The organism is Amycolatopsis saalfeldensis (genome assembly GCF_900110575.1).
Classification (GTDB): domain Bacteria; phylum Actinomycetota; class Actinomycetes; order Mycobacteriales; family Pseudonocardiaceae; genus Amycolatopsis; species Amycolatopsis saalfeldensis.
The window spans coordinates 169807-210205 of sequence record NZ_FOEF01000020.1; the positions used below are offsets into that span (position 1 = coordinate 169807).

The 40399-nt window shown below is 72.7% G+C and carries 38 protein-coding genes and 1 riboswitch (1 of these 39 cut by a window edge); of the genes, 23 read left to right on the top strand and 15 right to left on the bottom strand.

Annotated elements, in window-relative coordinates; genetic code table 11:
• Both BMY97_RS35250 and BMY97_RS35255 read left to right on the top strand, forming a co-directional pair.
• On the top strand, window positions 1-2202 hold the 3' portion of the coding sequence (locus tag BMY97_RS35250) for an AfsR/SARP family transcriptional regulator (protein ID WP_091625962.1). It extends 777 nt beyond the left edge of the window; only the last 2202 of its 2979 coding nucleotides appear in the window; its start codon lies off the left edge, out of view; its stop codon occupies window positions 2200-2202.
• Window positions 2203-2301: 99 nt separating this feature from the next.
• Window positions 2302-2817: a hypothetical protein gene (locus BMY97_RS35255; protein ID WP_091625807.1), complete on the top strand. Its 516-nt coding sequence runs from the start codon at window positions 2302-2304 to the stop codon at window positions 2815-2817.
• 109 nt (window positions 2818-2926) lie between these two features.
• On the opposite strand, the gene BMY97_RS35260 is transcribed toward BMY97_RS35255, so the two are convergent.
• A complete protein-coding gene (locus BMY97_RS35260) occupies window positions 2927-3688 on the bottom strand; it encodes a helix-turn-helix transcriptional regulator (RefSeq protein WP_245787661.1) in 762 nt (253 codons plus the stop codon).
• Between the two features lie 208 nt (window positions 3689-3896).
• On the opposite strand from BMY97_RS35260, the gene BMY97_RS35265 reads away from it, so the two are divergent.
• The 3 genes from BMY97_RS35265 (at window position 3897) to BMY97_RS35275 (ending at window position 6601) form a co-directional block, all read left to right on the top strand.
• Entirely contained in the window at window positions 3897-4250 is a 354-nt protein-coding gene (locus tag BMY97_RS35265) for an STAS domain-containing protein (protein ID WP_091625813.1), read from the top strand.
• 111 nt (window positions 4251-4361) lie between these two features.
• Window positions 4362-4745 (top strand): SPW repeat domain-containing protein, encoded by a 384-nt coding sequence (locus tag BMY97_RS35270; RefSeq protein WP_091625816.1) that lies wholly within the window; start codon window positions 4362-4364, stop codon window positions 4743-4745.
• A gap of 107 nt (window positions 4746-4852) precedes the next feature.
• Window positions 4853-6601 carry a CocE/NonD family hydrolase gene (locus BMY97_RS35275; RefSeq protein ID WP_091625818.1) on the top strand — a complete coding sequence of 583 codons (1749 nt, stop codon included), beginning with the start codon at window positions 4853-4855 and terminating at the stop codon, window positions 6599-6601.
• A 154-nt stretch (window positions 6602-6755) separates the two neighbouring features.
• Here BMY97_RS35275 and BMY97_RS35280 read toward each other — a convergent pair whose 3' ends face one another.
• The 3 genes from BMY97_RS35280 to BMY97_RS35290 are packed head-to-tail and all read right to left on the bottom strand — an operon-like array spanning window position 6756 to window position 9290.
• Complete coding sequence (locus tag BMY97_RS35280) at window positions 6756-7433, bottom strand: TetR/AcrR family transcriptional regulator (protein ID WP_218156945.1); 678 nt, start codon at window positions 7431-7433, stop codon at window positions 6756-6758.
• 11 nt (window positions 7434-7444) lie between these two features.
• Entirely contained in the window at window positions 7445-8488 is a 1044-nt protein-coding gene (locus BMY97_RS35285) for a DNA polymerase ligase N-terminal domain-containing protein (RefSeq protein ID WP_091625821.1), read from the bottom strand.
• 49 nt (window positions 8489-8537) lie between these two features.
• The gene (locus BMY97_RS35290) at window positions 8538-9290 is read right to left on the bottom strand and encodes an SRPBCC family protein (protein ID WP_091625824.1); all 753 of its coding nucleotides are present in this window, start codon (window positions 9288-9290) and stop codon (window positions 8538-8540) included.
• Window positions 9291-9416: 126 nt separating this feature from the next.
• On the opposite strand from BMY97_RS35290, the gene BMY97_RS35295 reads away from it, so the two are divergent.
• Window positions 9417-11165: a pyruvate dehydrogenase gene (locus tag BMY97_RS35295; RefSeq protein ID WP_091625968.1), complete on the top strand. Its 1749-nt coding sequence runs from the start codon at window positions 9417-9419 to the stop codon at window positions 11163-11165.
• 72 nt (window positions 11166-11237) lie between these two features.
• On the opposite strand, the gene BMY97_RS35300 is transcribed toward BMY97_RS35295, so the two are convergent.
• From BMY97_RS35300 to BMY97_RS35310, 3 genes are all read right to left on the bottom strand, one after another.
• Window positions 11238-13139 carry an ABC transporter ATP-binding protein gene (locus tag BMY97_RS35300; RefSeq protein WP_177231691.1) on the bottom strand — a complete coding sequence of 634 codons (1902 nt, stop codon included), beginning with the start codon at window positions 13137-13139 and terminating at the stop codon, window positions 11238-11240.
• 274 nt (window positions 13140-13413) lie between these two features.
• Complete coding sequence (locus tag BMY97_RS35305; RefSeq protein WP_091625828.1) at window positions 13414-15147, bottom strand: ABC transporter ATP-binding protein; 1734 nt, start codon at window positions 15145-15147, stop codon at window positions 13414-13416.
• 114 nt (window positions 15148-15261) lie between these two features.
• A complete protein-coding gene (locus tag BMY97_RS35310; protein ID WP_245787662.1) occupies window positions 15262-15906 on the bottom strand; it encodes a TetR/AcrR family transcriptional regulator in 645 nt (214 codons plus the stop codon).
• A 160-nt stretch (window positions 15907-16066) separates the two neighbouring features.
• On the opposite strand from BMY97_RS35310, the gene ku reads away from it, so the two are divergent.
• Both ku and BMY97_RS35320 read left to right on the top strand, forming a co-directional pair.
• The gene (ku, locus tag BMY97_RS35315; RefSeq protein ID WP_091625833.1) at window positions 16067-16939 is read left to right on the top strand and encodes a non-homologous end joining protein Ku; all 873 of its coding nucleotides are present in this window, start codon (window positions 16067-16069) and stop codon (window positions 16937-16939) included.
• Window positions 16940-17087: 148 nt separating this feature from the next.
• Window positions 17088-17300 (top strand): hypothetical protein, encoded by a 213-nt coding sequence (locus BMY97_RS35320; RefSeq protein WP_091625836.1) that lies wholly within the window; start codon window positions 17088-17090, stop codon window positions 17298-17300.
• Between the two features lie 240 nt (window positions 17301-17540).
• Here BMY97_RS35320 and BMY97_RS35325 read toward each other — a convergent pair whose 3' ends face one another.
• The 4 genes from BMY97_RS35325 to BMY97_RS35340 form a co-directional block, all read right to left on the bottom strand.
• Entirely contained in the window at window positions 17541-17696 is a 156-nt protein-coding gene (locus BMY97_RS35325) for a DUF6131 family protein (protein ID WP_091625970.1), read from the bottom strand.
• Window positions 17697-17854: 158 nt separating this feature from the next.
• Window positions 17855-19315, bottom strand: a complete 1461-nt coding sequence (gene ahcY / locus BMY97_RS35330; RefSeq protein ID WP_091625840.1) for an adenosylhomocysteinase — start codon at window positions 19313-19315, stop codon at window positions 17855-17857.
• Window positions 19316-19489: 174 nt separating this feature from the next.
• Window positions 19490-19570: riboswitch (S-adenosyl-L-homocysteine riboswitch) on the bottom strand.
• 95 nt (window positions 19571-19665) lie between these two features.
• Window positions 19666-20694: a DNA polymerase IV gene (locus BMY97_RS35335; protein ID WP_091625843.1), complete on the bottom strand. Its 1029-nt coding sequence runs from the start codon at window positions 20692-20694 to the stop codon at window positions 19666-19668.
• A gap of 81 nt (window positions 20695-20775) precedes the next feature.
• Window positions 20776-21045, bottom strand: coding sequence for a DUF3040 domain-containing protein (locus BMY97_RS35340; protein WP_091625846.1), 270 nt, complete (start codon window positions 21043-21045; stop codon window positions 20776-20778).
• A gap of 287 nt (window positions 21046-21332) precedes the next feature.
• On the opposite strand from BMY97_RS35340, the gene BMY97_RS35345 reads away from it, so the two are divergent.
• The 3 genes from BMY97_RS35345 to BMY97_RS35355 all read left to right on the top strand — a co-directional run bounded on the left by BMY97_RS35345 (window position 21333) and on the right by BMY97_RS35355 (window position 24911).
• Window positions 21333-23168, top strand: a complete 1836-nt coding sequence (locus BMY97_RS35345) for a serine/threonine-protein kinase (RefSeq protein ID WP_091625849.1) — start codon at window positions 21333-21335, stop codon at window positions 23166-23168.
• Window positions 23169-23173: 5 nt separating this feature from the next.
• Window positions 23174-23965: a hypothetical protein gene (locus BMY97_RS35350; RefSeq protein ID WP_091625852.1), complete on the top strand. Its 792-nt coding sequence runs from the start codon at window positions 23174-23176 to the stop codon at window positions 23963-23965.
• 211 nt (window positions 23966-24176) lie between these two features.
• On the top strand, window positions 24177-24911 hold the full coding sequence (locus BMY97_RS35355) for an FHA domain-containing protein (RefSeq protein ID WP_143086376.1): 735 nt from the start codon (window positions 24177-24179) through the stop codon (window positions 24909-24911).
• 37 nt (window positions 24912-24948) lie between these two features.
• Here BMY97_RS35355 and BMY97_RS35360 read toward each other — a convergent pair whose 3' ends face one another.
• Window positions 24949-25422, bottom strand: coding sequence for a MarR family winged helix-turn-helix transcriptional regulator (locus BMY97_RS35360; protein ID WP_091625858.1), 474 nt, complete (start codon window positions 25420-25422; stop codon window positions 24949-24951).
• A 101-nt stretch (window positions 25423-25523) separates the two neighbouring features.
• Here BMY97_RS35360 and BMY97_RS35365 point away from each other — a divergent pair, with 101 nt between their 5' ends.
• A complete protein-coding gene (locus BMY97_RS35365) occupies window positions 25524-26159 on the top strand; it encodes a GTP cyclohydrolase II (RefSeq protein ID WP_091625861.1) in 636 nt (211 codons plus the stop codon).
• A 259-nt stretch (window positions 26160-26418) separates the two neighbouring features.
• On the opposite strand, the gene BMY97_RS35370 is transcribed toward BMY97_RS35365, so the two are convergent.
• The gene (locus tag BMY97_RS35370) at window positions 26419-29565 is read right to left on the bottom strand and encodes a discoidin domain-containing protein (protein WP_245787663.1); all 3147 of its coding nucleotides are present in this window, start codon (window positions 29563-29565) and stop codon (window positions 26419-26421) included.
• 155 nt (window positions 29566-29720) lie between these two features.
• Here BMY97_RS35370 and BMY97_RS35375 point away from each other — a divergent pair, with 155 nt between their 5' ends.
• Both BMY97_RS35375 and BMY97_RS35380 read left to right on the top strand, forming a co-directional pair.
• Window positions 29721-30479, top strand: a complete 759-nt coding sequence (locus tag BMY97_RS35375; protein WP_425425373.1) for a sulfite exporter TauE/SafE family protein — start codon at window positions 29721-29723, stop codon at window positions 30477-30479.
• Window positions 30480-30548: 69 nt separating this feature from the next.
• Window positions 30549-31241, top strand: coding sequence for a flavin reductase family protein (locus BMY97_RS35380; RefSeq protein ID WP_091625868.1), 693 nt, complete (start codon window positions 30549-30551; stop codon window positions 31239-31241).
• 274 nt (window positions 31242-31515) lie between these two features.
• Here the strand turns inward: BMY97_RS35380 and BMY97_RS35385 are convergent, their stop codons facing one another.
• Together BMY97_RS35385 and BMY97_RS35390 are read right to left on the bottom strand one after the other, a co-directional pair.
• Window positions 31516-31992, bottom strand: a complete 477-nt coding sequence (locus BMY97_RS35385; protein ID WP_245787664.1) for a DIP1984 family protein — start codon at window positions 31990-31992, stop codon at window positions 31516-31518.
• A gap of 34 nt (window positions 31993-32026) precedes the next feature.
• Entirely contained in the window at window positions 32027-32914 is an 888-nt protein-coding gene (locus BMY97_RS35390) for a serine hydrolase (protein ID WP_091625875.1), read from the bottom strand.
• Between the two features lie 191 nt (window positions 32915-33105).
• Between BMY97_RS35390 and BMY97_RS35395 the strand changes: the two genes are divergently transcribed.
• The 9 genes from BMY97_RS35395 to BMY97_RS35430 form a co-directional block, all read left to right on the top strand.
• Window positions 33106-33597 carry a winged helix-turn-helix transcriptional regulator gene (locus BMY97_RS35395; RefSeq protein WP_091625878.1) on the top strand — a complete coding sequence of 164 codons (492 nt, stop codon included), beginning with the start codon at window positions 33106-33108 and terminating at the stop codon, window positions 33595-33597.
• Between the two features lie 54 nt (window positions 33598-33651).
• Window positions 33652-34863, top strand: a complete 1212-nt coding sequence (locus BMY97_RS35400) for an MFS transporter (RefSeq protein WP_091625881.1) — start codon at window positions 33652-33654, stop codon at window positions 34861-34863.
• A 26-nt stretch (window positions 34864-34889) separates the two neighbouring features.
• The gene (locus tag BMY97_RS35405; protein ID WP_218156946.1) at window positions 34890-35390 is read left to right on the top strand and encodes a DUF302 domain-containing protein; all 501 of its coding nucleotides are present in this window, start codon (window positions 34890-34892) and stop codon (window positions 35388-35390) included.
• A gap of 26 nt (window positions 35391-35416) precedes the next feature.
• Entirely contained in the window at window positions 35417-35923 is a 507-nt protein-coding gene (locus BMY97_RS35410) for a DinB family protein (protein ID WP_091625884.1), read from the top strand.
• Window positions 35924-35972: 49 nt separating this feature from the next.
• Window positions 35973-36902, top strand: a complete 930-nt coding sequence (locus BMY97_RS35415) for a ketopantoate reductase family protein (protein WP_218156947.1) — start codon at window positions 35973-35975, stop codon at window positions 36900-36902.
• A 244-nt stretch (window positions 36903-37146) separates the two neighbouring features.
• On the top strand, window positions 37147-37998 hold the full coding sequence (locus BMY97_RS35420) for an ESX secretion-associated protein EspG (protein WP_091625890.1): 852 nt from the start codon (window positions 37147-37149) through the stop codon (window positions 37996-37998).
• Window positions 37999-38033: 35 nt separating this feature from the next.
• Window positions 38034-38159 carry a hypothetical protein gene (locus BMY97_RS49230; protein WP_281246954.1) on the top strand — a complete coding sequence of 42 codons (126 nt, stop codon included), beginning with the start codon at window positions 38034-38036 and terminating at the stop codon, window positions 38157-38159.
• Window positions 38160-38169: 10 nt separating this feature from the next.
• Window positions 38170-40047 (top strand): hypothetical protein, encoded by a 1878-nt coding sequence (locus BMY97_RS35425; protein ID WP_091625893.1) that lies wholly within the window; start codon window positions 38170-38172, stop codon window positions 40045-40047.
• A gap of 7 nt (window positions 40048-40054) precedes the next feature.
• Window positions 40055-40399 (top strand): type VII secretion target (locus BMY97_RS35430; protein WP_091625895.1); only part of this gene is annotated, 345 nt, incomplete at its 3' end.

Genomic DNA, 40399 nt, shown 5'->3' on the forward strand with positions numbered 1-40399 from the left:
GCGCCGGCCCCGGACTTCACCGGACGGGCCGCCGAGCTGGCGGAAATCGCGCGCGGCCTGCGTTCGCCCGCGCCCGTCGTCGTGCACGGCGCGCCGGGGTCCGGCAAGAGCGTGCTCGCCGTGCAGGCCGCGTGGCGGGCCCGCCGCCGGTTCCCGGACGGCCAGCTCGTCGCCGACCTCAGCAGGGCCGATCCCCGTGACGTGCTCGCCGGTTTCCTGCGGGCGCTGGGCGCGTCGGCGGCCGAGCTGACGGTCGACCTGCCCGGGCTGGTCGGGCTGTGGCGCAGCACCACCGTGGACCGCCGCCTGCTGGTGGTGCTGGCCGACGCGCGTGCCGAGGCCCAGGTCCGGCCGCTGCTGCCGAGCGGTTCCGGCTGCGCCGTGCTGGTGACGGCGCGCAATCCGCTGCCGGGGCTGGCCGCCGCCCGTCCGGTCCCGGTGGGCGAGATGTCCACAGTGGACGCACGGGCGCTGCTCGCCGCGGTGGCGGGCCAGGAGCGGCTGGCGGCCGAGCCCGCCGCGGCCGACGTGGTCGTCACCCGCTGCGCCGGGCTCCCGCTCGCGGTGCGGATCGCCGGGCTGCGGCTGGCCCGGCGCCCGCACCAGCGCGTCGCCGAGCTGGCGGCGCGGCTCACCGACGAGCGCCGGGCACTGGACGAGCTGGTCGCCGGCGACCTCAGCGTGCGCGGCGCGGTGCTGCCCGCCCTGCACGCGTGCCCGCCCGCGGACCGCGACCTGTTGCGGCTGCTGGGGGTTTTCGGCCGCCCGGTGCCGGACTGGTGTGCCGCCGCGCTGCTGGGCCGCCGCGTCGCCGAAACCGGGGAACGGCTGGAGTCCCTGCTGGACGCCCACCTGCTCACCGTCGACGAACGCGGCCGCCACGCCGTGCCGAGGTTCGTCCGGCTCGGCCTGGCGCGGCTGCCCGGCCGGGAGCCGGACCGGGCGGCGCTGCGCCGGGCCGCCGAAGCCGTGCTGGCGCTGGCCGAACGCGTGCTTTCCGTGCTGGATCCGGGTTTCACCCCGGCCGGCCCGCCGTTCGCGCGGCCGGACGTGAGCGCGGCGCGGGCCGCGACCGCCGACCCGCTGGCCTGGCGCAACGCCGAGGTCGACCTGGTCGCCGCCACCGTCCGGCTGGCCGGCGCGCACGGGTGGCCCGACCTCGCGGCGCGGCTTTCCGACGCCTGCCTCGCGCTGGCCGGTTCGCCGTGGGTCAGCGGGGGCGCGCGGGCGGTTTCGGTGGCCGGGCTGGCCGCGGCCCGCCGGCTCGGGGACGGGCCGGCGGAGGCGGGCAAGCTGTTCACCCTCGGCTCCGTGCACTGGCAGCAGGGCCGCTGGCGCCAGGCCCGGACGTACTTCGCCATGGCCGGCAAGCGGTTCCGCACCCTCGGCGACCCGCGCGGCACGGGTGCGGCGCTGGTGGTGCTCGCCGACATCGACGCCGACGCCGGGCAGGCCGCGTTCGCCGTGGAGGAGCTGCGCGAGGCGCTGGACCTGTTGCGCGAGTGCGGGGACAGCCGGGGCCAGGCGACCGCCGCGGCCCAGTTCGGCGCGCTGTCGGAGGACCTCGGCGACGTCCGGCGCGCGCTGGAGAGCTTCGAGGCCAGCCTGCTGCTCGCCGACGGGCGCGGGCACGACCAGGTGGCGAAGCGCTACGCCGACGTGCTGCGCCGCCACGGTCACGCCGACCGCGCCGCCGACCTGCTGACGGACGCGCTCGGCGGCGCGGTCCGGTCCCGCGCGCGGCACTGGGAGGCGCACGTCCTGCGCAGCCTCGGCGACCTGCACGCCGAAGCAGGCGACGTCGGCGAAGGGGAGCGCTGCCTTTCGCGTTCGCTCGCGCTGTTCGAGCAGATCGGGCACCGGCACGCCGCCGCGTACACCCACCGGAGCCTGGCCGAGGCCCGGCTGCGCGCCGCCGACCGGGACGGCGCCGAGCGGCACCTGCGCGCCGCGATGGGCGTCTTCCGCGAGCTGCGGGACCGGCGCGGCACCGGGTACGCGCTGCTCAGCCTGGGCCGGCTGCACGCCGGGGCGGGCGCGGACGGCGACGCCCGGCGGGTCCTGGCTGACGCCGCCGGCGTGTTCGAAGGCCTGGGTTTCCCGCTGTGGGAGCTGCGCGCCCTGCGGGAGCTGAACGCCGCCTCCAGTGATTCACCCGCGCGGGACCGGGCTCGTGAAGTCTTGACGAAGATCAGGACCTGAGCCCGCTTGCCGGCCCGCGGCCACGGCCCGCGTTTGGCGAAGTTATGGCGCCCGAGTCTTGGCTGCCGCACGTCAGAACTCCCCACGAGGAGGCAATTCATGCGTGTTCCCCCGATGCCGCTGTGGTCCCGCGCGGCTCTCGGACTGGCCGCCGCCACGGCGACCGCGCTGCTGGGCACCGCCGGCACCGCGTCCGCCGCGCCCGCGGTCACCAAGCTGACCCAGGCGCAGGCGGCTTCGCAGCTGTCGGCGGCCGGGGTCACCCACTCGTCCAGCGGCGGGTGCACCACGAGGTCCAACTCCACCTGCACCTCGTACGAGCAGATCAACCAGACCACGGTCAGCGGCGTGATCACGCTCAAGCACGCGAGCGGCTGCGCCATCAACATCACCGGCGGCACCGAGGTGGGCCACGCCTCGGGCACGTACAGCCATTACAACGGTTACAAAGTGGACATCGCGCACAACAGCTGCATCGATGGCTACGTGAAGAGCGCCTTCAGCTACATCGGACTTCGCGGTGACGGCTATCCACAGTGGAAGGCCGCGTCCGGCAACCTCTACTGCGACGAGGGAAACCACTGGGACATCACGTATTACACCAGCGGCGGCTGAGGCCCGCACCGGGGGCTGCCCGCTCGTGAGGGTGGCGGGCAGCCGCCGGCGCGCAGGGATGCGGCCTGGGGGTTCGCATCCCTGGCCCGGTGGCGTCCGAAGTGGACGGTCAGCGGTCCCGGAACTCCCGCGGTGACGCCCCCGTCGCCGCCCGGAAGGCCCGGGAGAAGTGGGCCGCGCTGGTGAACCCGCATTCACGCGCCACTTCCGCGATGCCCGGCGCCGCCTGGTCCGGGCCGGCGAGCAGCGCCTTCGCCCGGTCCACGCGCAGGCCCTTGATCCGCCCGGTGACACCCAGCCCGTCGTCGAAGAGCTGATAGAGCCGGCGGCGTGAGATGAACAGCGCTTCGGCCACCCGGTCGGCGTTCAGCGACGGCTCGGGCAGGTGCGCGCGCATGAATTCGAGCGCCTCGCGCCGGCGGACGGCGAGGGCGCCGGTCCGGTCCAGCTCCAGCCGAAGTGCGGTGCGCAGCACCAATTCGGCCAGTCCCAGCAGATGACGGGCGAGGCCGTCCGGGTCGAGCCGGGGCCCGGCGGACACCACGTGCGCGACCGCGCCGGCGACGAGCGCCCGCAACGGCGCGTCGACGTCCACCGGGTGGCGCAGCAACGGCCGCAGTTCGGCGAGGGTGAGGGAAAGCTCCGCCGGGGCGACCGTGAGCAGCACCTGGCCGCGGTCGGCGGGCCGCAGCTGGAGCGTGCAGCCGGAGAAGGTCAGCCGCACGCCGCCCTCGGCGACCGAGCGTGGGACGGGGCAACGCAGGTGCAACTGGATCCCGGCGGGCCCGCTCGCGGCACCCCTCCCGGCCGCGCGCACCACGAGTTTCCCTTTCGCCACCTCGAGTTCACCCGTACTGCCGGTGCTGTTCACGCTGTCCTCCGCTCGGGAGCCTGCCCGCCGGGCTTGACCGTGCGTGCAGCCATTTCGAACCATGGTTGCACGCACGGTCAAGCCCAGTTCGGGACAGCCTTGGTGACCTCACGGTATGCGCCTGGCTACCGCGGGTGCGGGGCGAGATCGCCCACGCCCGGGTCGCGAGGGGGTTGACCGGTCCGGGTGAACGCGTACCGTCGTGGGGATGTTGCAGTCCGGTGGGGGCGCCGGCCTCACCCTCCTGACCACCGTCCGTGACGATGCGCTCGTGCTGGTGACCGCCGCGGGCGAGATCGACGCGGCGTCGGTCGGCGATTTCCGGCTGGTGCTGGCGCAGGCCTGCGGGGTGGGGGACAAGCTGGTGGTCGACCTCTCCCGGGTCCGGTTCCTCAGCTGTGCCGGGCTTCGTGCGCTGGAAGAGGCCAGCCGGGAGCGGCCCGCGCTGTCCGTCGTCGCCACTGGCCGGCTGGTGTTGCGCGCGTTCGACGTCTCCGGCGTCGGCGATGCTGTGGACGTCCGCCCGCGGCTCACGGAAGCGTGCGCCTTCGCCCGAGCGTGACTTTCCGTCACCGTCGGCCGGACGAGTGGTGCTGACGGCCCGAGGTGGCGCGGACCCGGATCCTGGGTACCCCGAGGGAGGGGGAAACCGAGGAATTCGAGGTGATCCGAGATGTCCACCGGGAGCAGCACTGTGACCGGCCGGGCCGGTGTGCGGGCCGGGGGAGCGGCGGGCCTGGCCGTGCTGGCCGGCCTTTACCTGATCATCGGGCCGTGGGTCGCGCGCTTCGGCGGCGCGGCCGAGCTCGCGGTCAGCAACACCGTGGCCGGGCTGGCGATCATCGCGCTGGCCGCCGTGCGCACCCGTGACACCGGGCCGCAGGCGCTCACCTGGGTCCTGCCGGTGCTGGGGCTGTGGGCGGCGGTGTCGCCGCTGGTCCTGCGCTACGGCGATGAGACGGTGCCGTCGACGGGCGCGTTCGCGGGCAACGTGATCGCGGGCGTCGTGGTGGTGCTGTCCGGTGCCGCCCTGCTGTGGCGCCGCCGGGCGGCTTAGCTCCGGCCGGGTCCTCCTTCGCCGCCGACGGGGCGAGTGTGTCGACAGCCGCCGAACTAATCGGATACAGTGCATCCGCTTAGTTGTCCGGCGCGAGGGAGCCCAGCATGGGAAAACGAAGGACGCTGCTTTCGCTGGGCGCCGGACTGAGCTTGATCGCCGCCACGCTCACCCCGGCCGCGTCGGCCGCGACACCCGGCTCCTGGCAGCCGGACCCGGCCGCGTACGGCGTCAGCGCGCCGGTCACCACGGCGGTGCGGATGGACGACGGGGTGCTGATCTCGGCCGAGGTCGTCTACCCGACCGACCCGGCCACCGGGGCTCGCGCCGCCGGCCGGTTCCCGGTCCTGCTGACCCAGAACCCTTACGGCGCAGGACGTTCCGACCCGGCGAGTGCCGGGGACTACTTCGTGCAGCGCGGTTACATCTACGTCGCCTCCGCGATCCGCGGCACCGGGGCCTCCGGCGGCCAGGTGTCGTGGTTCGGGCAGCGCCAGGGGCGCGACGGCGCGGCACTGGTCGGCTGGGCCGCGCACCTGGCCGGCTCGGACGGCACCGTCGGCCTGGACGGCTGCTCCTACCTCGGCGTCGACCAGTGGTTCACCGCCGCCGCCGTCGGGCCGCGCTCCGCGCTCAAGGCGATCACCCCGTTCTGCACGGATTCGGACTTCTACCGCGACCTGACCGCCGACGGGGGCATCCCCACGGGGTTCGTCGCCGGCATCGCCCACGGCGAGCCCCGCGGCCCGCAGGACGACCCGGCCACCGACCCGCAGTCGGTCACCATCGCGCAGCAGGCGAACGGCGGGCCGCGGTCCTACGACAACGAGTACTGGCAGGGCCTCGACGTCCAGCGGATGATGCCGGCGATCGTGGCCAACGGCGTGCCCGCGCTGACCGAGGCCGGCTGGCGGGACCTGTTCCCCGGCGGCAATCTCGGGGCCTACGTCGCCGCGCAGAACGCCTACTTCCACCGGCCGCTGACGGCTCCGGTCACCGCGGGCGAACCGGTCACCGGCCGGTACCAGGCGATCGTCGGGCCGTGGACGCACGGGGAGAACGTCGACGGGGCCACGCTGCAGAACCTCCGGCTCGAGTGGTTCGACACCTGGCTCAAGGGACAGCGCACCGGCATGGCCGACACCGCGACGCCCCTGCACCTGTTCGAGAACACCGCCGGCCGCTGGGTCGACACGGCCGCCTGGCCACCGGCGCGCAGCGCGGCCACCTACTACCTCGGCGACGGCACGCTGAGCCCGGCCAAACCCGCCGCCGGAACCGGCACGCTCAGCTGGGCACCGGCCACTTCGGCGAACAGCCTGACCTACACCAGCGCTCCGCTGACCAGCCCGGCGGTGCTGGACGGGCCGTCGGGCGTGACCGTGTACGCGGCGTCGACCGCGCCCGAAGTCCAGCTGACGGCGACGTTGAACGTCATCGCCGCCGACGGGACCGTGGTCAAGCAGGCCGACGGCGTACTGCTGGGCAGCCAGCGCCGGCTCGACCCGGCGCTGAGCTGGTACGGCGGCAACGGCGCGCTGCTCCAGCCGGCGCACCCGTTCACCCGCGCCGCCCGGCAGCCCGTGGTGCCCGGCCAGGTCACCCGCTACGACCTCTCGCTGCTGGCGAACTTCACCCGGATCGACGCAGGCGAGCGGATCCAGCTCGTGCTGAACAGCCAGGCGCCGGCGAACTTCCACCTGCCGGTCGTGCCGACCCCGCAGGAGCTGGCGGGCTTGACCGGCGGGGCCTACACCGTGGCGCACGGGCCGGTCTTCGCCTCCGCGCTGAACCTGCCGCTGGCCGGGCCGGGGCTGTTCCGGACCAGCCCGGTCGACTGGGGGCCGCCCGCCTGAGCGCGGGCCAGGAGCTGTCCGGTGAGTCATCGGAGCAAGGGAACGGTCGCGGCGGTGGTAGGTGACCTGTTTGGTGTGGCGGGTGGCGAGGCCTCGGGGTTGCTCGGGCCGGTTGAAGGACCGTTCCGAACCCCAACCACTTGCAGGACACGCTCTAGGCGCGGCGTTTCCGGTGCTGAGCCGCGTGGGTGCTGCTGGCGACGAGCGCGGACTCGACGGTCCCGTGGGCCGTGCCGCTGCCGGGCAAAGCCGGCGTGCCGGGCCGCGCGCGCAGGCCGTCGAGCATGATCCGCAGGTAGCGCCGCCACAGCTCGGGCGTTCCGGTGTGGTCGGTGACCGCGCCGACCATCAGCTGCAGGATCGGGAAATCGGCCGGGCCGACGTCCGGCCGCAGCTTGCCCTGCTGCTGGGCCCTGGCGATCAGGACGTCGACCGCGGTGTCCACCCGGTCGCGCACCTGTCGCTGCCGTTGCGGGCCGCGGCCGGTGCCGAGCATGACCTCGCGCAGCCCGCGGTCGAACGCCTGGTCCTCGCACACCTTCTCGAGCGCGGTGGACAGCCCGGTCCAGGCGTCCGGTTCGGCCAGCGCTTCGGTCAGGGCGCGGTCGACTTTCCCGACCATGTCGTCGAACAGCGCGTCGATCAGTTCTTCCTTGTCGGCGAAGCGCCGGTACACGGTGCCGACGCCGACGCCGGCGTGGTGCGCGACGTCGTTGAGGGTGGCGGCGACCCCGTGGTCGCGGAACACCTCCCGGGCCGCGGCCAGGATGCGCTGCCGGTTGCGCTCGGCGTCCTTGCGCAGCGGGGGGCGGTTTTCGTGATCAGCCGGCACAGGTTTCGAGTCTATCGGGCCCCGGTGCGCCCGTGACGGATGTCGATCCAGTCGTCGTTGGCCAGGCCTGGGCGGTACGGGCTGTCGCGGCGTTTCGCGATGATGCCGGCCAGCCCGTGATCGCGGCTCGCGCGGGCGACCGCGGCGCCGTCACCGGGGTGGCTGGGCGGCACCTGCCAGTGCGGGCCGGCCAGGCCGAGCCCGTCGAGCAGCGCCCGCCGCTCGTGGTGCGGCGAGGACAGCAGCGACCGGAAATCCAGGTGCAGCACGTCGGTGACGAGGTAGAACACCGGGTGCCGGTGCCGCAGCCCGCGGGCCTCGCCGCCGTCGGCCGCCGCCCGGCGCCGGAGCCCGTCCGGGTCCGGGGCGCCGGCGGCGAACACGACGATTTCCCCGTCCAGCAACGCTTCCCTCGCGCCGAGCTGGGCGCCGAGGCCCCGCAGCTCGGGGAAGCGGGAGGTGACCTCTTCGCCCGTCTCGTCGAACGCGGTGATCCGGCCGCCGGTCACGCGCAGGATCGTGCGGAGGCCCGGCCACGCGAACTCGTAGGCCCAGTCCCCGTCCTCGGCCGCGCCCGGCAGCGGGCCCGGCCGCGCGGGCATCGGCGCGAGGAACCGGGGCGTGACCTCGTGCCCGTCCTCGGCCGGGTCGAGCCGGGTGAGCTTCCAGGCGTTGCCGGCGGCCGGGTCGTCGCGGTGGACCAGGGAGTAGCGCCCACGCAGCCGTTCGCCCTGCAGGACGACCTCGACGCGGCGGTCGTTCCAGTGCAGCGCCTCGTAAGCGCCGTGGTCCCAGACCTCGGCGTCGTCGGTGTACTCCGGCGGCTGGTCGTCGATCCGCACCGCGAGCCGGACCTCCTCGGGCGCCCGGGGCACCGCGCGCGGCACGGTCCAGGAGACGAGCACGCCTTCGCGCTCCAGCCGGAGATTCCAGTGCGGCTGCGGGGTTCGCTGCTCGTGGACCACGAACCGGCCGCCCCGCGCGGCGGGCCGCTCCGGCGGCGGTTCGGTTTCCCGGCCACGCCTTCGCCGGTACTCGGCCAGCTCGTCGACCACCGCGGGGCACCCCCGTCCACGTTCGGGAGCCGCCAGCCTAGCCGGTCGGTCAGTCGCCGAGCACCTGCTCCAGCCACGCCTGCCACGCCTTGCCCTGCTGCGCCGCATCGGCGGTGCCCGAGAACAGGTGATGGCCGGCGGCGATCGTCATGCCCAGCGGCCAGCGGCCGTGGAAGCGCAGCAACGCGTCCGGCGTCCGGATGCCGGCGTACTGCGGTGTCGTGTAGTCCAGGACGCCCTCGATCGGCGGGAGGCCGTCGACGGTGAACCGCACCGCCTGGCCCAGGACCGGCTCCGCGGGCAGGCCCAGCGCGTCGAGCAGCTTGGGCCAGGCGGCGGCTTCGGCGGAGGCGGCGGGGCCGTCCGCGATCACGTACTCCGCGCTGCCGCCGGGGAAGTGCGCGAGGTACTGGCCGAGGGTGTGCAGGTACATGTCCCAGCCGATGGCGAAGCTCTCGTGGTACTCGTCGCCCCAGTCGCGGTTGGTGAAGCTGTGGTGGATGAAGCGCAGGATGGAGGCACCGCCGTCCGCGGCTTCGATGAGGTACTCGAAGGCGTCGAAGCCGCCGTCCTCGGCCGGCGCGCTGCGATAGGCGAAGCGGCGCGGCGGCTCCCACGCGGTGATTTCGGCTTCGCTCTCGAAGCCGCCCATGGCGAAGCGGATCTTCCGCGCCTCGCCGTCCACCTCGTGCTTGCCCATGAACCACGAGTCGATCCCGGGCCCCGTGGCCACCGCGTCCCACACCCGCTCCGGCTCCGCCGGGAGCCGCACCTCCTTGGCCACCTCGAACTCGCGTGCCATGACCGTTTCCTCCTCGTTCGCCGAAGTCCCACCGTGCCATTGACAATAATATCTGTCAAGGGAGGCGGCGGCCTCCCGTGATCGGTGCCAGACTGGCGGCCGACCGACCAGAAGGGGACCAGCACCATGCCGACTGTCGCCGAACAGCTCATCGACGTCCTCGTCCAGTCCGGGGTGCGCCGGATCTACGGGGTGGTGGGCGACAGCCTCAACCCCGTGGTCGACGCCGTCCGCCGCACCGGCGGCTCGGCGCGCGGCGGCATCGACTGGATCCACGTGCGCAACGAGGAGGCGGGTGCCTTCGCCGCGGCCGCCGAAGCGCAGCTGACCGGCACGCTCGCGGTGTGCGCGGGCAGCTGCGGACCGGGCAACCTGCACCTGCTGCAAGGGGTCTACGACGCGCACCGCTCGGGCGCGCCGGTGCTCGCGATCGCGTCGCACATCCCGTCGGCGCAGATCGGCACGGGGTTCTTCCAGGAGACGCACCCGGAGCGGCTGTTCGCCGAATGCTCGCACTACTGCGAGATGGTCAGCTCACCCGAGCAGATGCCGCGGCTCGCGCGCATCGCCGTGCAGAACGCGGTGGGCCGCCGCGGCGCCGCCGTGCTCGTGCTGCCCGGCGACGTCTCGCACGAGTCCGCGGCGCAGCCCACCGGCGAGTGCTGGTCGCTGCCCAGCCCGCCGGCGATCCTGCCCGCCGCCGCGGACGTCGACCGGCTGGTGGAGCGGGTGAACCGCGCCGAGAAGGTGATGATCATGGCCGGCGCGGGCTGCCGCGCCGCGCACGCCGACGTGCTCGCGCTCGCCGAGGCGGTGGGCGCGCCGGTCGGGCATTCCTTGCGGGGCAAGGAGTTCGTGCAGTACGACAACCCGTTCGACGTCGGCATGAGCGGCCTGCTCGGCTACGGCGCCTGTTACGAGGCCATGCACGAGGCCGACCTCGTCCTGCTGCTCGGCACCGACTTCCCGTACGACACCTTCCTCCCGCAGCGCAACACGGTGCAGGTGGACATCGACGCGGCGCGCATCGGCCGCCGGTCGGTGCTCGAGTTCGGCGTGCTCGGCGACGTCGGGGAGACGATCCGCGCGGCGCTGCCGCGGCTCGCCCGCAAGCCGGACCGCTCGTTCCTGAACGCCATGCTGCGCAAGCACGAGCGAGGCCTGCAACGCACCGTCGACACCTACACCAAGGACGTCGCCCAGCAGGTCCCGCTGCACCCGGAGTACGTCGCCGACATCCTCGACGAGGAGGCGGCCGAAGACGCGGTGTTCACTGTGGACACCGGGATGTGCAACGTCTGGGCCGCCCGCTACCTCACCCCGAACGGGCGGCGCCGGCTGATCGGCTCGTTCGTGCACGGCAGCATGGCCAACGCGCTGCCGCACGCGATCGGCGCGCAGACCGCCGACCCCGGCCGCCAGGTCGTCGCGATGTGCGGCGACGGCGGGCTGGCCATGCTGCTGGGCGAGCTGCTCACGCTCAAGACCCACGCGCTGCCGGTGAAAGCCGTGGTGTTCAACAACTCCTCGCTCGGCATGGTGAAGCTGGAGATGCTCGTGGACGGCCTGCCGGACTTCGGCACCGACCACGACCAGGTGGACTTCGCCGCGCTGGCCAAGGCCGCCGGGCTGCACTCCCGCCGGGTCGAGAAGCCCGGCGACGTCCGCGACGGCATCCGCGAGATCCTGGCCCACGACGGCCCCGCGGTGCTCGACGTGGTGACCGACCCGAACGCGCTGTCCATCCCGCCGAACATCACCGCTTCGCAGGTGCGCGGCTTCGCGCTCGCCGCCAGCCGGACGGTGCTCGGCGGCGGGGTGGGGAAGATGCTGCAGCTGGCCAAGTCCAACCTGCGCAACATCCCGCGGCCCTGAACCCCTGACGGGCACGGCGAAACGCCCGGGGCCACCGAAGCGGCCCCGGGCGTTCGTGTCCTCTGTGGAGGGTCAGTCCGTCTCGGCCATCGCCTCGGCGAACTGCGCCGCGTACAGCCGGGAGTACGCGCCGCCCGAGTGCAGCAGCGTCTCGTGGTCGCCCTGCTCCACGATGTGCCCGGACTCCATCACCAGGATGACGTCCGCGTCGCGGATGGTGGAGAGCCGGTGCGCGATGACGAAGCTGGTGCGCCCGGCGCGCAGCGTGTTCATCGCCCGCTGGATGAGCACCTCGGTGCGGGTGTCCACGGAGCTGGTGGCCTCGTCGAGGATGAGGATCACCGGCTTCGCCAGGAACGCCCGCGCCACCGTGATCAGCTGCTTCTCGCCCGCGCTGACCGTGCCGCCCTCGTCGTCGATCACCGTGTCGTAGCCCTCCGGCAGCGTCCGCACGAACCGGTCGACGTGGGTGGCCTTCGCCGCCTCGACGATCTGCTCGTGGGTCACGTCGTCGGCGCCGTAGGCGATGTTCTCCGCGATCGTGCCGCCGAACAGCCACGCGTCCTGCAGCACCATGCCGGTCTTGTCGCGCAGCTCCTCGCGGTCCATCTTCGCGATGTCGACGCCGTCGAGGGTGATCCGGCCGCCGTCGATCTCGTAGAACCGCATGAGCAGGTTGACCAGCGTGGTCTTGCCGGCGCCGGTCGGCCCGACGATCGCCACGGTCTGGCCGGGCTCCACGGTGAGCGACAGGTCGTCGATCAGCGGCGTGTCCTTCAGATAGCGGAACGACACGTCGTGGAACTCGACCCGGCCGCGCACCGGGTCCGGGCGGGCCGGCTCGGCGGGCTCGGGCTCCTGCTCCTCGGCGTCGAGCAGCGCGAACACCCGCTCGGCCGAGGCCACGCCGGACTGCAGCAGGTTCGCCATGCTGGCGATCTGCGTGACCGGCTGGCTGAACTGGCGCGAGTACTGGATGAACGCCTGCACGTCGCCCAGCGAGAGGCTGCCGGACGCGACGCGCAGCGCGCCGATGACCGCCACCAGCACGTAGTTCAGGTTGCCGATGAACATCATCGCCGGCTGGATCGTGCCGGAAATGAACTGCGCCCGGAAGCTGGCGGTGTACAGGGTGTCGTTGTGCTCCTTGAACACCTGCTCGGCCTCCGCGCGCCGGCCGAAGACCTTCACCAGCGAGTGGCCGGTGTACATCTCCTCGATGTGCGCGTTGAGCCGCCCGGTCGTCGACCACTGCTTGATGAACTGCGGCTGCGCGCGCTTGCCGACCTTGGCCGCGACGAACACCGACGCGGGCACGGTCAGCAGCGCGATCACCGCCAGCAGCGGCGAGATCAGGAACATCATCACCAGCACACCGACCACCGTGAGCAGCGAGGTGACGATCTGCGAAAGCGTCTGCTGCAGCGACTGCGCCAGGTTGTCGATGTCGTTCGTGACGCGGCTGAGCACCTCGCCGCGCGGCTGCCGGTCGAAGTAGCGCAACGGCAGCCGGGCGAACTTCTCCTCGACGTCGCGGCGCAGCTGGTACACCGCGTTCTGCACCAGCCGGGTGGTCAGCCGGGCCTGGACCAGCCCGAAGAACGACGCGACCACGTACAGCGCCAGCACGATCATCAGGATCTGGCCGACGGCGCCGAAGTCGATGCCCTGGCCGGGCATCAGGTCGACGCGGGTGTACAGGTCCGCGAGCGTGCTGTTGCCCTGCGCCCGCAGCCCCGCGATCACCCCCTCCTTGGTGGCGCCCGGGGGCAGGCCCTTGCTGATCACGCCGGCGAAGATGAGGTCGGTGGCCTGGGCCAGCACCTTCGGCCCGACCACGGTCATCGCGACGCTCAGCGCGCCGAGCACCAGCACCCCGGCCAGCGCCGCCCGCTGGGGCTGCAGCAGCCGCAGCAGCCGGCGCATCGAGCCCATGAAGTCCAGCGCCTTCTCGGCCGGCGCGCCGGCGGCCATGAACCGCCCCGGGCCCGCGGTCGGCTGGCCGGGCCGGTTGGTGCGCGCCGCCGTGGGCCGCTCGCCGACTTCGGTGGCGACGCCGCCCTCGCCGGGCGCGCTACCCTCACTGGGTTGATTCTCGGTACTCACGCTGCCTCCGTGCCTTGCGGGATACCCGCACCCAGTCGGCACCGCGAGGAGGTGCTTCGCCATTGTGTACTCACGCTGCCTCTGTGTCTTGCGGGATACCCGCACCCAGTCGGCACCGCGAGTGGTGCTTCGCATTGTGTACTCACGCTGCCTCCGCCTCGGTCAGCTGCGAAAGCACGATCTCCCGGTACGTTTCGTTGCCGTCCATCAGTTCGTGGTGGGTTCCGGTGCCGACGACGCGGCCTTCGTCGATCACGATGATGCGGTCGGCGTTCCGGATGGTGCTGACCCGCTGCGCGACGATGACCACCGTCGCTTCGCGGGTTTCGTCGGCCAGCGCACGGCGCAGGGCCGCGTCGGTGGCGTAGTCCAACGCGCTGAACGAGTCGTCGAACAGGTAGATGCCCGGCTTGTGCACCAGCATCCGCGCGATGGCGAGGCGCTGGCGCTGGCCGCCGGAGACGTTGGTGCCGCCCTGGGCGATCGGCGAGTCGAGCCCCTCGGGCATCCGCTCGACGAAGTCCTTGCCCTGCGCCACTTCCAGCGCGTGCCACAGCTCTTCCTCGGTGGCGTCCGGCTTGCCGTAACGGAGGTTGCTCGCCACCGTCCCGGCGAACAGGTACGGCTTCTGCGGCACCATGCCGACCGCCGACGCGAGCACTCCCGCGTCGAGCTCGCGCACGTCGACGCCGTCCACGCGCACGGTGCCCTCGGTGGCGTCCATCAGCCGGGGGATCAGGTTGAGCAGCGTGGTCTTGCCGCTGCCGGTGCTGCCGATCACCGCGGTGGTCTCCCCGGGCCGGGCCAGCAGCGAGATGTCCTCCAGCACCGGCTTCTCCGCGCCGGGATACCGGAACTCGACGCCGGTCAGCTCCAGGTGGCCGTGCACGGCGCCGGGGGAGACGGGCTCGAGCGGCAGGACGACGCTGGACTCGGTGTCCAGCACCTCGCTGATCCGCTCGGCGCTGACCTCGGCGCGCGGCACCATCATGAACATGAAGGTGGCCATCATGATCGACATCAGGATCTGCAGCAGGTAGGCCAGGAACGCGGTCAGCGCGCCGATCTGCATCTCGCCGCTCTCGATGCGGTGCCCGCCGAACCACAGCACGGCGACGCTCGAAACGTTCACCACCAGCATCACGGTCGGGAACATCAGGGCCATCAGCCGGCCGACCCGCAGCGAAACGGTGAGCAGCTCGTCGTTCGCCCGGCCGAAGCGCTCGCGCTCGTGCTTGTCGCGGACGAACGCGCGGATCACCCGGATGCCCATGATCTGCTCGCGCATCACCTGGTTGATCTTGTCGATGCGCACCTGCATCTGCCGGAACGCCGGGCGCATCCGGGCGATGATCACGCTGACCGCGATGGCCAGCGCCGGCACGGCGACCAGCAGCAGGCTGGAGAGCGGCACGTCCTGGTTCAGCGCCAGCACGATGCCGCCGACGCACATGATCGGCGCGGACACCATCAGCGTCAGCGTCATCAGCACCAGCATCTGGACCTGCTGGACGTCGTTGGTGGTGCGGGTGATCAGCGACGGCGTGCCGAAGTGGCCGACCTCGCGCGCGGAGAAGTCCTGCACGCGGTGGAACACCGACGCGCGGACGTCGCGGCCGAGCGCCATCGCGGTGCGCGCGCCGAAGTAGACGGCGCCGACCGAGCCGGCGATCTGCACGAGGGTGATCAGCAGCATCACGCCGCCGATCCGCATGATGTAGCCGGTGTCGCCCTTCACGAGGCCGTTGTCGACGATGTCGGCGTTCAGCGTCGGGAGGTACAGCGCGGCAAGGGTCTGCACCAGCTGTAACAGGACGACGAGCCACAGGGTGGCTTGGTAGGGGCGCAGATGACTGCGCAGCAGACGGATCAACACGGGCGTGTTCTCCCCCAGGTGGTGGTGTTCGGTTCGGTGACTCTGTTGTTCCGGGTGACTCTCGCTGTTCCGGTGACTCTGGTGCTGCCTTGCCGGCGCCGGGCGCAGCCCCCGCTACGACGCCGGCGCGGTGGCCCCGGCGGCCACCGCGGTCAGTTCGGGCATCCCGGCCGCGGCCTCGCGCAGGAGTTCCACGAAGATCGGCAGGAGCGAGTGCTCGTCCTCGCTCTGCATCCACGTCTGGAAGGCGATCCGGGACGCGCTCTGTACGATCCCCGCCAGCATGCACGCGTGCAACGGGTTTGTCCCCTCGCCCGCGCGCTCGGCCAGCGCATCGGCCAGCAGCCGTTCCGAGTCCGCGTGGGCGCGCAACATCTCGCCGAAGAGGCCGTGGTTGTGCAGCATCTCGCGGATCCGGTGCACGTCCTCCCGTCGCGGCTGCTCCTCCCGCAGGTGCTGGACGGCGGTGGCGTTGATGATGGCGTCCCAGAGCGGCTCGTCGGCCGGACGTTCGAGCAGCGCGTCGCGGATGCGCTCCTGGCGTTCGACGATGAAGGAGCAGACCGCCTGCTCCTTGCTGGCGAAGTAGTTGTTGAATGTGCGGGGCGAGACCCCTACTTCGCTCGCGATGTCTTCGACCCGCAGCTGGTCCATGCCACGCTCCATCGCCAGGCGCAGGGCGGTGCTCGCCAGCGCCTTTCGCGCGGCGCGCTTCTTGCGCTCGCGCAGGCTCATGACGGGAGCGGACTCGGGGGGCATGCCCGCAGTGTAGCAAAAAAGTGCGCGCCCCGAAAAAAGCTGCGCGGCCCGCACTTTTCGGCCACGGTCTTCCGCTCGCGCGACTGTCATGACCGGGCGATCCGGGCTACGGTTGTTACCGAGCGTGAGTACGGTCCGGCCAACGGCGGAGGTGCGCGGCATGCGGGCGATGTGGAAGGGCTCGGTCTCGTTCGGCTTGGTGAGCATCCCGATCCAGCTGTACGCGGCGACCGAGAACAAGAACGTCTCGCTGCGCCAGGTGCACGAGGCCGACGGCGGGCGGATCCAGTACAAGCGGTTCTGCACCGTCGACGGGCAGGAGGTGCCCTACGCCGAGATCGCCAAGGGCTACGAGCTGCCCGACGGCGAGATGGTGGTGCTCACCGACGCCGACCTCGCCGCGCTGCCGCTGTCCACGCAGCGCACCATCGACGTGCTCGAGTTCGTGCCGCTGGAGTCGATCGACCCGATCCAGTTCGACAAGACCTATTACCTGGAGCCGCAGAAGAACGCGGTGAAGCCGTACCTGGTGCTGCGTGACGCGCTGCAGAAGGCGAGCCACGTGGCGGTCGCCAAGGTGGCCGTGCGGCAGCGGGAGAGCCTCGCGCTGCTGCGCGTGCACGGCGACGTGCTGGTGATGACCACGATGCTGTGGCCGGACGAGGTGCGCACCCCGGACTTCCCGTTCCTGCGCGAGGATCCGCCCCAGGTGCGCCCGCAGGAGCTGACCATGGCCGGCTCCCTGATCGACTCGCTCGCCGAGCCGGTCTTCGAGTCCGAGAAGTACTCCGACCACTACCGCGAGACCCTCGAAGCGATGATCGAGGAGAAGGTGGCCGGAAACGAGACCGCGAAGCCCGGCGCCGTCGGCGCGAAGGCCGACGTGCTCGACCTGATGGCCGCCCTGGAGGCGAGCGTCTCCGCCGCCAAGAAGACGCGCAAGCCCGCGAAAGCCGACTCGGCCGACGAAGTCGAAAGCAAGCCTGCCGCGAAGAAGCCGGCCACCCGCACCCGGCGGCCGAAGAGCGCCTGACGGCCGAGGGTCACGCTGTTCGGCCGCCAGAGCACCGGACCGGGTGACGGCGACACGCCGCCGGTATGCCAGACTCCGGCGCTCCCCGGTGCTACTAAGAAAAGTGTCCGGCGAGAACCCCAGTATTTGCGCGGAAGGCGGCCTGAGCATGGAGTGCGCGTTCTGCACCAGCGGCATCGACCACTGTCACGGCACCCTGATCGTTCACCCGGACGGCGGGTTCACCGAGTGCGCCGACCCCGGCTGCGCGGATCCGGACCGGATCCGGCACGGCCTGATCATCGACTGCCACACCGTCGACGGCGGCTGCGAGTGCACGCTGCCCGCCGAACGCGAGACGGTGCTCCGGCAGGCTTCCTGAGCCCTCCCGCGGCCCAGTGACCGTGAAGGCCTCCTTGCCCGCGTCGCACGCGGTGAAGGAGGCCTTCACGGTGTCCGGCCCCGGTGACCCGGCCCGGCCGGTGATCCTTACCCGATCGTGTATGCAGCTGTGTACATTCTGCTTGGCGATGTGCTAACACTAACGAGGTCCTTCGGCTCTCCCTCCCCCTCGGAGCCGGAGGACCCTTTACTTTCCGCCGGTTTCCCGGCCGGTGCGGGCTCAGTACCAGTGGGCGCGGCCGCCGATGCGACGGCCGGTGCTGCCGACCACCGCCAGCACGGCCCCGGCCACGGCGAGGACGATTCCCACGGTCCACAGGACCGGGATGCTGGCGATGAAGCCGATGACGAGCAGGATGATCCCGAGAACGATCACGGTTTGCACTCTCCTTCGTTGGTTACGCGGTCCCGGCGAGCTGCCGGGCTTCGAGTGCGCACTCCAGGAGGATGGCCGTTCCCACCCGCCCCGAAACGGGGACGATCGGAGCAGTCCGGCTCGCGTTCGGCCCAATGCCGGACCGGACGGTGCCGGGCTCAGTACCGGTAGTGGTCCAGCTTGTACGGGCCTTCCACGTCCACGCCGACGTACTCGGCCTGGGCCTTGGTGAGCTTCGTCAGCCGCACGCCGAGGGCGTCCAGGTGCAGGCGCGCGACCTTCTCGTCGAGGTGCTTGGGCAGGCGGTGCACGGCCACCGGGTACCGGTCCGGCTTGGTGAACAGCTCGATCTGCGCGATCGCCTGGTTCGCGAAGGAGTTCGACATGACGAACGACGGGTGCCCGGTCGCGTTGCCGAGGTTCATCAGCCGCCCCTCGGAGAGCACGATGATGGAATTGCCGGCCGGGAAACGCCACTCGTGCACCTGCGGCTTGATCTCGATCTTGGTGATGCCCGGCGTCTTCGCCAGCCCGGCCATGTCGATCTCGTTGTCGAAGTGGCCCACGTTCGCGACGATCGCGTTGTGCTTCATGCGAGCCATCTGGGCGGCCGAGATGATGCCGAAGTTGCCGGTGGTGGTGAGGAAGATGTCGCCGCGCTCGACGACGTCGTCCAGCTCGACCACGTCCAGGCCCTCCATCGCGGCCTGGAGCGCGCAGATCGGGTCGATCTCCGTGACCACCACGCGCGCGCCCTGGCCGCGCAGCGCTTCGACGGCGCCCTTGCCGACGTCGCCGTAACCGCAGACCACGGCGAGCTTGCCGCCGATCATCACGTCCGTGGCGCGGTTAAGGCCGTCCACGAGCGAGTGCCGGATGCCGTACTTGTTGTCGAACTTGGACTTCGTCACCGAGTCGTTGACGTTCAGCGCCGGGAACAGCAGCTCGCCGTCGGCGGCGAGCTTGTAGAGCCGCTTGACGCCGTTGGTGGTCTCCTCGGTGACGCCGCGGACTTCGGCCGCGATGCGGGTGAACCGCTTCGGTTCCTGCGCAAGGCTCTCGGCGAGCGTGCGCAGGACGATCGCGTACTCGTCCGGGTCGTCCGCGGCCGGCCGCGGCACCGCGCCCGCCGCCTCGAACTGCGCTCCCTTGTGGACGAGCAGGGTCGCGTCACCGCCGTCGTCGAGGAGCATGTTGGGGGACTGGCCGCCGGCGAACCGGAACAGCAGGTCGGTGCACCACCAGTACTCGTCGAGGGTTTCGCCCTTCCACGCGAACACGGGTGTGCCCTCGGGCCGTTCGGGCGTGCCGCCGGGGCCGACCACCACGGCGGCCGCGGCCTCGTCCTGCGTCGAGAAGATGTTGCAGGACACCCAGCGCACGTCGGCGCCGAGCGCGACCAGGGTTTCGATCAGCACCGCGGTCTGCACGGTCATGTGCAGCGAGCCGGCGATGCGCGCGCCCTTGAGCGGCTGCGCTCCGGCGAACTCGCGGCGGATCGCCATCAGGCCCGGCATCTCGTGCTCGGCCAGCCGCAGCTGCGTGCGGCCCGCTTCGGCCAGCGCCAGGTCGGCCACGGCGAACTCGACGCCGTTGAGGTTCCGCAGGGTGGGGCTCATGTCTGGTGCTCACTTCCTCGGTAATCAAAGGGGCACAAGGGTTTTCGGGCACGACGGAACGCGGCGGCAGCGAAGTGCCCGGCTGCCGCCAGGGGTTCGGGCCCGGGGTTTCAGGAGGCGCGGACGGCGTCCGGCGCGGGGATTTCCTTGGCGGACGACAAAAAAGCGCCTCCTTCGCAGGAGGCGCCCTTCTCTCGGTGATCGCGGGCCGAGCGTGGCGGAGTCGATGACCCCGTCGCAGCGCCTCTCGGCCCGCAACGCGCCGCAGGGCGGCGCAATGATTCCCGAATCCCACTGTGGCAAGGGCCCCGCGGCGCTGTCAAGCGGGCAGCCGGGTCATGAAGCGCGGGTCACCGCGGGAACTCGGCCCGCACGCCCAGCAGCCGCACGGGCCGGGTCAGCTCGAACCGGCCGAGCACCTCGCGGGCGGCCTGCCCGATGGCGCCGGCGTCGGACGTCGGCTCGGGCAGCGTGACGCTGTGGGTGTGGGTGAGGAACGGGGCGAAGCGCACCTTCACCTCGACGCGCGCCGCCGGGCGCCCCTCGGCCGCGACGTCTTCGGCGACGCGGCCGGCCAGCAGGCCGACCTGCTCGGCGATCGCGCCCGCGTCGGTCAGGTCCTGCTGGAAGGTCGTCTCGCGGCCGCGCGAGCGGGCGACGTACGGGGTGGCGGTGACCTCGGCGTCGCCGATCCCGCCCGCGAGCAGCCGGTACCACGGGCCGAGGCGGGGGCCGAACCGCGAGGCGAGGTCGGCCGGGTCGGCGCCGGCCAGCTCCAGCACGGTCGTCCAGCCCGCCTCTTCGAGCTTCTTGGCCGTCTTGCGGCCGATGCCCCACAGCGCGTCGGGCGCCCGCCCGGCCATCACGTCCCACCAGTTCGCCTGGGTCAGCCGGAAAATCCCGGCCGGCTTGGCGAACCCGGTGGCGAGCTTGGCGCGAAGCTTGTTGTCGCCGATGCCGACCGAACAGGACAGCCCGGTCGCCTCGGCGACACCGTGACGGACCTCGGCCGCGAGCCCCTCCGGGTCGTCCGTGGCCACGCCGAGGAACGCCTCGTCCCAGCCGAGCACCTCGACCACCACCGGGAACTCGCGCAGCCGCGCCATCACGCGGTCGGAGACCTCCTGGTAGGCGGGCGGGTCGCTGGGCAGGAAAACCGCCTCGGGACAGCGTTTCGCGGCCAGCCGCAGCGGCAGGCCGGACCGCACCCCGAACTCGCGGGCCTCGTACGACGCGGTGGCCACCACCGCGCGCTCGGCCGGATCGCCGTTGCCGCCCACCACCACGGGACGGCCGCGCAGCTCCGGATGCCGCGCGACCTCGACCGCGGCGATGAACTGGTCGAGATCGACGTGCAGGACCCAGGCCGTGGCGGACACGCCCCCAGTGTGCGCGCCGCGGGTTCGTTCGCGCCTGCCGAAGCGGCGCCGTCAGAACCGTGCGCGTCAGATCCGCGCCGGTCAGATCCGGTGGTGTCGCCGGACGAGATGCGCGGTCACCCCGCCCGCCGCGGCGAGCAGGGCACACAGGGTGAGCACGGGGCTGGTGGTCGCGAGGCCGGCGACGAGCAGCGCGACCGCGGCCACGTCGAGCGAGACCAGCAGCACGGTGACCAGCCCGCGGCCCCGGGCGGGCCGTCCCTCCCGCAGCGCGGCCACCAGCTCGGGGTCACTGGCCTCGAACCAGCGCTCGATCTTCTCCAGCTCGCTGCGATCATGGTGACTGAGCATGGAAGTCTCCTTCGCCCGGCCTGCCGGCACGACGGGCAGGTACCCCGGCCGGCCTTCCGCCAACCGCCCCACGGCCGATTCACCCGGCCGTCGCAAGGCGTATAACGTCCTATACCGCGGCTCGGTGGCCGCCCGGGCCTCGTGACCGTGCACTGTGGACACTTGATCGGCCGGTCGGGCGACCCGGCGGTGACGCCCGGCCCGGGCGGGTGGTCGTTACACAGGGGGATGCAGTATCGTTACTGCGAGTCACGTCACAGGGTCGGACCACGCCGAGGGGAGCGTCGGTGCAGGGTGACCAGCTGATCGCCGAGCGTTATCGGCTGCTGGGCCGGGTGGGCACCGGGGGCATGGGCGTGGTCTGGCGGGCGCGGGACGAGCGCCTCGACCGCGTGGTGGCGCTCAAGCAGGCACGTCTATCCGACGCCGTGAGTGGCCGCACGCTGCGCCGCGAGGCCCGGCTCGCCGCCGGGCTGCAGCACCCGAACGTGGTCACCTTCTACGACGTCGTCAACGAGGGCGACGAGCTGTGGATCGTGATGGAGTACGTGCCCTCGCGCAGCCTCGCCGAGATCGTCTCGGCCGAAGGCGCCTTGCCGGTGCGCACCGTGGCCGAGATCGGCGTGCAGCTCGCCGGCGCGCTCGCCGCGGTGCACGACCGCGGCATCGTGCACCGCGATGTCAAGCCCGGCAACGTGTTGATCACCGAGCAGGGCCTGGCCAAGCTCACCGACTTCGGCATCTCGCGCTCGGTCCGCGCCGACGAGACGATCACCGACTCGCCGCTCATCGGCGGCACCCCCGGCTACCTCGCGCCGGAAGTCGCGCAGGGGCACCCGCCGACTGCCGCCTCCGACGTCTTTTCCTTGGGTGCCACGCTGTTCTCCGCGGTCGAGGGGTCGCCCCCGTTCAGCGGGGGCAACGAGTACGCGACGATCCGGCAGGCCGCCGAGGGGCCGGTCCCGGAGCCCCGCAACGCCGGCGGCCTGGCCCCGGTGCTGACCGGCCTGATGCGGTTCGCGCCCGCCGAGCGGCCCACCTCCGCCGCGGCCCGCGACCTGCTGGCCGGCGGCCTCGAAGGGCTGCCGCCCGCGCCGCCGCGCCGACGCCGGCACAGCGCGCGCCGCCGCGGGCTCCTGGTCGGCGGGGCAGTAGTGGCTGCCGTGATAGTGGTGACCGCCGCGTTCCTGGTGTTCGTGCGCTCCCCGGACCAGCCGGCCGCGCAGGGCCCGTCCGCGGTCCCGGTCAAGCCGGCGGTGCTGGGCATCGGCGCGAACCCGGGGGAGGCCGACCCGTGCCGCCTGGCCGACGCGGCGCCGCTGAAGCCGTTCGGCACTGCCGCGGTCGACCCGGACTACGGCAACTTCGACCGCTGCGACGTCATCATCCAGCGCGGCCAGAACAGCGACGGGGGGGACCAGCAGGCCGACGTCAAGGTCGAGCTGCTGGACCCGCCCGCCGACGGCGGCGCGCCCGCCGGGCAGCGCACCCGCTCGGGCCCGTTCTCGGTGTTCGGCGACCCGGCGCAGGACGGCGACTGCACCCGGCTGGTGCAGCTGCAGGACCAGTACCTGGTGCGCATCGACGTCAGCGACGACCAGGGCGACACCCTCGACGTCTGCAAGGCGGCCGACATCGCCGTCGCCTCGGCCACGAAGGTGCTCGCCGCCGCGGGCGTGCCGGCGCGCACGACGCCGTACCCGGCGGGTTCGCTCGCCCAGCTCAACGCGTGCACGCTGCTGGACCAGGCCGCGCTCTCGGGCACCGCGGGGGTCACCGCGCCGGTGCGGGTGCAGCCCGGGTTCGGCAACTGGGGCTGTGACTGGGACAGCGACGCGACCACCCGCGCGGTCACCGTGCTGTTCGACCGGGACCAGCCGCCGGGGCCGGACACCGGGCAGCTGGTCCACGTCGCCGGGCGGGAGGTCTACACCAAGACCGACGACTTCGCGCCCAAGACCTGCCAGGCACTGCTGGTGTACCGGCAGTACACCGACGCCACGGGCGAGGCGGCCGTCGAGCAGATCAAGGTCGTGGTGCACGGCGACCCGCCGTCGGACCGGCTCTGCACCCCCGCCACCGCGCTGGCCGGCGACGTCGTCGCGAAACTGCCGAAGCCGTGACTGCCATGCGCGCCAAGGGCGCCGAGCCGCTGGGCGCCGACCACGGCAGCCTCGCCTACGGGGTGCCGGCGGCGGCCCCCGGCACGGTTTTCGCGCTCGCCGTGACCGGCGGCGTCCGGATGCCGCCGCGCGACGGCCGGAAGGTCCTTTTCGGACGCAACCGCGAGGACGTGCACGTGTGCGTCGGCGAGGACGACCGGAAAGTCAGCCGCCACCAGGGTTTCCTGCTGTGCCGCGGTGACGCGTGGTGGATGCACAACACCGGGCGGCTGCCGATCCGGCTGCCCGGCGCGCGCCTGCTCTTCCCCGAGGAGGAGCCGGTGCCGCTGCCCGAGGGCTACACGGCGGTGTTCGTCCGCGGCTCGTCCGACCGCGAGCACCTGCTGGAGCTGTACGTCGCGGGCGCGGACGGGCGACGGCCGGAGTCGAGGCCCCAGGACGTCACCGAGCCCCCGCGGATGTGGCGGCTGAGCCCGGAAGAGCGGCTGGCGCTGGTGTCGCTGGCGCAGCGGTACCTGCTGCAGCAGCCCTACCCGCAGCCGATGGCTTGGCGCCAGGTCGCCGAGCAGCTGGCCGAGCTCGACCCGTCGGCCGGCTGGACGTCGAAACGCGTGGAGCACCTCGTGGTCGCCGTCCGCGCGAGGCTGGCGCGCGCGGGCGTCGCGGGCTTGACGCGTGAAGAAGTCGGCGAGCCGGTGGGCAACTCCCTCAACGACAACCTGGTCAAAGAGCTGCTGCTGTCCACCTCGCTGGTGCCGCCGGACCTGGCCCTGCTGGACGTGGCCGGGGACGGCTGAGCCGCGCTCGCGCTGGCCCGCCGCCACCCTCAACGGCCGTGCCACCGAACGTCACATCGGGGCGCTTTCCGTGCTGCCGCCCGGCGGCGGGGCCGGGCGCTCGCGGATCCGGGAGGGGTCCCGGCGGTCCCGGTTAGCCTCGCGGCGTGCGGTGGGGCTGTCCGGCGCGCGGGGATCGGGTTGGGGGTAGGGCGTGGCCGCAGGCGAGGTCGTGCGCACACTGCCCGCCGGGCACCCCAGTCTGGCGCACGGGTTCCCGTCGCCGGCGGGGACGCTGGTGGTGCTCGGGCCGGCCGGGGGAGTGCTGGTGCCGCCGACGGCGGCGGGGCCGGTCACGTTCGGGCGCAACACGGCCGAGGTCTCGGTGCCGGTGGGGGAGGACGACCGGCGCGTGAGCCGTCGCCACGGGGTGCTCGAACACGACCGCGACCGCTGGTGGGTGCGGGCCACCGGCAAGGTGCCGTTGCGGCTGCCGGAGTCGCGGCTGCTGTTCACCGGCGCCGACCCCGTGCCGCTGCCGCCGGGCTACCTGCCGCTGTATGTGCACGGCTCGCGGGGGCGCGAGCACGTGCTGGAGGTCCGCGTCGCCGACGGGAGCCCGGTCGTGCCGGCCGCAGCCGCAGGGGGGCTGCGGGCGCGCGAACGGCTCGTTTTCGCCGTGCTGGGCCAGAGTTTCCTGCGCTGGGAGGCGCGGCCGCGCCCGTTGCCGCTGCTGCGCGCGGCCGATCAGCTCCTGCGCCTGGACCCGGCGGGCGCCTGGAGCCCGGCGGCGGTGGGGGTGGTCGTCGAGCAGGTGCGCGCCCGCTTCCACCCGGGCGCGGCGGACGGGTCGCTGCTCGAAGCCCTGCTCGCCGCGGCGGTGCTGGTGCCGCCGGACCTGGCGCTGCTGAGCGGTTCTTCGGGTGACGGCGGTGTCGATTGGACTCAGGCGACGACGGGCCGGTGACGTCCAGCGGCGGCGCGGCCGGGTCGTGAGGGAAGCGTCACACCGCCGTCTTCCGCGGCCCCCGGTTCAGGTGCGTCGCGAGGGTTTCCAGTGCCGCGGCGAAGGCGGCGAACTGGTCCGGGCTCAGCGCGTCGACGAGCAGTTCGCCGACCAGCCCGGCGTGGCCCGCGGCCGCGGCCCGCAGCTCGGACCAGCCGTGTTCGGTCAGGAAGGCGGTCACCCCGCGGTCGTCGGACTCGCACGAGCGGCGGCCGACCAGCCCCGCCTTCTCCAGCTGGCCGACCTGATAGCTCAGCCCGCTCTTCGACGTCAGCGCCGCGCCCGCGAGGTCGGTCATCCGCAGCGCACCGCCGGCGGCGGCGAGCCGGGCCAGAACTTCGTACTGTGGGTGCGAAAGACCCGCGTCGTCCCGCAGCTGCTGCTCGACGCGCCGGTTGAGCTGCGAGCTCACCGCCAGGAAGGCCTGCCAGGTCTGCAGCTGGCGCTCGGTGAGCCATCGGGGTTCGGCCATGGCACCAAGGGTAACGCAGGTTGTTCCAATTTGAACCATGTTGTAGGGTCGATCGGGGCTTGGTTCGAATTTGAACCACCAGGGGTGAACGGAGCTGGTCGATGACCACGGTGGCGGCGGCGGAGGTGCGTACGCGGGTGCGGATCCCGCTGCGGTTCGATGGCGGTCCGGCCGTCGAGGCGGAGGCTGTCACGTTCCGCGGGCTCGCCGACGGGCTCGAGCACCTCGCGTTCGTGCTCGGCGAACCCGGCCCGGTGCCGCTGGTGCGGATGCACTCCGAGTGCCTGACCGGCGACGTCTTCGGCTCGGCCCGCTGCGACTGCGGCCCCCAGCTGGGGGAGTCGGTCGCCCGCATCGCCGAGACCGGCGGCTACCTGCTGTACCTGCGCCAAGAGGGCCGCGGCATCGGCCTGTACAACAAGCTCGACGCGTACGCGCTCCAGGACGACGGCCTCGACACCTACGCCGCCAACGCCGCGCTCGGCCTGCCCGAGGACGCCCGCGACTACACCGCTGCCGCACAGATGCTGCAGGCGCTGGGCGTCGCCCGCGTGGACCTGCTGTCGAACAACCCGGACAAGGCCGCCCAGCTGACCACCGGTGGGGTCGACGTGCGTGAGCGCGTGCGCACGGGGGTGTTCGCGACGGAGACGAATGTCCGGTATTTGCGGGCGAAGGTGGAGCACACGGGGCACAGTTTGACGTTGCCTGCGGGGCTGGGGCACATCGCCAGCTGATTCTTCGGTGACGGCGTCATTGTGGGTCCACGTTAATCCATAATGGCGCTTTTATTTGTTTGCCCCCGGTGCCTTTGTGCAGAGGCCAGTGGAAGGAGATGAGGCTTGTGCCTCGCTCAAAAGCAGGCAGATGTGACTGCCGGTGTTTCTCCTGCTCGGGCATCCGCGTAGTGGTGCGTAGTGTCCAGCTGGGGTGTTACCGGCCGCAGACACATTCCCGCCGCACCTCAAGCAGAATCGATTGTCACCCAGCGCTGGCTCAGCCGCGGACGCTCAGCCGGGTCAGGTCCGCGGCGCCGGGTCGGGAGTCGGTGACGCGGACGGCGACGTAACGGGCGGATGCCTTCAGTGGCACCGAAACCGTGCGGCCACGGCCGGGCGCAGGCGCCGCGGTGTAAGTCCGGCCGTCGGTGCTGTACTCCACCGCCGCGGTGGGAATCCGGCCCGGCGCCCAGGACAGCTCGGCGGCGGCGACCGGTACGACAGCGCCCAGGTCGACCACCATCCGGCCGTTCGCCCCGGGGTGCCAGGCCGTGGCCGGGTTGTCGTCGACGGCGGCGCCGGGGGACGACATCCCTTGCGGCAGCGGCTCTGCCGGGAAGGTGACGGCGCCGAGTGCCAGGTCGTCCAGCGGGTACGGGCGGGTCTGCCGGGCGGTGACGGTGACCGTGCGGCCACCGGGGACCGTGACGGTGCGCGCGGGCTCCCCGGCCGGCTGGACGGTCAGCAGCATCGGCGCGCCGGCCGGAGCAGTCAGCTTCAGCTCCGCCGCATGGGACACCGTGGCCCGCAGGCGAGCCGGCACCGCGCGGCCGAAGGCGCCACGCAACGTGAACCACGCGGGCTCGATCCGTCCCTCCGCGGGGGCCAGCGCCGCGGTCAGGTCGGATCCGCCGGCTGTCACCACCTGCTCGCCGCGGTACAGCGCGACGGACCCGCCCGGCTGCGGCAGCGAAACCACCGTCGTCGCCGCGGCGCCGGAGAGGTTGAGCAGCACCAGGTGACCGTCCACAACGGACGCACGCACGGACGGCGCGCTGCTGGCCGGACGCGCCCCGCGAGACACAGCGGCGAGATCGCGCGGGTCCGGGTAGCACTCCACCAGCATCGGCGCGACCGGCCCGTCCGCGAGCGCGAGCCGGTCGCCGGAGACCGTGATCGGCCGTTCGGAGCCGGAGACCACGAAACCGGCCCGGCCGTCGACGTCCAGCCAGCCGCCCGTGGTGGTGAGCGCGGGCTTCGGGTAGGTCGCCGACGGAGCCCAGGTGACGCCGTCGGCCGAGGTTTCCACGCGGTACTTCCGCCCGGCCGCCGCTTCCCAGCTGAGCCGGACGCGGTCGAACGCCTGCGGTGCGCCGAGGTCCACCGCGAGCCAGCTGTCCGCGCGCGGCCGGTCGGCCGTCGACACCGCCCACCGCGTCGCCGGGTCGCCGTCGGTCGCGAGCTTCGCCTCCTTGCCCGGCGCGGCGGACGAAGCCGTCGCGGTCCCGGCCCGCGCGAGGTCGGCACCGGACGCGCCGTCGCGGACCTCGAAAGCCCACAACGAATAGCCGTACGCCGGATCCGGCTGCACGCCGAGCATCCGGACGTACCGGGCGGTCACGGCCGGGAACACGAGGTCGTCCACCCGGCCGCCCGCGGGAGGCGCCGTCGCGACCGGGACGGTCACAGTTCCTTCGGCAGCGCGGTAAGTACGGCCGCCGTCGAGGCCCGGCATTCCGGGCATGTCGAGGTTGTAGACGGACACGACGCCTTCGCCGTCCGCCACACCCGTGCTCGCGTACACGGCGGCGCCGGTCGGCAGCGTCGCGAAGCCCGCGTACCCGGTGTCGAACTTCAGCACGCCGACACTGCCGTCGAAGCCGTCGCGGACCTTCGTCCACGTCGCGGTGTGGCGCTCGCGTACGGCGAGCGCGGTCGAGGGCAGGAACATCGGCGTCGCGCCGCTCAGGGCGAAGAGCCAGTCGTCGTGGTGCGGCTGCCAGGCGAACTTGACGAATCCGGGCTTGGTGACCGTCGCCGCCCACGCGGCGGGGGAGCGATGCGCGACCAGGCCGGGCCCGGTCCCGAAATCGGCAACGCCCAGGGCGTGCGCGTCGAACTCCGCCACGCTCACCGGCCGCACCGTCCCACCGTGACTCGCGCGCCACTCGTGCAGCAGGTAGCTGATCGCGATCTCCGCGCGGGCTTCGGGCTCGTACTTCGGCTCACCGGAGAACTTCGTGACGCGGTCCACCGGCGGGTACGCCTGGTACGGCTCCAGCCGCGCGGCGAGGTCAGCCTCGGCCCTTGCCGCGTAACGGTCGCCGAGCACCTGCGCACGGAAGGCGAGCGGGATGACGTCCCGGCCGTAGAGGTGCTCGCGGTCGTTCACCATCGGCATCAGCGGCTCGCCCGCGTCGCTGGTCATCAGCAGCATGGTGCGCCACAGCAGTTCGCCGTTCGGTTGCGCGGTAAGCACTTCCGGCAGCGGTTGGCCGGAAAGCAGGAAGTGCATCGAGTTGCGGCCCGAGGTCCGCCACAGCTCTTCCTGGTAATGCGGCCCGAACGAGCCGTGGTTCTCCACCAGGAACGTGTCGTACAGGTTGGTCGCGGTGTTCGCGGAGACGGCGATCCCGTCGACGAGCCGGGGGTTGGCCAGGTCCGCGGCGGGCAGGCCGCCCTCGTTGCGGCTCCACGCACCGAAGGAGGAGCGCCACGCGGCCGCGCGCGGGTCGCCGGGCGCCCAGGCCAGCCCGGGCGCCAGCGACTGCGCGTAGACGCCCATCTCCTCGAGTTTCGTGTCGCCGACGTAACCGCCGGTCAGCCCGTGCGGCGTCCAGTCGCCGGACATCGGGTCGTTGCCCGTGCCGAGCGCTGTGGTGTACGCGGCTTGCTCGGTGGCGATTTTCTCGACATTGGCACGGGTCGCGTCGTCCAGGTCCGTCCACAGTAGACGGGCGGCGAGCTGGAAGTAGGACTGGAAGGTGGTGTCGAAGAACAGCCGCTTGCCCCATTCCGTGCCGCCGGTGAGCAGATTGGACGCCGCGAAGTGCCGGATGGTGTCGACGGTGTGCTTGTGCAGCACGTCCTGTGACACACCGGTCACCGACGCGTCGTAGCCGTCGCGGGTCAGCAGCACCGCGTTGCCCAGCACCACGGCGAAGGTGAAGTCCGTGGCCGGGTAGATCCCCTTGGCGGCGTCGAACTGCGACTCGGCCCAGCGGGTGTGCCGCAGCAGCACCCGGTGGTAGGTCGCGGCGACGTCATCGGGCGGGCCGGCCGGGCGGCCCCCGGTGCTCCCGGCGGGCGCGGGTTCGGCCGCCGCTGCCATCGGTGTCACCAGGCCGGCGGCGAACACCGCCACCCCGCCCGCGCCCAGTACGCGCAGGGCCTGTCGCCGGTTAAGCCCATCCGATCCGTGCACAACCGCCACCTCGCTGACAACCTTGTCATCGTGTCGGCGCGATTGTGTCCGCGGCGCCGGGCCCCGGGCAAGGGCCGGGGCCGAACCCGTCCGATTTCGGACAGCGAGACGCCGTCGGCCGCGAACGCCCGGCATGGTCTGATGGCGCGGTGATCTTGACCGCGGGCGAACTCTCCCTGTTGCTGCTGGCCGGGGTGGGCGCGGGGCTCACCGGCGCCACCGCGGGGCTGGCCTCGCTCGTGTCGTACCCGGCGCTGCTGGCGGCCGGGCTGCCGCCGCTGGCCGCGAACATGACCAACACCGTCGCGATGCTCGGCACCACGGCCGGGGCGGCGGCGGGCGCGCGGCCGGAGCTGAAGGGGCAGGGCCGGCGGCTGCTGCCGCTGTGCCTGATCACCACGGCCGGCGGCGGCTGCGGGAGCCTGGTGCTGCTGCTGACCCCGCCCGGCGCGTTCACGAAGGTGGTGCCCTGGCTGATCGGGGGCGCGTCGCTGGTGCTGATGGCCGGGCCGCGGCTGCGCCGGATGGCCGAACGCGCGGAGCACCACGGGATCGGCCCGGTGACGGGCGTCGCCGCGTTCCTGGTCGGCGTGTACGGCGGGTACTTCGGCGCGGCGGCCGGGGTGCTGATGCTCGCGCTGCTCACCACGGTCTGGAGCCAGCCGCTGGCCCGCACGAACGCCGCCAAGAACATCGCCACCGGCACCGCGAACCTGATCGCCGCGGTCGTCTTCTGTTTCACCGGCGACGTGGCCTGGCCCGCCGCGCTCGCGCTGTGCGCGGGATCGGTGGCCGGCTCGTGGCTGGGCTCGGTGATCGTGCGGTATCTGCCCGCGACGCCGTTGCGGATCGCGATCGGGATCGGCGGGCTGGTGCTCGCGGTGGTCCTCGGGCGGGCGGCGTTCGCGGGCTGAGGCCGGCGCCGTGATCGCCACGTCCGTTTCCCGCCAGCCCGGCAGCGGCGGGTTTCGCAGAATAGAGGCGTGAACACCACTTTTCCCGCCCACACGGCGATCGAGCCGGGCATCCTGTACTTCGGCACTCCGGTGGTGCTGATCTCCACGTCCAATGAGGACGGTTCGCCGAACCTGGCGCCGATGTCGTCGGCGTTCTGGCTGGGCTGGCGCGGAATGCTGGGGCTCGGCGCGCGCTCGAAGACGACCGTGAACCTCCGGCGCACCCGGGAGTGCGTGCTGAACCTGCCGTCCGACGCGCTGGCCGCCGCGGTGGACCGGCTCGCGCTGACCACCGGGTCGGACCCCGTGCCGCCGGGCAAGGTCAAGCGCGGTTACTTCCACGTCGCGGACAAGTTCGAGCGCGCCGGCCTCACCCCGATTCCGTCCGAGACAGTGGCGCCGCCGCGCGTCGCCGAGTGCCCGGTGGCGATGGAGGCCGTGCTGGAGTCGGTGCACCCGTTCGCCGACGAGGACGAGGCCCAGCGCGGTGGTGTGGTCGGCCTGGAGGTCCGCGTCCAGCGGGTCTTCGTGCACGAGGACATCCGCCTGCCCGGCACGGCCGACCGCGTCGACCCGGACCGCTGGCGGCCGCTGATCATGAGCTTCCAGCAGCTGTACGGCCTGGGCCCGCGGGCGCACGAGTCCACTTTGGCCCGGATCCCGGAACGCCTCTACCGCGGCCCGGACCTCGACCGGGCCCGCTCGATGCCGGCCCGGTAAGGAAAAAGCGGTGTCTCCCGGTCGTCACACCGGGAGACACCGCGCCACGGCACGGAAAATCCCCTGACCCGCCCTCACCCGCTCCGGGAATCAGCACGTGGTGGTGAGGCGTGCCGCCTGCGCGGTCACCTGTACCCGGTGCTGGGCTGCCTTGTCGGCGGGGAATCGAACCCCAACGCTGCCCACCGCGTACCAGGAGGGAGCCGGAAAAACCGCCGGCTCTCGGCTTGTGCTCGCTTTCCCGGGGCGGGTTACCGGCTTTCCGTGCCGGAGTTCAGTCCAGGAGGTCGGCCTCCCAGTTGGTGCGCTGGATGTCCACGTCCACCCCGCGCAGCTCCACCGCCACGCGGTCGGCCCGCGCGCGCAGCTCGGCGACCGGCAGGGCGGCCAGGTACCGCAGCTCCGAACGCAGCTGGCGACCCATGCCCTGGGCGCGGCCGGCGGCGGCGTCGGCCGCCGCGGTGAGGACACTGTGGCGCAGGCGGAGCACGTCGCGGCGGGCGAGGGCGTCGGTCATCGTGCCGGAGCCCAGTGGCGTGGCCGAGTTGGTGCGGTTGATCCGGCGGATCAGCGACTCCAGTTCGTCCATTGTGGAGCCGGCCTCGGCCAGCAGCTCGACGGCGTCCTCGGCCGGCGTCTCACCCTCCTGGTAACGCGCGTTCGCGACGATGCGCGTGCGCAGCTGCTCGACCCGCTTCGTGGCGTCGGAGCGCAGCGCGAGCGCCTCCGCGAGCTTCATCTCCCCACTCATGATCACCAGTATCCACGGCCACGCCAGCGGTTTATCAGTCGGCGGCGGCCGCTGCCAAGGTCGGGGCCAGCGCCTTGATCCCGGCGGTGACGGCGGTGCGCCCCTTCGCCGAGGAGGTGGCGGCGGGCTGCTGCGTGAGCAGCACCACGACGTAGCGCGAGTCCACGAGGCCCGTCGTGTTCAGCACCAGCGCCGAGCGCAGGATCATCCAGCCCTGCTTGATTTCCCAGGTCGAACCCGGCAGCCCGTCGGGGATGCCGAAGTACTGCGGGTAGCCGTCGTCGGCCGGCTGGCGGGCGTCGGCCATCGCGGTGAGCAGCGGCTGCGCCGTGTCGTCGGGAACGGTGTCCTCCAGGTACTGATAGGTGGTGACGACGTCGCCGGGGCTCATCTTCGTCATGCCCCACTGGCCGGGGTCGGCCGGCGCGACGGTGTGGTCCAGGCCCATCAGATCGGCCATCCGCCCGACGATCGTGGTCCCGCCGTCCTCCTCCCACAGCTGTGACGCGATGGCGTCGTCGCTCCCGGCGAGCATGTCGGTGAGGTCGGTTTCGTCGTTGTCGACGGGCACCTGCCAGATTCCGTTGTCGTACAGCGAGTCGAGCGCGATCAGGAGCTTGACGACGGAAGCGGTGTAGTAGGGCGTGTCCGCGTCGGTGGCGGCGAGGGTGGCGCCCGTCTTGCGGTCGAGCACCACGAGGCCCACGTCCGTGCCCTTCGACGAAGCGGTCACCGCGTCGGTGACTGCTTCGGCCACCTCGGCGGGATCCGGCAACGGGACCGACGGCGCGCTGGTGGGGGATTCACTTGTGGACGGTGGGGGACCGCTCGAAGACGGCGCCGGGGCGGGCGGTTCGGTGACGGCGGCCGTCGTCACGGTCCGGCCGCTCGCGGTCAGCGCGACGACAGCCGTCAGTGCCACCGCGGTGAGTCCGGCGCTCGCGAGAGTCCATCTCAGTCGTACGGCCATGCTTCGACAACGCGCCGCGAGTTCCGGCCGGCACCGGATTCCGCCTGTCCGTTTGCTGTGTCTTGCTGTGGAGACGCTGTGGCCGGGGGTGCGTGCTAACGTCGGGAACGGCTTGCACGGCGCAAGGCAGAGGGAGCGGCGGCATGGCACCACGGATCGAATGGGCCGGCCAGGCCTGCCCCATCGCCCGCGCGGTCGACGTCCTCGGCGAGCCCTGGACGCTGCTGATCCTGCGCAACGCCAACACCGGCACCACCCGCTTCGACGAGTTCCGCGGCGAACTCGGCATCGCGGACAACGTGCTCTCCGCCCGGCTCGGCAAGCTGACCGACGCGGGCCTGCTCGCCCGCCTGCCCTACCGCGACGGCGGCCGCACCCGTCATGAGTACCGGCTCACGAAAGCGGGCGCGGACGCCCTGCCGGTCCTCCTGGCGCTGGCCGCCTGGGGCGACGAGCACACCCGCGCCGACCCGCCGGCCGGCCGCATGCGCATCGTCCACCGGGCCTGCGGCGCGAAGACCCGCCCCGGCGCGTACTGCGCGCACTGCGGCGAGCCGATGCCGCGGGAGGAACAGCTGTGGTACCGGCCGTGGCGGTCGCGGGAGCCGTTCCCGCTGGTCGATCCGGTCTCCTGAGCTGCCTGGACTAGCTGACTTGCGCTAAAAAAGCTAACGGCCTACGGTTCGGTCATGCCGGAATCAGTGCTCGCGCCCGCCGTCACCGGACGCCGGTCGTTCACGGCCGCGGCGGCGACGCTGGCGGCGCTCTACTCCGGCAACAACCTGCCGAGCGCGCTGTATGCGTTGCTGCGCGGCACTTTCGGCTTCTCCGCACTAGTGCAGACGCTGCTGTACGCGACCGCGGTGGCGGTGATCGTGCCCGCGCTGCTGGTGTCCGGCCCGTTGTCGGACCTGGTCGGGCGGCGGGGCCCGATGCTCTTCGCACTGGGCGCGTTCCTGGCCGGTGACGTGGTGTTCGCGCTGGCGCCCGGCACCGGCTGGCTGTTCGTGGCGCGGATCGCGCAGGGGCTCGGGATGGGCGCGGGCGCGGCGGCGGCGCAGGCGATGCTCGGCGACAGCGCGGGGGAGGGCCCGCGAGGTCAGCGCCGGGCCGCGATGACGGCCACCGCCTGTGTCACCTTCGGCCTCGCGCTCGGGCCGCTGGCCGGCGGGCTGCTCGCCCAGTACGGTCCGGCGCCGCGGCACCTTTCGTTCGCCGTGCACGCGGCCGCGGTGCTGGCCGTCGCCTGCTTGGTGTGGCGCACGCCCCGGCCGGCGCCGGTGCAGGTGCGTGGCTGGCGCCCGCCGCGGCTGGGCGTCCCGGCCGCGATCCGGCGGACGTTCGTGATCGTGGCCGCGTCCTCGTTCCTGGCCTGGGCGGTGCTCGGGATGTTCTCGGCGGTGGTGCCCTCGCTCGTCGGCACCCTGCTGGGCTCGGCGAACCTCGCCGTCGCCGCGGCGGCGCTCGCGCTGATGATCGCCACCTCCGGGTTCGTCCAGTTCGGGGCTCGCCGGCTGCCGCCCACCGCGGCCCAGGCGAGCGGCCTGGTGGTGCTCGCCGCCGGGCTGGCCGTGCTGGTGCTCGCGAACGGCGCGCACCTGCCGTGGCTGGTGGTCCCCGCGATGCTCGGCACGGGCGCCGGCCACGGGCTGGTGTTCACCGGCGCGCTCGCGGAGCTGGGCGCCGTCACGCCGCCCGAGGAGCGGGGCTCGGTGATCGGCACCTACTACGTGGTGAGCTACGTCGGGCTCGGCGGCCCGGTGATCGGCGTCGGCCTGCTCGCGATCGCGCACGGGCTGCCGTCCGCCACGGTGCTGGTCGCCGCCGTGATCGGCGCCTGCTGCCTGGTGCTGGCCCCGCTGGTGTTCCTGGAGATCCGCCGCCGCAATCGTCCACAGTGAACGTCCACAGTGAACCGGAGGAGCCCGTGAGCACACGCCGGATCAACCACGAGGCGGTACGGCTGGAGGTGCCCGCGCGGGCGTCGTTCGCGGATTTCCGGGCCCGGTACGAGGAAGCCGTGCCGAAGGTGGACCTCGAAGGATTGGGGCGGCTCGTCGCCCGCGGCGCGGGCTGGCCGGAGGTCGAGGCGGCCGCGGAAGCCGGTGCGCCGCACGGCTTCATGCGGTACTGGGAGACCGACGCCGCGGCGGTGATGGGCCTGGCCGGCCCGGTCCGGCCGTGCGTGACCTACCTGATGGGCAACCACACCATCGCCCGGCGGATGTTCGCCCATGACCCCGGCGTGATGCTCGCGCCGCTGCGCACCACCATCCACGAGGACGGCGACGGCGCGGCCTGGTTCACCATCGACCTGCCCAGCAGCCGGTTCGGCAGCTTCGACCGGCCCGCGGTCGCCGCGGTCGGGCGCGAGTTGGACGACAAGGTCGCCGCCCTGCTGGCGCACCTCGGCGCGCCGGTAGGCTGACCCCGTACCTGGGGGAAGGACCGCGGATGAGCACGGAACGGATCGGCCCGCCGACGACCGCGGGCGAGCGCGAGATGCTGCGCGCGTTCCTCGACTACCACCGCGCCACCCTGGCGATGAAGTGCGACGGGCTGTCCGACGAGGACCTGCGGCGGCAGTCGATGCCGCCGTCGACGCTGTCGCTGCTGGGCCTCGTGCGGCATATGGCCGAGGTCGAGCGCGCCTGGTTCCGCCGCGTGATCGGCCAGGAGGACGTCGGCCTGGTCTGGTCCACCGAGGGCGACTTCCAGGTCGCCTACGACGCGGCCGAATCGACGCGGTCCGAGGCATTCGCCGCCTGGGAGGCCGAGGTCGCGCGGGCGCGCCGGATCGAGGAGCAGGCGGAGTCCCTCGACGTCGTCGCCCGCAACCACCGCGGCGGCGAGGACGTCTCGCTGCGGCTGGTGATGCTGCACCTCATCCACGAGTACGCCCGCCACAACGGCCACGCCGACTTCCTCCGCGAGGGCATCGACGGCGTCGTCGGCGCCTGACCCCGCGTCTGCCTTGCCAGTCGCAAGCCAGAGGCCTACCGTCGGCGGGGTGACGAGTGGAATGCGGATATTGGTGGTCGGCGCCGGCGCGACCGGCGGGCTGTTCGGCGGCAGGCTGGTCCAGGCCGGCCGGGACGTGACCTTCCTGGTGCGCCCCGGGCGCGCGCGGGTGGTCGAGGAGCGCGGGCTGCGGATCACCGGCCTGGGCGAGAACACCGTGCTCAGCCCGAAACTGGTCCGCGCGGGCGAACTGTCCGGGCCGTACGACCTGGTGCTGTTCACGGTCAAGGCGGCGGGGCTGGCGGCGGCGATCGAGGACGTGGCGCCCGCGGTGGGCCCGGGGACGCTGATCCTGCCGGTGCTCAACGGCCTGCACCACATCGACGAGCTGGTGGCCCGCTTCGGCGAGGAGCGCGTGCTCGGCGGGGTCGCGATCGTGATGACCACAGTGGACGGTGACGGCGACATCCGCCGGCTGTTCGACCTCCAGTCGCTGACCTACGGCGCCCGGGCCGAGCCCGCGCCCGCCGCGCTGGCGCAGGTGCACGCCGAGCTGTCGGGCGCCGGCTTCGACGCCACCCTCTCGACCGGCATTCTGGCGGACATGTGGGGCAAATGGGTCTTCATCGCCTCGCTCGGCGCGGTCACCTCGCTGATGCGCGGCACCGTCGGCGAGGTCGCCGACCAGCCCGGCGGGATCGAGTTCGCGGAGGCTGTCGTCGCCGAGTGCGCGGCCGTCGCCGAGGCGGCGGGCTACCCGGTGCCCGCGGCGTCGCTGGCGAACACCCGCGCCGCCGTGACCGAGCCGGGCTCACCGCGCGCGCCGTCGCTGTACCGCGACCTGACCGCCGGGCTCGAGGTCGAGGGCGAGCAGATCTTCGGCGACCTGGTGGACCGGGCGCACAAGCTCGGCGTGGCGGTGCCGCTGCTGGAGCTGGTCCGGCTGAACCTGCGGGTCTACCGGTCGCGCCGGGCCTGAGCCGGGCCGCGATCCCGGGTGAACCGGAACGGGCCGCGCGCCGTGAAAGGGGAGAGGGCACCGCGGGAGTGCCCACCGTGACACGGATGGACGGTCTTTCCGGGCGCACCGGTTCGAGTGGTGATTTTCCGCCACACCAGGACTGATACGCTCTGTAGTGGTGCCAGTCGACGTGCTGTGCGCGCGGGTGTCAGGCCCGGTTCAGGCCGGGTGTGAACCGCCGTGGGGAAGGATGCTTTCGGGTATGGCGGACAGGTTCGAGTTCGTGCTCGACGTCGTCGAAGCTCTTGTGGTGGGCCAGGCGACGGGTGGTGACATCCGGCAGTACCCGCTGCGGATCGGCACGGTGCCGTCCGACCCGGTGCGCTTCATCCGCGTGGCGACCGAGGTCTACCGGGCACTGGAAGACCGCAGGCTGTCGATCCAGGGCGAGCTGCGCCCCCAGGTGCGCGCGGCGTTCGCGCTGATCGCGAAGCACCGGGTCTCGGTCGCGGTGACCGGGGTGGACGGCCTCGGCGCCGACATCGCCGTGCTCGCCCTCACCGACGGCCGCCAGGCGCTCGGCATCACCCAGGACCCGCGTTCGGACGACCTGCTGTTCTCGCTGTTCGACGACGAGGACCTGGTGGAGGTCGTCACCGGGGTGCTGCCGCCCGCGCGGGCCGCCACCACCGGCGCGCACACCGTGCACCGCAAGGCGACCGAGACGGTGTCCAAGATGACCGCGCGGCGCCGGGCCGAGGCCGCGGAGGACGAGGAAGAGACCGACGCCTTCGGGATGATCGAGGTCAGCGGGGTGGTCCGGCCGCAGCGCGGCGAGCGGCGCCCGGCGCCCTCGGCCAACGGCGGCGTCGAGGTGCTGGAGCGCGTGCTGGCCGCGCCGCGGCTCGGCGGCGGCCACCTGGCGGTGACGGCCTGGAGCCGCCACGGCGAGCGCCTCGCCGGCGACCCGATCAGCTGGCTGGACACCGAGGACGGCCGTTACCTGGTCCACACCGCCACCGGCGATTCCGGTGAGCTGAGCGCGAAATACGTACCCGCGGGCCGGGCCGAGGTGGCCCGGGCCGTCCGCAACGCCATCGCCGCCGTCTACTGACGCCGCGGCCGGCGACCGAGGAAGGAGGTGCCCCGATGAGCGAGACCGTCGAGGCGCTGCCGGCCGCGAAGCCCGAGGCGGCCGGGCAGAACCACCGGAACCGGGAGGAGGGCTCGCGCGAGTTGTTCGCGCCGCGGCCCGCCGCCGGCGATCAGAGCTGAAGGGAACCCCGTGTCTCTCACCGACCCGACGTTGCCTGCCTCATCGGTCTCCGACCCGTCGTCCCCGGACTACAACCCGCGCAGCCCGCTGTACGACGCGACCGCCGACCCCTCGTCCAAGTACTACGTGGGCCCGATCAAGCCCGACGACGTGCTGTCGGGCGACCAGATCCGGGCCGAGGCGACCGAGCAGATCGACCAGGAGATCAAGGACGGCTGGCTCGGCCCGGTCGTGGACCCGAAGGTCCGGGACCAGAAGATCCAGGAGCTGTACCAGCAGCACCTGGACGAGGCCAGGCAGCGCCTCGACGAGGGCCTGCAGATCCGCCAGACCGGCGGCGCGCCGCACACCGTCTGGGCCAACGCCTCGCACGAGCAGATGCAGCAGGCGATCTCGCAGAACGCCGACTCCGCCACGGTCGCGGCCTCCTCGGAGGAATGGGTCAGCGTCGGCAACGAGCTGGCCGGGCACCAGCAGAACCTGGCGCAGGCGATCAACGCGAGCACGTCGAACTGGTCCGGCGGCGGCGGTGACGCCGCGCGCGAGCACCTCGCGAACGTCGGCAAATGGCTCGGCACCACGGCGCAGGGAGCGACCCTGTCCGGGCGGCAGCAGGAGATCCACTCGCAGACGCTGAACGAGACGCAGAAGGCGATGGCGGCCAACCCGCCGGTCCCGTTCTCGGTGCAGGACTCGAACGCGCAGCTGCAGCAGATCAAGGACCCGGTCGCGTACGCGCAGCAGGCCGAGCAGGCGCAGGCGACCTACCGCGAGCAGCAGGCCGCGCGCGGGCAGGCCGCGCAGACCATGACGCGGTTCGACGAGACGATCGGCTCGGCCGTCGTGACGCCCCAGTTCCCGCCCCCGCCCAAGCTCGCGGGCTCGAGCGGCGGCGGCTCGGCCTCGGGTCAGTCGGGTTCGCCGGCGGGACAGCCCGGCTCGCCGAACGGCGGCCCCGGCGGTACCGGGCCCGGCGGCGGGGACAAGCCCGGGTTCGGCACCCAGAGCGGCCGGCCCGGATCTTCCGGCGGTGGCTCGGGCCCGGGCGGCAGTGGTCCGGGCGGCAGTGGCGGCAACCCGCCGGTGAACCTGCCTCCCGGAGGTGATTCCGGCGGCGGGCCCGGCGGTTCGGGCCCCGGCGGCTCCGGTCCTGGCGGCTCGGGCCCGGGCGGCTCGAATCCGGGCGGTGGCGGCAACAACCCGTCGTTCAGCCTGCCTCCCGGCGGGGGCCCCGGCGGCGATTCCGGCGACGGCACGCACATCCAGGGGTTCACCCCGCCGCCGGTGAACCTGCCCCCGGGCGGTGGCCCCGGTGGTTCGGGCCCCGGTGGCGTGCCGAACATCAACATCCCCGGTGGCGGCGGCCCCGGACCCGGCGGGACCGGCCCCGGCTACACGCCGCCGTCGTTCACCCCGCCCGGCATCAACCCCGGCTCGAGCCTGGGTCCGGGCGGCGGTTCCGGCCCCGGCGCGACCGGCGGCAAGATCCCGGCCATCGGCCGTGGCGGCGGCGTCAACGGCGAGAGCATCGGCAGCCGCCTCGGCGGCGGCTCGGGCGGTTCCGGCGGTTCGGGAAGCTCGGGCGGTTCGGGCGGTTCCGGCGGCAAGGGCTCCGGCCTCGGCGGTCCGGGCAGCGGCAGCGGCGCGGCGGCCGAGGAGGGCGTGGCCGGGCGCGGCGCCGGCGGCGCGGGCGCGGGCGGCAAGGGCGCACCCGGTTCGCCCGGTATGGGCGGCATGGGCGCCGGCGGCAAGGGCGGTAAAGGCCCGGAGGACAAGGAGCATAAGATCGCCGACTTCGTGGAGTCGGATGATCCGTCGTTCTTTTCGCCGGATGAGGTTGTCGCGCCTCCGGTGATCGGTGACTGGAAGAACACGGACTGGAAGTGAGCGGTTGATGGCGGGCACTTTTCAGGTTGAGCCGGATGATCTGGTCGCGCACGCGAGTCATTTGGACGGTTTGGTGGATCGTTTGCATACGGCGGTGCAGGCGGCGGACAGTGCTATGTCGACGGATGCGTATGGGTTGTTGTGTGCGTTTTTGCCGTTGATTGTGAATCCGACGGGTGAGAAGGCGAAGGAGGCGGTGAGTTCGGCGGGTGAGGGTGTGAAGACGACGGCGGACAATGTCCGTACTGCTGCCAAGACTTACCGTGAGGGTGATGAGGCGGAGGCGGAGCCGTTCAAGAAGCAGGCTGGTGCGGAGGTCGACGCGAAGCAGTTGCGGGTCGGCACGGTCGAG

What these genes read in the sequence shown, in the direction of transcription:
- BMY97_RS35340 (WP_091625846.1), bottom strand. Translation starts at nt 21,045, where the DNA reads ATGCTCAGTCACCATGATCGCAGCGAGCTGGAGAAGATCGAGCGCTGG.
- BMY97_RS35320 (WP_091625836.1), top strand. Translation starts at nt 17,088, where the DNA reads ATGGAGTGCGCGTTCTGCACCAGCGGCATCGACCACTGTCACGGCACC.
- ku (WP_091625833.1), top strand. Translation starts at nt 16,067, where the DNA reads ATGCGGGCGATGTGGAAGGGCTCGGTCTCGTTCGGCTTGGTGAGCATC.
- BMY97_RS35310 (WP_245787662.1), bottom strand. Translation starts at nt 15,906, where the DNA reads ATGCCCCCCGAGTCCGCTCCCGTCATGAGCCTGCGCGAGCGCAAGAAG.
- BMY97_RS35270 (WP_091625816.1), top strand. Translation starts at nt 4,362, where the DNA reads ATGTCCACCGGGAGCAGCACTGTGACCGGCCGGGCCGGTGTGCGGGCC.
- BMY97_RS35265 (WP_091625813.1), top strand. Translation starts at nt 3,897, where the DNA reads ATGTTGCAGTCCGGTGGGGGCGCCGGCCTCACCCTCCTGACCACCGTC.
- BMY97_RS35410 (WP_091625884.1), top strand. Translation starts at nt 35,417, where the DNA reads ATGAGCACGGAACGGATCGGCCCGCCGACGACCGCGGGCGAGCGCGAG.
- BMY97_RS35420 (WP_091625890.1), top strand. Translation starts at nt 37,147, where the DNA reads ATGGCGGACAGGTTCGAGTTCGTGCTCGACGTCGTCGAAGCTCTTGTG.
- BMY97_RS35290 (WP_091625824.1), bottom strand. Translation starts at nt 9,290, where the DNA reads ATGGCACGCGAGTTCGAGGTGGCCAAGGAGGTGCGGCTCCCGGCGGAG.
- BMY97_RS35360 (WP_091625858.1), bottom strand. Translation starts at nt 25,422, where the DNA reads ATGGCCGAACCCCGATGGCTCACCGAGCGCCAGCTGCAGACCTGGCAG.
- BMY97_RS35255 (WP_091625807.1), top strand. Translation starts at nt 2,302, where the DNA reads ATGCGTGTTCCCCCGATGCCGCTGTGGTCCCGCGCGGCTCTCGGACTG.
- BMY97_RS35350 (WP_091625852.1), top strand. Translation starts at nt 23,174, where the DNA reads ATGCGCGCCAAGGGCGCCGAGCCGCTGGGCGCCGACCACGGCAGCCTC.
- BMY97_RS35275 (WP_091625818.1), top strand. Translation starts at nt 4,853, where the DNA reads ATGGGAAAACGAAGGACGCTGCTTTCGCTGGGCGCCGGACTGAGCTTG.
- BMY97_RS35385 (WP_245787664.1), bottom strand. Translation starts at nt 31,992, where the DNA reads ATGAGTGGGGAGATGAAGCTCGCGGAGGCGCTCGCGCTGCGCTCCGAC.
- BMY97_RS49230 (WP_281246954.1), top strand. Translation starts at nt 38,034, where the DNA reads ATGAGCGAGACCGTCGAGGCGCTGCCGGCCGCGAAGCCCGAGGCGGCC.
- BMY97_RS35295 (WP_091625968.1), top strand. Translation starts at nt 9,417, where the DNA reads ATGCCGACTGTCGCCGAACAGCTCATCGACGTCCTCGTCCAGTCCGGG.
- BMY97_RS35300 (WP_177231691.1), bottom strand. Translation starts at nt 13,139, where the DNA reads ATGGCCGCCGGCGCGCCGGCCGAGAAGGCGCTGGACTTCATGGGCTCG.
- BMY97_RS35400 (WP_091625881.1), top strand. Translation starts at nt 33,652, where the DNA reads ATGCCGGAATCAGTGCTCGCGCCCGCCGTCACCGGACGCCGGTCGTTC.
- ahcY (WP_091625840.1), bottom strand. Translation starts at nt 19,315, where the DNA reads ATGAGCCCCACCCTGCGGAACCTCAACGGCGTCGAGTTCGCCGTGGCC.
- BMY97_RS35365 (WP_091625861.1), top strand. Translation starts at nt 25,524, where the DNA reads ATGACCACGGTGGCGGCGGCGGAGGTGCGTACGCGGGTGCGGATCCCG.
- BMY97_RS35395 (WP_091625878.1), top strand. Translation starts at nt 33,106, where the DNA reads ATGGCACCACGGATCGAATGGGCCGGCCAGGCCTGCCCCATCGCCCGC.